The following is a 57,671-nucleotide window of genomic DNA, read 5'->3' on the forward strand; positions in this document are numbered from 1 at the left end:
CGCCGCCAGCGTTCATCCTGAGCCAGGATCAAACTCTTATTAGAATTCTTTCCCAAACCCAGTCTCTTTTCAGATTCTGGCTTCTTTTGGTTCTCTTCGCTTCTTCCTGCTGTTCAGTTTTCAAAGAGCTTTTCGTTTTTCGTTGCTTCGCAGCAACTTTTTAAGTATACCATCTTGCTTGTTTGATGTCAACCCGTTATTTGAACTTTTTTTCGTTTGTTCTTTCAGACACCTTGGGATGACTCATTTTTTTCGCCTGCCGTTTTTGGCGACTTATATAGAATACCATCCTCCCGCGATGAAGTCAAGCTTTTTTTAAAATAAAAATGGAAAACGCCCCTGCTCATTGGAATCGTTGCGATTCAGTCAATGTTGAAAGGGCGTTTTATTCTGCGATTATCGCATTCCTATCGTTCCAGTGGCATTCCTATCGTTCCAGTGGCATTCCTATCGTTCCAGTGGTTTCATCGTGGGGAACAAAATCACGTCCCGAATAGAAGGCGAGTCTGTCAGGAGCATGACCAGTCGATCAATTCCCAGCCCCATACCACCGGTGGGCGGAAGGCCCACTTCGAGGGCATTAATGAAGTCTTCATCATAAGGATGGGTTTCTTCGTTGCCAGAGGCCTTTTGTTTGACCTGTTCCACAAACCGCTGCTTCTGATCGATGGGATCATTCAACTCTGAAAAAGCATTGGCAAGTTCCCATGTATTCACAAAAGCTTCGAACCGATTGGTCAGCTGAGGATTATCAGGGTTTCTTTTCGCCAGAGGCGATACCTCAACAGGATGCTGGGTGATGAACGTGGGTTGGATCAGGTTCTTCTCTGCATAGGTTTCAAAAAACGCTGCAATGACCCACCCTTTTGAAAACTCTCCCTCAATTTCGATTCCCCGTTCTTTGCAAAGTGACCGTAACTCTGTTTCAGTTTCGATGGTGTCAAAATCCACACCAGCATACTCCCGACAGGCTTCAATCATTGTCATCCGTTTCCACGGAGGTGCAAAGTCGATTTTCTGACCCTGATAACTCACTTTCGTGGTTCCCAATGCTTCCATCGTTGCATGCGCCACCAGGTTTTCGGTCAGTTCCATAATCTCTTCATAGTCGGCATAAGCCTGGTATAATTCAATGGAAGTAAACTCAGGGTTATGCTTAATTGACATCCCTTCGTTGCGGAAAATCCGGCCAATTTCATAGACCCGGTCAAAACCACCGACGGTCAGCCTTTTTAAATGAAGCTCCGTGGCAATCCGCAGGTACATGTCAATATCCAGTGAATTGTGGTGAGTAATGAAGGGCTTTGCATTGGCCCCGCCGGCCAGTGTATCCAGAATTGGCGTTTCCACTTCCAGATAGTCACGTTCATCCAGATAGGCACGAATGGCTTTAATGATCTTGCTGCGCAGACGAAACACTTTTTTAACTTCCGGATTCACGATGAGATCCACATACCGCTGACGGTAACGGGTGTCTGTATCTTTAAGTCCATGCCACTTTTCCGGCAAGATCTGAAGGGATTTTGACAGCAGACGGATCAAATGTGCTTTTAAAGAGATTTCACCTCTTTTGGTTTGAAACAATTCACCCTGCACCTCAACGATATCACCTATATCGTAATAATGGGTAAAGTCGGCATACGCAGCTTCACCAATACGGTCTTCACGTACATAGACCTGAATTTGCCCTTCTTTATCCTGCAGGTTGATGAACGTCGCTTTTCCATGTTCCCGGCGTGTCATGATCCGACCTGCCATGGTCATCTCAGTTCCTTCCAGGGAGTCGAAATGCTCCTTTACCTGTTGACTGTAGTGGGTCACATCAACTTTTTCCACCAAAAATGGGTCTTTGCCTTCCGATTTCAAATGTTCCAGCTTTTCTCTGCGGATAAGCAACAGCTCATTCAGGTTTTTTTCTTCTCCTGGCCCAGTCATTTCGTCACCTTCTTTGGTTAGTTTCGTATGAGTGCCACTGTCGCACCGGTGTTACTCCGATGATTCCCGCGGCTTCTTTAAAGTACTTCCGCCTTTTCGATTCGGATCACTTCATACATTGTCATGCCATCAGGGATTTGTATTTCCACCTTATCTCCCACCCGGTTTCCCAGAAGGGCTTTCCCCACCGGTGATTCGTTTGAAATCTTAAACTCATAGGGGTCTGCTTCTGCAGAGCCGACAATGGTATACTTGACTTCCTGGGGATCATCGTTTTCTCGCAAATAGACAGTCGATCCCACGCCCACAACATCTGTGCTGATTTCATCTTCATCCAGAATCACTGCTTTTTTCAGCAGGTTTTCAAGTTTCATAATGCGCTCTTCAATTTGTGCCTGTTCATTCTTGGCTTCATCGTACTCCGAGTTTTCGCTGATGTCTCCAAATTCAATGGCCTGCTTAATGCGCGCAGCAATTTCTTTTCGGCGTACGGTCTTTAACTGTTCCAGCTCAGCTTCAATCTTTTCTTTACCTTTAACTGTCAAGATCGTTTCTTTGTTCACCATGGTCTTTCGCTCCCTTGCATGTATTCTTCCACTTTTAAATCTTTCTTTTCTTCTGCATTTTTTCTCATTACCGTATTGACTTATATCTGAGCATAAAGCAAGAAACACTGATATGCTCAGTGTTTGGACGGGTTTCTTATTCTTACCCATTATAAGGCAGTGATATCATCTTGTCAAGCAACACAAGTCCCTCAACAGATAGTCTGAAAGCAGCTTCAGCATGTCATCTGCCGTTTCTGCCCGGTTAATTTGATGTCGAATCGCCGCAGAACCGGGAAGCCCCTTGGTGTACCAGGCTGCATGTTTGCGCATTTCCTTCACCGCAATCCACTCACCTTTGTAGCTGGTCACCATTTGCAGATGTCGTTGCAGTACAGCATAAATTTCAGAACCATCCGGCTGTTTTCCCTCATACCCATGCTTCAGCAAGCCCAGCACATCCCTGAAAATCCACGGATTACCCTGTGCTCCCCTGCCTATCATCACGCCGTCACAGCCGGTTTCATCCACCATGCGCAGCACCGCTTCCGCTGAAAAAAGATCTCCGTTTCCAATAACCGGTATTTGGACGGCCTCTTTCACCTGGCGAATGATCTCCCAGTCGGCCTCTCCTGCATAAAACTGATCCCGGGTTCTTCCATGAACCGTCACAGCCGATGCTCCATTAGCTTCGGCAATGCGAGCCATTTCCAGTGCATTCACCTCGTTCTCCTGCCAGCCCTTTCTTATTTTGACCGTCACTGGCTTAACGCTGGCCTCTGCCACTGCCCGGATAATGCGGCCAGCTTTTTCAGGTTCCCTCATCAGGGCCGCACCGTCGCCATTTTTAACAATTTTAGGAGCAGGGCACCCCATGTTGATATCCAGAAAGGCATGGGGCATTTCATTCAGCTTATCCGCCGCCCATGCCATGATTCTTTCATCCGATCCAAATATCTGAATTCCCACCGGAGCTTCTTCCGGATGCGTCTGCATTAGCTCGTGAGATTTATCATCCTTATAATAGAGACCTTTGGCACTGACCATTTCTGTGATAACCATGCCGCATCCCATCTGTTTGCAGATACGCCGAAAGGCAAGGTCGGTAATGCCTGCCATCGGAGCCAGTATGACGGGAACAGGGATGGTGATATGACCAATTGATAAAGGGTTGAGCACGTTTTTTCCTCCTGCTCTGTCGAATGTTACCCACCGACAGCATTAATTTTTGCCTGTCAATTGTAACCGATCCCCCTCATTTTCGCAAGTCACGCCTTCCATATGATGATTTCCTCTCCACCGGCAGCCCTCATGCTTTTGACGACACACAGAACCCCCATCCTCAACTCATGCTTAACGACCATGGTTCTGCAGTTGTTTATGTGTATTGTTCTGCCTCCTTGCGAAGCTGCCTGATAATCGTGTCCAACGACTGGATCGCTTCGTTCACCTCTGCCGACGAGGCCACTTGATCCTTCGCTGTCAGCCTGATTTGTTCCACTTCCGCTGCTATCCGTCGGTTAATCTCGCGAATATCTTTCATGATCTTTTCGATGTTTTCAACCGATTCATTGGTCGATACCGCCAGTTTGCGAATCTCATCAGCCACCACGGCAAATCCTTTGCCAGAATCACCCGATCTGGCCGCTTCGATGGATGCATTCAAGCCCAGCAAGTTTGACTGACTTGATATTCTTTTAATCATTTCTGTAATTTCTTCAGTTGTGCCAGCTTGCCTGAGTGCTGTTTGGGCCATCTTCTCCAGTGCGTCTCCCGTTTCCAAAAGCTCATCCGCCTGGGTTGTCATGCGCCCAGAAGACTCTTCCAGTGTTTCGATCCCTGTTGCAATGATTTCTGCCATCTGCAGCAACCGTTCCTGATGTTCAGTGGAAACAAGATAAACCACTCCACCCACCACTTCAGCACCTTCAAAAACCGGTGTTGCCAGGGCAATGTACGGAAACCCGAACAATTCTTTCCCCATTCGTCGGCTCATTGGTTTTCCGATTTGCATGGATTGACTGACAACTGTTTCTTTTTTTATGGGATCTCCGGCTTTCACAGGAAACTGCAGCACCTCACCCGGGAAAAACCCCAGGTATTTTTCTCTGTCGCACACTGCAATGGCCACATCCGTCATACTCAAATGCTTCGCATAGGGCGCCGTCTCTAAAAATGCCTGCATCATCTGCGAACTGTTCTTCACATCAGGTCCCCCTTTGGGCAAATAGTGGGTATGCGTATTCGTTTTATATTGCTGCAAGGCCTGTTGAATGAGCGAGAAGCCCCGCGCTTTTCACGGGGCTTCTCGCCCACTTTCTTTCTTTCTTTCTTTCTTTCTTTCTTTCTTTGCTTTCTTTCTTAAAATCTTTCAAATGATAGCCCCATCGCACCGACCTTTTGGTCGATCATTGAAATTTCTACAATACAACGCCTCCATCCACACTGAGTACAGTGCCCGTTATGAAACCTGCTTCATCTGATGCCAGCCACGCATAGGCATGTGCAATATCTTCAGGAGTTCCAAGGCGTTTCAGCGGAGACTTGTCTTTCATCATATCCAGCACATTTTCGGGCATTTTTTGTACCATAGGCGTCAGGATGAATCCTGGTGCCACCGCATTCACCCGAATGCCATTTTTCCCCAGTTCTTTTGCCCAGGTTTTTGTCATGCCGATGACACCCCACTTGGTGGCAGCGTAATTGGTTTGCCCGAAATTACCATAAACACCCACCACAGAGGAAGCATTGAGAATCACTCCGCCGCCCTGCTCAATCATTTGCGGAATAACCATTTGAGCGCAGTTGAACACACCCTTCAGATTAATGTCGATTACTTTATCAAAATCTGCCTCTGCCATTTTTTTCAACTGGGCATCTGCTGTAATCCCAGCGTTGTTTACCAGCACATCAATCCGACCCCATTGCCCCATCACATCATCCACCATTTGCTGAATGGTCTGGCGATCTGTCACATCGACTTCATACGCCAGTTTATCAGCTCCCATCTTTGTCAGTTCATCCAACGTTTCCTGCAGCATTTCCAGATTCAAATCGCACACGACGACCCGGGCACCTTCCCGCGCATATTGATAGGCGGTTGCCTGTCCAATTCCTCTGGCTGCACCGGTGATGATGCCGACTTTACCCTTTAGTTTCATGTTCATTTCCTCCTTTGGAATATTCCCTTCGGATGTTTGTTAATGATTTCTGAACAGCTCTCTGATCCAAATGAATGCTGCTGTTTAAACAAGGCCAATGCTTGCCAGAATAATGGCCACAATAACTGCCAGAATGGGAATGGCTGTTCCCACCATGAAGATATCTTTATAAGAGTCTTTGTGAGTCATGGCCGTCACAGCCAGCAGCGTCAGCACAGCACCATTGTGGGGGAGTGTGTCCAGCCCACCACTGGAGAGGGAAGCCACTCGATGGAAAGCTTCCGGCGAAATACCCGTGGCAACGGCAATTTCCATGTAACGTTCTCCCAAGGCCGCCAGGGCGATGCCCATACCTCCAGAAGCAGAACCAGTGGCACCGGCAAGAATATTAACCGATACTGCCTGTGAAACAAGAGGATTTCCCGGAATTCCCATCACCAGATCTGTCAGAGTTTCAAATCCGGGCACCGCACGAACAACCGCTCCAAATCCAACAGCTGCACTGGTGTTAATAATGGCTAATACCGAACCGGAAGCACCGGCATTGATGGTTTTGACTTTATCCGTCAATCGATTGTAATTCAGTGCGATGGCCAGCAAAATCCCCGCTGTCAGCGCAATGATAATGTCCACATCCCGGTCGATGATCATGGGAACCACATTGAGAATCAGGATGACTGCCAACAGGGGAAGTGATGATAAAATAGGACTGGGAAGACTTGCCACATCGATATCTGCCAGTTTTTCAGTGGGTTCAGTGAAGCCCTCACCTGCAGCCGACAGCTTCCGTTCTGCATAAGTCATCCACACCATGCCCACTCCCAGCATCACCAGCGCACCTGCCACTCCCATGATGGGCGCTGCCGTTGGTGTGGTGCCATAATACTGCATGGGAATCAGGTTTTGAATCTGCGGTGTTCCCGGAATGGCCGTCATGGTAAAAGTGAAGGAACCAAGGGCGATGGATCCGGGGATCAGCTTGCGGGACAGATTGGCTTCACGAAAGAGAGCCAGTGCCAGGGGATACATGGCAAAGACAACCACAAAGAGGGAAACACCGCCATAAGTCAGTACCGCACAACCCATGACGACTGCAAAGATCGCCCGTTTAGTTCCGATTTTGGCGGTAATCCAGTGGGCCACTGCCCGGGCAGCGCCTGAATCATCCATGATCTTACCGAAGATAGCGCCCAGCATAAAGACCGGAAACCAGGCTTTGGCAAACCCTACAAACCCACCCATGTAGGCTTCCCTGTAAGCTTCAATCAGGTTTAAGCCTCCGGTGAGGGCCACAATTCCGGCGCAGATGGGGGCAATCCAGATGATGGACATTCCCCGATAGGCTAAATACATCAATAATGCCAGGCCAATAATAATTCCAATCATGTTTCTCTCCTCCTTCTTTTAGGTTAGTTATGCGCTGACTACCCTTCACCATTCAGTGAAAAGTTCATCTTTTCGGGTTTGAAAATCCGTTCGTCCATCAACTTGAGATCTTCCGCCACCACCGGTTTGAATTCCATGAGATCCAGAATATCCTTTTGAAGATCAACTCCCGGTGCTATTTCAATCAGGCACAGCCCTTCAGGGCTTAGCTGGAAGACTGCCCGCTCAGTGACATACACCACCGGTTGCGCCACCTCCACTGCATACTCGCCACTGAAAGTGATTTGTTCCACCTGTTTCAGGAATTTGATAAACTTGCCTTCCTGTATGATATTGAGTTTACCATCAACAGCTTCCTGTTTCAGGCCGCCGGCTGTAAAGGTGCCGCAGAAAATAACTTTTTTGGCATTTTGAGTGATATTGATAAAGCCTCCCGGCCCGGTGATTTTGGGTCCAAACTTGCTGACATTGATATTCCCCGCTTCATCACACTGGGCCAGTCCCAAAAACGCCACGTCGAGGCCGCCGCCATCATAAAAGTCAAACTGGTTGGGCTGGTCGATGATGGCCACAGGGTTTGTGGCTGCTCCGAAACTGAGACCGCCTGCGGGAATTCCCCCAATAGGCCCCGGTTCGACAGTCAGCACCATATGATCACCCACACCCTCTTCATTGGCTACCACTGCCACCCCTTCAGGCATGCCAATCCCCAGATTCACCACCGCACTGGGAACCAGTTCCATAAGCGCTCTGCGGGCTATGATTTTCCGCTCATCCAGCGGCAGGGGTTTGACCGAAGAAACCGGCACCTGAATACGTCCGGTATACCCTTCGTTGAACTGCTCTGCAAAGGTTTGCATATGGTTGCGCATATCTTCCACTTCCACGATGGTATCCACATAAATTCCCGGTATTTTAACCATCCAGGGATTAAGAGTTCCCGCCTTGACCACTTTTTCCACCTGGACAATCACCCGCCCGCCTGAGTTTTTGCACGCCTGGGCGATTGAAAGCACCTCCAGTGATCCCGCTTCCTTCTCCATGGTGACGTTGCCGTTTTCGTCGGCATAGGTTCCCCGCAGCAGCGCTACATGGATGGGAAATGTTTTATACATCAGATATTCCCGTCCACCCAACTCAACCACTTCCACCAAATCTTCCGTCGTTACTTCGTTGAGCTTTCCACCTTCAATGCGCGGGTCAACAAACGTCTTCAATCCAACATGGGTAATGGTTCCCGGCTTTCCTGCCGCAATATCCCGAAAGAGATGGGCAATGACACCCTGAGGAAAGGTGTATCCTTCAATTTTGTTTTCCAGGGCCAGCTTCTGAACTTTTGGCGCCAGACCCCAGTGAGCTCCCACAACACGTTTCAAAAGACCCTCGTGACCAAAGTGATTGACACCTCGGTCTTTTCCGTCCCCCTGCCCGGCACAATAGGTCAACGTCAGATTTCGCGGCTCACCCGTTTCAACAAAACGATTTTCAAGGGCAATTTCAAGTTCTTCCGGCACGGCATTGCCCACAAATCCTCCCGTCGCCACTGTGCAGTCCGACGGTATCAGCTTTACTGCTTCAGCTGCGCTCAGAAATTTTGGTGCCATCATGATCCCTCCTCCATATTGATACGGGATAAAATTGCAATCTTTGTGCCAATCCGGCAAAATGCCGTAAAATAATCCTACTCGCAAGACTCATTGCGCTTCCCTTTATTTACAACGTCCGTTTTAAGAACGTGTTGAGATCATTTCATCAGCCTCAAAAAAAGAAACAGCCCCCGGTATATCGGCAGACCATTTCTTTTGATAATATTTTGACTTTTCTTTTATGTTGCATTGTTTTGACAAATAAGCACTTTTTTGTTCGTTTTTTGTACATTTGCAATGATCGAAAATGGCTCCAAGCGTCTTCCAACGAAGGTTCACTCCTTGCAGATCAAGGAAAACGATTCCTTCTAATGGTGTGGCACTTCGATTGTCCATCATTTGGACACTGAACATTATTTGGACACTTCGATGCCATATTTCTCCATTTTCTCATAAAGACTTGTTCGACTGATTCCCAAAAGACGGGCTGTTTGATATTTATTTCCCATTGTTTCATTAAGGCAGCGCGAAATCGTTTTTCGCTCAACCGCTTCCACCGCCTCTTTCAGCAATGTTTCTGCATAAACGGCTTCTGTTTCCTGTTCTGCCACCAGATAGGTGGGCAACTGTTTCAGAGTAATCCCCGCTTCTTTGTCCACCAGGTTAAAAGCCCTCTCAATGACGTTTTCAAGCTCACGAATATTCCCAGGCCACTGGTATTCAACAAGGCAGCGCATGGCTGCCGGGGAAATTTCTGTCACAAAACGGTCCATTTCCTTGGCCGTCTTACGAATCAGGTAATCTGCCAGCATGGGAATGTCTTCTTTGCGCTCGTGCAGGGAAGGAATACGGATGTTGATCACATTAAGCCGATAATACAAATCTTCACGAAAAGTCTTTTCTTTGACCATTTCTTCCAGATTACGGTTGGTTGCGGCAATAATACGGATGTCAACTTTTTGGCTTTTCACCCCGCCGACCCGCTCAATTTCTTTTTCCTGCAACACCTTTAGTAACTTTGCCTGCATGTTCAGGGGAAGATCACCAATTTCATCAAGAAAAATGCTGCTTTTATGGGCCAGTTCAAACTTGCCGGGTTTTCCACTTTTTTTTGCACCGGTGAAAGCACCGCCTTCATAACCAAAAAGCTCTGATTCCAGCAGTTCAGAAGGGATAGCCGCACAATTGACTTTGATCAGAGGATACTCTGACCGGGGGCTGGCGTTGTGAATGGCGCTGGCAAAAAGACCCTTGCCCGTACCGCTTTCTCCCAGCAGGAGCACATTGGATTTCGTGCTGGCCACTCGTTTCGCCAGGTTCATCGCCCGTTGCAGTGCCTGACTGGTGCCTATGATATTATCGAAGGTGTTATCGGTACCCAATGCTTTTTTCAGTTCCTTTTTGTAAAAATCAAGTTCTTTTTCCATGTGGCCAACCCGCTTTACGTAGGCATCCAGTTCCACTACGTCTTTAAAAATGACAGTCCCCACAGCTCCGATGAGTTGCCCTTTCTGATAGATGGGAATGCGGTCGGCGATCATTTTGTTGCCTTTGATTTGCTGAATATCGCCAATTTCCCTGCGCCCATTCTGAGCAACGATGTGCATTCTGGTGTTTTCAATGATTTCTGTGACGTGCTTTCCCACCGCCTCCTGCTGCTCCACACCCAGAAAATGGCAATACCGGCTATTGATCATTCGAATAATGCCCTGCCTGTCAACGACCACGATCCAGTTATAAATAATGTCGAAAATACTGTTATACATCTCCAGCAGCTGTTCCCGGTCTTCCAGCATCATGGAAGACTGCTCCGCCTGTTCGCCCATTGCGCTCACCTCTCTTTTTTCGATTATATCACATGATCATCATCACTTAGCCGGGGCATTTCTTTCCATGGTTAACAAGAAAAACGGCCAACAGGAACCATAAAAAAATCCCTGCTGATAGGCTAATGGATTTTCCATTAACCCACGGGCAGGGAGGGACTTCAGTCATTGCTTGTTTTTCTATGCTATTTCACCAGTTGCTGACTTTCAGCCGCTTTACCGTTTGACCACCAGAGAGGTTCCCATCCCACCGCCAATACAAAGGGTTGCCAGACCATAGGTCGCATCCTGCTTTTCCATTTCATGCAGCAATGTGATCAAAATGCGGGCACCGCTGGCTCCCACCGGGTGCCCCAGCGCTATGGCGCCACCATTCACATTCACCTTGTCAGGGTTCCATCCCAGTTCTTTTCCAACAGAAAGCGCCTGGGCTGCAAAGGCTTCATTGGCTTCAATCAGATCCATGTCATCAATGGTCAGTCCCGCCTTTTTCAGCGCTTTCTCAGTGGCAGTGACAGGCCCAATTCCCATAATCGCCGGGTCAACACCTGCACTTCCGTAAGACACAATGGTGGCCAGAGGCTTGAGCCCCAACTCGTCAGCCTTTTCTTTGGACATGATCACGACGGCAGCAGCACCATCGTTGATACCTGAAGCGTTTCCGGCAGTAACAGTGCCCTCTTTTTTAAAGGCAGGTCGCAGTTTGGCCAGTTTTTCGGCGGTCATGCCGGCTTTCGGGAACTCATCCTGATCGAAAATCAGGGGATCGCCCTTGCGCTGCGGAATTTCTACAGGAACAATTTCATCTTTGAACTTACCGGCTGCCATGGCTGCCTCAGCTTTATTCTGGCTGGAAACTGCAAATGCATCCTGCTCTTCTCTGGAAAGGTTGAATTTATCCGCCAGATTTTCGGCAGTTACTCCCATATGATACTGATTGAAAGCATCTGTCAGGGCATCCGTGATCATGGTGTCCACCAGGCTGTCATTGCCCATGCGTGCCCCCCAGCGAGCTTTGGGAAGAATATAAGCGGCTTGGCTCATGCTTTCGGTACCACCTGCCACGACCACGTCATTATCTCCCGTGAGAATCGTTTGCACGCCCAGGGAAACGGCGCGCAGCCCTGACCCACAAAGCATGTTGAGTGTGGTCGCCGGCACTTCCACCGGGATGCCTGCATTCACTGATGCCTGTCGGGCAATGCCCTGGCCGGCTCCTGCCTGAAGAATGCAGCCCATGTAAACATCATCCACCTGCTCCGGGGCTACGCCGCCCCTTTTCAACGCTTCCCGTATCACAATTTCTCCCAGTTTTGCTGCCGAAACATCTTTCAGTGCACCGCCAAAATTTCCAATGGCAGTTCTGACACCGCTGACAATGACGACTTCTTTCATGATGAATTGCCTCCTTTAGTGAGTTCGGTTACTAGCGGACAGGTACGTTACTATATGATGCAAGGATTATACCAATTTTGTGTTATGCCTATCCTTCCAGCATTTCAGGCGGAATTTCTTTTTCCCGATCTTGACTGTTGAGATCGTAAATAATCTTCAAACCGTCCAGTGTGATGGTTTTATCCACAATGTCTATGACCTCTGTTTCACTTGCAATCAGTGTTGACAAGCCACCAGTGGCAATGACCTTCACCTTTTCTGGCGCGTCTGGAGACAGTTCACTTTTCATTTTGCTCACGATGTGTTCCACCAGACCTACATAACCGTAAATGATCCCAGACTGCATGCTGTTGACTGTATTTTTGCAAATGACCTGCCCCGGCTTTACCAGGTCAATGCGCGGCAGCTTTGCAGCTTTCTGAAAGAGGGCATCACTGGAGATTTTGATGCCCGGCGCAATGGTACCACCCAGGTAATTGCCTTTTTCTGCAATGGCACAAAAGGTGGTGGCTGTTCCAAAATCAACCACAATCAACGGACCGGCATATTTTTGAAAAGCAGCTACGGCATTGACAATTCGGTCAGCGCCCACCTGCTTGGGGTTATCGTATTGAATATCCATTCCAGTTTTAATGCCAGGCTCCACCAACAGCGGCATCAACCTGAAAAGTTTTCGGATGGCATGTTCCAGAGAGTACATCAGATCAGGCACAACCGACGACACAATCACATCGTCAATCATCAACGGTTTAATATCCTGATACTGAAGCATTTGGCTGATGAGGATCACATATTCATCAGACGATTTGTCTTTATCCGTCGACATTCGCCAAGAGAATGTCAAATCGTCTCCCTCAAAGGTACCCATGACAATATTGGTGTTTCCAACGTCAAAAACCAGCAGCATGCTTTCACCTTCCTTGTTAGGTTTTCTGTCTCAAGACCTCAGGCAGGAATCAGTCATGCCGTACCCAGGGGATGAGCTAATCTATATTTTATCAATTTTGTAGTCACATGGCAAATTGAAGCAAACGGTACAGAAATGCTTCATCACAGCTTCCGGCGAACCGACACCTCTCCGCCGGCCAGCAGTTCACTTCGGCCATCTTCATAAACAACTTCCAGACGACCATCCTCATGAATATTCACCGCTCTTGCCGCCACCCGCTGGTCTCCGCGAATCACATCGATGGGCTGATTCAGCAGCATGGAATGTTCTCGAATAACCCGAAGCACCGCGCCGTAAGACTGATGCAGGACGTAATCATCGTAACATTTTTCGAAGATTTTCAGAAAAAGTGTCAGTAGAGCAACACGGGAGACTGGCTGCTCCATCATGATTCTCAAAGAGGTGGCCACCTCGGCAATTTCGCCGCTGAAAACTTGCTGGTTCACATTCACACCAATCCCCACCAGCAAGCGTTCAATTCGGGTTAACTCTCCCGATACTTCTGTCAAAATACCACAAATCTTTTGGTTATCCACCAGCAAATCGTTGGGCCATTTGATTTTCACCGGCAGTCCTGTCACCTCGACGACCGCCTGATGCATGGCAGCGGCTGCCAGTTGTGTCATTTTCCCCGCATCGTGCATGGGGAGACCGGGCTCCAACACCAGTGTCATCCAGATTCCTTCTCCTTTGGAGGATTCCCAGCTGCGCCCCAGCCGTCCCCTGCCGCCGGTCTGTTCTTCAGCCAGTACCATCGCCCCATGCCGAAGTTCATGTTGATGTTTTTTAGCCCATATGTTGGTGGAATCCACTGATTCCAAATGCACCAGTTGATGTGCCAGCCACCGGGTTTTCAGCACTGATTTGATTTCTCCCGGCAAAAGACTCTCTTCCTGAGGAAGAAGGCGGTAACCTTTTCGATGGCCTGTTTCAATCTGATATCCGGCAGCCTGAAGGGCCTTGATGTGTTTCCAGACTGCAGTACGGCTGACACCCAGTTCATCACTAATTTCCTGACCTGAAAGGAAACTGCCCGCATGACGAAACAGCAGTTTTAAAATGGTTTCTTTCATTGTTGTCACTCCTGTAACCGAAGAAGAATCCCGCCTGTGGCGGTATCTCTTTGGATAGTGAAAAGCCCCGCGGTGACGCGGGGCTTTCATTGGATGCAGATTAGTTAAAGAGAGAGAGTAGCACACCAGCCGCTACCGCCGAGCCGATCACGCCTGCCACATTGGGACCCATGGCATGCATCAGCAGGAAGTTGCTGGGATTTTCTTTCTGCCCCACCACCTGTGACACTCGGGCGGCCATGGGAACGGCTGAAACGCCTGCCGATCCAATAAGGGGATTGATGGCGTCTCCGCCCATCATCTTGTTCATCACTTTCGCCAGTAAGACACCAGCAGCGGTGCCCATGGCAAAAGCCACCACACCCAGTACGATAATTTGCAGTGTCTGCACCTTCAAAAACTGTTCTGCCTGTGCTGTTGCGCCAACACTGACACCCAAGAAGATGGTGACAATATTGATCAGCTCGTTCTGTGCCGTTTTGGAAAGACGCTCAGTCACAGTGGATTCCTTCAACAGGTTGCCAAACATGAGCAGCCCCACCAGCGGCGTGGCCGAAGGCAGTAATAATGATACTGCAATGGTGACCATAATGGGAAATAGAATTTTCTCAGTTTTGGATACAGTGCGAAGTTGCTGCATTTTAATGCGGCGTTCCCGTTTGGTGGTCAGGGCTTTCATAATGGGCGGCTGTATAATGGGAACCAGAGCCATATAAGAGTAGGCTGCCACTGCAATGGGCCCCAGTAGATGACTGGCCATCAGGGCTGTTACAAGAATCGCCGTTGGTCCGTCGGCGCCACCAATGATACCAATGGCAGAAGCTTCCTGGGCTGTGAAACCCAGCAGAACTGCTCCGGTAAAGGTGAAGAAAATGCCGAATTGAGCGGCAGCTCCCAGAAACAGGCTGCGGGGGTTGGCAATGAGCGGACCGAAGTCTGTCATGGCACCGACACCCATGAAAATCAGCGGCGGGAAAATTCCCAGTTTATTACCGGTATACAGGTACTGAATCAGACCACCGGGAGTGCGAGTGTAATATTCCACCGGAATGCCTTCCCGAAGCATCTCTGCAGTTGGATGGTGAAACAGTTCTGCTGCTTGCCCCGCTGCTTCCGGGCTGATGGCGCGGAGCACAGTATCTCCAATTTCCATCACCCCTGACAAGGGCAGGTTTGTCAGCAGCATGCCGAATGCAATGGGTACCAACAGGAGGGGTTCAAAACCCTTGCCAATGGCCAGATAAAGCAAAATGCAGGCCACTGTCAGCATCACCAGATGCTGCCAGGTAATATTGGCAAATCCTGTTGTTCCCCAGAATTTGATCAATACGGTTAACATGTGGGCATCTCCTTTCGTAATGGTGCACTGTCAAAAATGGTTATTTCAGGGAAACCAGAAGGTCTCCGCCATTGACAGCTGCACCTTCTGCTACGTGGAGGGATGCCACCACTCCGTCGCAAGGTGCGGGAATTTCATTTTCCATCTTCATGGCTTCCAGAATGATCAGGGTTTCGCCCTCTTTCACCTGTTGGCCTTCTTTGACGATGATTTTCCATACGTTACCCGGCATGGGTGCTTCCACCGTGGTGCCGCCGGCAGGCGCTGCTGCCGCAGGAGCCGGAGCAGCTGCCGCAGGTTTGGGAGCGGCCGGAGCCGCTGCAGGAGCAGGAGCTGCTGCCTGCGGACGGGGAGCGGCAGGAGCAGCAGGAACGCCGTCCTTTATTTCTTCTACATCCACTTCATAATTCACACCATTAACGGTAATACTGAACTTTTTCATGTTTCCAGTTCCTCCTTAATTGAGATCAATGAATGACCCTGTTGGTCAGGGATTAGTGAAGCTGTCGGTTAATCTGCTGCATACGGCCCAACCGGTTCCAGGCAGGTGCCTGATCAGGCACTCTGACAATGTTTCGGACAATGATGTTATGGGTGGATGTATGAAGGCTTGCTGCCACTGCAGCAGCAATCACCGCCACCAATTCACCGTCATCCTGTGTTTTTTCCTCGGCCACTGGTTCCGGGGTGGGTGCCGGTGCTGCCTTGGCAGCTGAAGCGGCTGTTTTCTGTTCCTTGCGTTTGGCAGAACTGCTTTCTGCCTTGTGAACAAAGGTATCCAGAATTTTAATGATGATGAAGAGCATTCCCAGGGCCACAAAAACAATGGCAACACCCAGCAGGGTTACCTGTAAGCTGGCCAGGAATTTCTCCCCCATCGTCATGGTTTCTATGGAAACCTTCATTTCTTCCAGCAATGTCATGATTAATTCACCTCTCCTTCCTCCAAAGTGACTTTTTCCCTATACCGGAAGATTGCCATGTTTCTTCGGAGGTCTTGTTTCCCGCTTGCTTGCCAGCATATTGAGTGCATCTACCAGCCTTGGGCGGGTTGCTGAAGGTTCAATGACATCATCCACAAAACCGCGTTCTGCGGCCTTGTAAGGAGTCGCAAATTCTCGCTTGTAATTGTCAATCAGCTCAACCCTGGTTTCCTGAGGGCTGTCAGAGTCGGAAATTTCCTTTCGGAAAATAATGTTGGCCGCCCCTTCAGGCCCCATGACAGCAATTTCTGCTGAAGGCCATGCCAATACAATGTCTGCTCCCAGTTCTTTATTACACATACCGATATACGCACCGCCATAGGCCTTGCGGATAATCAGGGTGATTTTTGGCACAGTGGCTTCACTGTAGGCATAAAGCATTTTGGCCCCATGCCTGATGATACCGCCATATTCCTGACTGGTTCCCGGCAGGAATCCGGGCACATCCACCAGGTTAAGCACCGGGATGTTAAAGCAGTCGCAGGTACGAATGAAGCGCCCTGCCTTATCGGAGGCATTAATGTCAAGGCAGCCTGCCAGTACTTTTGGCTGGTTGGCAATGACGCCGACAGATTGGCCGTTAATCCGAATAAATCCGGTGATCATATTCGGGGCATAGTATGGCTGTACTTCGAGAAAATCGGCATCATCAGCGATGGCTGTGATGATATTTTTCATATCGTAGGGTTTGTTGGGATTCTCTGGTACAATTTCATCCAGTTCAGGAATGATCCGATTAATGTCGTTGGCCGTTTCATAAACCGGTGCATTTTCCTGGTTATTGGATGGTAAAAAACCGATGAGACGCCGGATTTCCATGAGGCAGGCTTCGTCATTGGCAGCCATAAAGTGTGCCACCCCGCTGGTACGGTTGTGTGTCATGGCACCGCCCAAAGCTTCTGCCGACACTTCTTCTCCTGTAACAGTCTTGATGACCTGTGGTCCGGTGATGAACATCTGGCTGGTTTTATCCACCATGAAGACAAAATCTGTCAAGGCTGGCGAATAAACCGCGCCACCGGCGCAGGGGCCCATGATGGCAGTAATTTGAGGAATGACTCCTGAAGAAATGGTGTTGCGGTAAAAGATGTGTCCATAGCCTGAAAGGGCATCCACACCCTCTTGAATACGGGCACCGCCTGAGTCATTGAGACCCACAATGGGAGCTCCCATTTTGAGGGCCATGTCCTGCACCTTGCAAATTTTCTTGGCATGCATTTCTCCCAGTGATCCACCAACCACAGTGAAATCCTGGGCATAGGCATACACCAGCCGTCCGTCAACCTGACCATAGCCGGTGACAACACCTTCTCCTGGCGACTCCACCTTGTCCATGCCAAAATTAACGCATCTGTGTTTTACAAAAGCGTCCAGTTCAACAAAAGAACCTTCGTCAAACAACAGATTGATGCGTTCGCGGGCTGTCAGCTTTCCTTTTTCATGCTGACCAGCGATGCGCTTTTCGCCGCCGCCCGCCTGGATTTTTTCTTTGCGTTCGCGTAGTTCTTCAAGCTTTTTTACGCTCATCCTCGTATACCCTCCTACCTTTTTTCATTGCTGTCTGTCAGTACAGATAAATCTAATCTTCGCGTTCACTCAGTTCAACCAGCACGCCACCGGTGCTTTTGGGATGGCAGAAAGCAATTTTGGCGCCGCCTGCTCCGTACCGGGGTGATTCATCAATCATCCGAATGCCTTTCTCTTTCATGTTTGCGATGGCCTCTTCAATGTTGTCCACCCGGAATGCGATATGCTGGATGCCTTCCCCCTTCTTATCAATGTATTTGGCAATGGGCCCTTCAGGATCGGTGGACTCCAGCAGTTCCACTTCGGAATCACCGACGGGAAGGAAAGCAACCCGTACCTTCTGATCTGCCACTTCTTCCTTACCGGTGCAGGTCATGCCCAGCACCTCTTCATAAAACTTCAGTGTTTCGTCCAAATTACTGACAGCAATACCAATATGATCAACTTTCAGTGTTTTCATAGGCTTCCTCCTTGATCGATTGCTTCATCATTTCCTGCAGTACCAAACGGCTAATGGTGTAAGGGTCCTGTTCCCTTCGCGCCACTTTTTCAGCCAGACCCCTCAACCAGTTTCGGTTGTCACTGTTGCGCATCAGCTGTTTCACCAGTGCCGTCTGCGCCAGATCCATGATTTCCAGCTCACTGTTGCGAATCCGGGTTTCTGCCAGTTTTTCTGTGGATTCCAGATACTCCCAGTGTTTTTCCAGATTGTCCACGGCTTCTTCAATACCTTCGTTCTTTACTGCCACGGCTTTTGTTACCGGGGGGCGCCACTCCTGATGATTGAAATCCAGCATCATTTCGATTTCCATTTTCGTTCGGTCGGCACCGTCCCGGTCAGCCTTGTTAATCACAAAAACATCACCAATCTCCATAATGCCGGCCTTGATGGCCTGAATGTCGTCTCCCAGGCCGGGCACCATTACCATCAGTACCGAATCGGCCACTTTAACGATATCCACCTCAGACTGTCCCACACCCACGGTTTCAATCAGCACATAATCCATTCCCAAAAGATCCAGAATTTTGACGGCCCCCAGCGTTGCCTTGGAGAGCCCTCCCAGGTGACCCCGGGTTCCCATGCTGCGAATAAAAACACCCGGATCCAGGTTCAGGTCAGACATGCGAATTCTGTCTCCCAAAATAGAGCCGCCCGTGAAGGGGCTGGTGGGATCCACCGCAATGACCCCCACGGTGGCACCTCTGCTTCGCAGCTGCTTCACCACTTTATCCACCAATGTGCTTTTACCTGCCCCTGGCGGGCCGGTAATGCCGATAACTCTTGCCTTCCCGGTATGCTGATAGAGGGAGGCCAGAATGGCAACAGCTTTGGGATCATCATTTTCAATGAGCGAGATCATGCGTGCAGCTGCTTTTTTGTCACCCTGCAGTAATCGTTCACCCAGTTCCATGCCTTCATCTCCTAAAAACTCAGTTGCCTTTCCTATTGCTTGCGTTTCAGGTTTTCGCGAATAAAGTCAATGGTGACTGTCGTGGGAGTTCCCGGTGTAAAGACTTCTGCAATCCCTTTTGCTTTCAGTTCGGGAATGTCTTCTTCCGGGATCACGCCGCCGCCAAGTACCAATATTTCATCATAGACTTCTTCTTTTTTCAGTAAGTCCACCACTTTTGGAAGCAAGTGCCCATGGGCTCCGGAAAGAATGCTGAGAGCCACCACATCCACATCTTCCTGGATGGCTGCCTGTACAATTTGCTCAGGCGTCAGACGCAGGCCCGTATAAATGACTTCCATACCTGCATCCCGCAGAGCACGGGCAATGACTTTTGCGCCTCTGTCGTGGCCGTCAAGGCCGGGTTTTGCCACCAGTACACGAATCGGTCTATCCATTCAACTTCCTCCTCATCCTATGGCTATTGATTACAAAACCACACTTTGCTGGTATTCGCCAAAAACTTCCCGAAGGGTACCGCAGATTTCGCCCAATGTGGCGTATGCCTTTACCGCATCAAGAATGAAGGGCATCAGATTCGCTTCTGTCACAGCGGCTTCCTTTAAAGCTGCCAGGCGATCTGACACCTGCTGGTTATCGCGTTCAGCACGCAATTGATCCAGCTTGGCCTTTTGCATTTCACCCACAGAGGGGTCCACTCTCAACAAGCCTTTGGGTGCCGATTCTTTGACCTGGAATTTATTGAGACCGACAACGATGCGTTCATTTTTTTCAATTTGTTTCTGGTATTCGTAGGCACTGTCCATGATTTCCTTTTGAATATAACCTTTTTCGATGGCCGCAGGTGCACCGCCCATTTCAGTGATCCGGTTAATATAGGCCATGGCTCCTGCTTCAATCCGATTGGTCAGGTCTTCCACATAGTAGGACCCTGCCAGAGGATCAGCGGTTTCGGCCACACCACTCTCATGGGCCACAATTTGCTGGGTACGCAGTGCAATGCGAACAGAATCCTCTGTGGGCAATGCCAGGGCTTCATCCTTGGAATTGGTATGCAGCGACTGGGTGCCTCCCAGTACAGCGGCCAGGGTTTGAATGGCCACGCGCACAATATTGTTATCCGGCTGTTGCGCTGTCAGCGTTGAGCCGCCTGTTTGTGTATGGAACTTCAACATCATTGATTTTTCACTCTTGGCACCATATTTTTCCTTCATCAGCTTCGCCCAAATCCTTCTGGCCGCCCTGAATTTGGCGACTTCTTCCAGCAAGTCGTTATGGGCGTTGAAGAAGAAGCTGAGGCGGGGCGCAAAGCTGTCCACTTCCAGTCCTGCTTCAATGGCAGCTTCCACATAGGCCATCCCATCGGCCAGCGTGAAGGCAACTTCCTGAACAGCCGAAGAGCCGGCTTCTCGAATGTGGTAGCCGGAAATGCTGATGGTATTCCATTGGGGCACTTCTTTGGAACAGTACTCGAAAATGTTGGTGATGAGTCTCATGGAAGGTTCCACAGGGAAAATGTAGGTGCCCCGGGCAATGTATTCTTTTAGAATGTCATTTTGAATGGTGCCCCGAAGCTGCCCCGGAGAAACACCCTGCTTTTCAGCAACGGCAATGTACATGGCCAGCAGCACAGATGCAGGGGCGTTGATGGTCATGGAGGTGCTTACCTGATCGAGGGGAATGCCGTCAAAAAGAATTTCCATGTCTTTCAGGGAGTCAATGGCCACACCGACTTTTCCCACTTCTCCTTCAGAAAGGGCATGGTCAGAGTCATATCCAATCTGGGTGGGAAGATCAAAGGCAACTGAAAGACCTGTTTGCCCCTGTTCCAGCAAATACTTATAGCGTTTGTTAGATTCTTCTGCGGTGGCAAACCCGGCATACTGACGCATGGTCCAGAACCGCCCGCGATACATGGTCGGCTGAACACCCCTTGTAAAAGGATATTCTCCCGGCAAACCCAACTGTTCGCTTTCATCAAAACCTTCAAGATCAAGGGATGTGTAGAGGCGTTCCACCGGCTCACTGGAACCCGTCACAAATTTTTCTTTGCGTTCCGGGAATCGTTCCAGGCTTTTTGCGGTTTTTTCGTCCCATTGCTGTTTTCTCGTGCGCAGTGCATCCAGCTTTTCTTTTTCGGCCATCTTGTTTCCTCCCTCAAATCATTTTGTCCCATCATTGACCAGCACCAATTCTTGCACCCGGTTGTCTATTCCTTGTTCAGAAGCTGGTTGAATATCCAGTCTTATTCTACATTTTTTTCACAGGGGGCGCAACCTATTCTATTGATTTCCGTGAAAATCTTTGTTTTTTAGGAACTTATTGGAATAAAACCAAAAAATATAGAAGGAAAGATACGAATTGTTCAAAGCGAAAAACTTCTGTCTTTTTTGCATATTTATGAAAGTTTTGATGCGAATCTTTCATGCGCCAGACTAAAGAATAAAACACGAGAAGCCCTATCTGAAAATAGGGCTCTCGCGTTTTATGACTCACAATCTTTAATTTTCCTGGCTCCGGGCTGGTTGGTAACCATCCTTAAGTGGCTCTCCTTTTGTGGCACCTGTTTTCTGTTCAAGCTCTTTCTCCAGGGGCTGTGCCGTCTTTTCGACTGATTCAGCCTCTTCCGTTTCAGGGATCAGATGTTCCAGAGGCGCTTCCAGTTGTACTGAGGCAATTTTTTGACGTACTTCATCAATGTCATCCTCTTCTTCAATGGTGATATTCCCCTTGAAGATACGGATATATTCGTCCGCGTTGAGGGTTTCCAGCTTCAGTAGTGCATTGGCAATGGAGTGGAGCAGTGCCATGTTTTCTGTCAGCAGTTTTTCTGCCTGGTGATAGCCTTCATCCACCAATCGCCGAATTTCTTCATCGATCACTTTTGCCACATCTTCTGAGTAATTTCTTTTGGATGTGAAGTCGCGGCCCAGAAAAACCTCATCTTCATCACTGCCAAAGGTCATGGAACCAAGTTTTTCGCTCATGCCGTATTTGGTGACCATGGCCCGGGCAACTGCCGAGACTCGCTGAAGATCATTCTGTGCACCGGTGCTGATATCTGACAACACCAGTTTTTCAGCCACCCGACCTCCCAGGAGATGTACAATATGCTCCTGCATTTCGGTTTTTGTGGCGTAATATTTATCTTCCTTGGGCAGGATCATGGTAAACCCTCCGGCACGTCCCCGGGGAATAATACTCACCTGGTGAACCGGATCTGTGTTGGGCAGCATGGAAGCCACCAGTGCATGTCCCGCTTCATGGAAAGCCGTAATTCTGCGCTCTTTTTCACTGATGATTCGGCTGCGTTTTTCCATGCCGGCAATCACTTTCGTAATCGCTTCTTCAATGGTATCCATCATGATTTTCTTTTGATTTTTACGGGCAGTGAGCAGTGCTGCTTCGTTCATCAGATTCTCAATATCCGCAGGGGAAAACCCGGGTGTACGGCGGGCAAGCACTTGCAGGTCCACGTCTTCTGCCAGGGGTTTGCCCCGGGCATGTACCTTCATAATTGCTTCTCGTCCCCGTAAATCGGGCAGCCCCACCATTACCTGGCGGTCAAACCGGCCTGGTCTCAGAAGCGCCGGGTCAAGGATATCGGCCCGGTTGGTGGCTGCCACCACAATGACTCCTTCATTAATGCCAAACCCGTCCATTTCAACCAGCAGCTGGTTCAGGGTCTGTTCCCGCTCATCATGACCGCCGCCAAGTCCGGCACCACGCTTGCGGCCGACTGCATCTATTTCATCAATGAAAATGATGCAGGGAGCTGTTTTTTTCGCCTGGTCAAAAAGATCCCGCACACGCGAAGCTCCCACCCCGACAAACATCTCCACAAAGTCGGAACCACTGATGCTGTAAAAGGGGACGCCTGCCTCACCGGCGACGGCTTTGGTCAGGTAGGTCTTACCGGTTCCCGGAGGGCCCACCATGAGAATTCCTTTGGGAATACGGGCGCCCAGTTCAATGAACTTGCGCGGGTTTTTCAGGAATTCCACCAGTTCCTGCAGTTCTTCCTTTTCTTCATCCAATCCGGCCACATCGTTGAATGTAATCCGGCTTTTTTCATCGTCCTTATGAAGCTTTGCCTTGCTCTTTCCAAAGGACATCACCCGGTTTCCACCGCCCTGAGACTGCTGCATGAAAACAAACCACAGCACGACAAAAATCAGGATCATGAACACCGATGGCAACAGCTGAATAAACCAGGGAGTTGTCGGTGGCGGAGCACCCTTCACCTGCAACTGCTGTTCTTCCATTAACGGCATCAAAATGGCTGTTAATTCTTCTTCGCTGAACACAACGGGCACAAATGATTCGAAGGGAACCTCCTCACCATTTTTGATCAGGGTACCTTCAACCGCCCGGTCAATGTTGGTAATCTCTTTTATCGTACCGCCCTGCAGCTCTGCATAGAACTCCGAGAAGGGAATTTCGATGGTTTGCTGTGGTGGCTGCACAAACTGCTGTACCAGTATCAACAACACGATGAAAATAATGATATAGAAACTGGCACCGCGGAACATTTTCCTCAAGCCGTGTCCTCCTTCCGATAAAATTCATCTTAACATCATCTCATTGTAACACAGAATAAGTCGTGAAACAACCTGAAATCTTAGCCATTGACAGGTGCAAACAACCATTTTTCGGCGGAAGTTCATCCCTCCGGTCGATATTCCAGCACCAGCGCCTGCTTGGTTTCAGGGCGAAGCGCAGCCACTTCGCTGATTCCCCAGGCAGTCACCCACAGAATGGTTTCTCCATGGCACAGTAACAGGCAGTTTTCACGGTCTTTCCCCTTGATTTTCGCATCCACGAAGGTCTTTTTAATGGTTTTGGATCCCTTCATTCCCAGTGGTTTCCAGCGATCTCCCGGTCGCCGGGAGCGCATCATCAGATCCTGGTTCAAGTCATCTGCGGCAATCACCTGACAGTAAGGATCATGTTGTTTCACCCGTGCTGAACCGGCAGTCACTTCCCGGGAAAAAACACTGCCCCACCCCCGGGGAAGCCAGGTAACCCCGTTTCGCCTCAGTAAAACAGGCGGCATGGGTGTCGTTGTTGTTTCAGGCTGCTCTGCCTTCGGCATGATGATTGTTTTCTTCCAGGTGATTTTAACATAAACATCACCCGGCCAGTGAAGCCATTTCTCCTGAACCGGATTTCGAATCATCTCCACAGCCTGTTTTACCTGGCGATAGGTAAGGGTATGCGTGGTGGTGGTCATCTGTTGCCAGGTCTTGCGAAGTACCCGGGACAACAGGGCATCAGGCAACCTGGTCAAAGCTTCATTCTCGTATTGACAGCCGCTTTCTTCCTGATATGCCTGTGTATTCATGGCTTCTTCCGCCAGCTGGTTCAAGGCAGCTTCATCTTCGCGAAGCAGAGTGGCTGTTCGTCCCAGATTGCTGACAATTTCAGGATTAAAGGCAGCAAGATGGGGCAGCAGTTCCAACCGAATCTTGTTGCGGGTTGCCTCGGGCATTTCGTTGGTTTCATCCTGGCAGAAATCCAGCTGGTGATGGGTGCAGTAGGCCATTACCTCATCGCGACTGACGTCCAGCAGCGGCCTGATTACTTTACCATTACAGGGCGCCATGCCTCCCAATCCCTTGAGCCCGCTTCCCCTCAGCAAGTTCATCAACAGGGTTTCTGCCTGATCATTCTGATGATGTGCCACTGCAATCCAGTCAGCTTCAATGCGCTCTGCCACGTCATTGAGAAATGCATAGCGGCACAGGCGGGCAGCCGTTTCCACCGACAACCGTTTTTCCTGGGCCACGGTACCAACGTCTTCACTTTTCACCACGCAATGAATGCCCATCTGACGGGCAAAACGCATGGCGAAGGCAGCGTCACGATTGGCTGCCATTCCCCTTAAGTTGTGGTTCAAGTGAGCCGCATACAGGGTAAGCGGCCATTTTTTTCCCAGCATGACCAGGGCATGAAGCAGACAGACTGAATCCGGCCCACCGGAGAGCCCCACCAAAATACGGTCTCCCGGTTGAAAAAGGGCTGATTGAAGTATTTTGTTTTCAATGGTGGACGTCACCACCTACACCCCCAATGTCACCTGCATTTACTGAAGTGGATTAATCATGGTTTTTGATTGATGATTCAGCTTTGATGGTCCTGCTTTATTGTAACACAAAAAACCCGCTGCCGGTCTGATGACCGGAAACGGGCGGAAAATACAAAGGATCAACTGGCGTTACACCAGCTTTCGTTCCACCATTTCGTGTACTACAAAAGCCGCCACATCTTCAGCGTAACTGCCGGATCCAAAACCGGCATCATATCCCAGTTCCTTAGCCAGTTCATGGGATAGGCGGGGGCCACCACACACCACCACCAGCTTGTCACGAAGGTTTTCAGCCTCTAAAAGTTCGATAAGGTGGGTCAGGTTTTTAATATGGACATCTTTCTGAGTAACCACCTGAGACACCAACAATGCATCCGCCTTCAATTCAATGGCTTTGGCGATCAGTTCCTCGTTTTCAACCTGACTTCCCAAATTATAGGCCTGGACGCCTTTATACCGCTCCAAACCATAGTGTCCATGGAAGCCTTTCATGTTCATAATGGCATCAATGCCCACCGTATGGGCATCGCTTCCGGTACAGGCTCCCAAAATCACCACATCCCGGCGCACCTGATGTTCAATGAACTCTTCCACTTCTTCTTTGCTCATCCGCTCCACTTCAACCTTGGGCACTTTAATGGCATTATAGTTGATGCTGTGCTGGCATTTGGCATACACAATGAAATAAGTGTACCCGATGCCCAGATCCATGGCATTCACCACATTGGGTTCTTCCATCCCCATTTTCAGCACCAGTCTTCGGGCTGCTTCCCGGGCTTCTTCCCCATAGGGTACCGGCAGCGAGAAGCTTAATTGCACCATCCCGTCATCAAGAGTATCTCCGTAAGGCTTAACATTTGCAAGATCAACCTGTTGTACCGACATTACCGCTCACCTCCCAGCATCAATGCAATAAAGGGATTCATATATCCGGCACCTTTTCGGAAAACGCCCTTCAACCCTTTACCGCCGGTGCGGGATCGTTTAACGCCGCCAAATTTTCCTTCTTCAATCGTTTTATAAAGTCCGTCCGATTCGATTTGCGCTAAGAGCGCCACCGCATCTGCCAGTACGTGTTGTGCCCTTCGCTGAATCATGCCGCCTTCTTTAAATTCCACTTCTTCACCGATATCCCGGCAGTTGTTGAAAATGTACTTGGCATTTTCGATGGCCAGGGCCCGGTCATGAAGATGGGGGGTATGATTGGCTTCTGTCAGCATTCCCAGCAGCTGTATTCCTTGATGTGTCCAAATAGAGGCCAGATTGAACATGGCATCCTGAATATGTCCCTTGAAAATGTTTCCCGTCATGAATTTGGTGGGGGGCATGTATTTCAGTGGAGCTTTGGGAAAGATCTCCCGGGCCATTTGTGCCTGAGCCAGCTCAAGAAGAAAACCGTTGGGGATATCCGGATCCATTTCGAAGGCGTGACCCAGGGCCATTTGCTCTTCCGGAAGCCCTGCTTTCAAGGCAAACTGTTCATTGATGAACTGGGAAGCCACCACGGTATGGGCTTCCTCCACCGCATCAGCTGTAGTCAGATAGTTATCTTCTCCAGTGTTGATGATGATCCCTGCAAAACCGTTAATCACCCTTGAGAAAAATTGATCCACCAGGGTTCGCTGCATATTGATGTCCCGGAACAAAATACCGTAAAGGGCATCATTCAACATCACATCCAGCCGTTCAATGGCTCCCATGGCGGCAATTTCAGGCATGCACAGGCCGCTGCAGTAATTACACAACCGAATGTAGCGACCCACCTGTTCACCTGTCTCATCCAAAGCTTTTCGCATAATCCTGAAATTTTCCTGAGTAGCATAAGTGCCTCCAAACCCTTCTGTGGTAGGCCCATAAGGCACATAGTCCAGCAGACTCTGGGCAGTGCTGCGAATTACGGCAATGATATCGGCACCCTGCCGCACCGCCGCCTGGGCCTGCACCACATCTTCATAGATGTTGCCAGAGGCCACAATCAGATACAGGTATGGCTTGGGCCCTTCTCCCAACTCTGTCAGCATCTGTTCCCGGATCTGCCGGTTCCGGCGGATTCTGGTGACCATGTCGCCGGCAGCACGCCCCACCACCGCCTCCACTTCCGATCGGTTCTGCGCCGGAGTTTCCAGTAAGTTCAGGGAACCATCACTCACCCCTTCAGCAATTTCCTGGGGGCTTTTGCCGGTGGCCACCATGGCATTCCCCAGCCAGTAGGCCACACCTGTTTCCAGACCTCCCCCTTCACGAATGTGGTTCACCACCACATTCGGCAGAGGTTGATCCACTTCATCAATCCCGTCAATGCCCATTAATCGGGCGATGGTTCGCTCCACGGTAACCGTGGTATGATCGTCAATGAATCCCTGCACTTCCTGTGCAATGGCCTCTGCCGATGCTCTGGCTTGCTGAATGAGTGCCGGATCAAGGTTCAATTTACTTTTCATTCGCTTTCCTCCCTCTCCCCGTTAACGGGGTTTTCCACTGTTGCTTCCCGATGAAGGCACAGCCACCGTTGGGCTGCCTCCAGAATGTCCGGCTGCAAACCCATCAACGACGCCACTGCAATGGCATCTTTGGGCACTGGCACGCCAGGTTCTCTGGGTTGCAGGCGGTAGTCCATGGCAGCTTCAAAAAGGCCTGAAGACCATCCCGTTTCCTGTACCTGGTGCTTCAGCTTTTGGAGGGTTGCCCGATTAAGTCCCAGCACTTGCAGATGTCTGACTCCCGGCAGATCGCCGACACCGTCATAATGGGTGGTGACGACTGAAATGGCTTTGCTTTGACTTAAATGTGCCACAATCGCCCTGGAAATACAGGTCCCTTCCAAAGGATTGGTGCCGCTGGCCAGCTCATCCAGCAGCAACAGTCCTGATTCATGCGTGCGCTCCAGCACTTCTTTCAGAGCATATATTTCTGCTCCGAAGGTGGACAGTCCCATGGACTGAGACTGCTGGTCGCCTGTTGAAAAATAAAGCCAGTCCACCGGCTGAAAGGCGAAGTGATCCGCCGGCACCCAAAACCCCATCTGGGCCAGGGTGGTCAGGAGGGCCGCCATCTTCAGTGTCATGGTTTTACCGCCCATATTGGCTCCGGTAATCACCGTCACCCCCCGGTTCATCTCAATATCCACCGCAGTGGGCTGCCGGCGCTGTCGGCGCAGGGCTTCTTCCAGAACCGGGTGTCTTCCTCCCGTGATGCAAATGGCGGCTTCGTCTGTCAGCACGGGGCAACAGGACCGATACCGCCGGGCCAGTACCACCTTGCCCAGCAGCAGGTCCATCTGTGCCAGAGCAAATGTATTGGCCATCAGCAGCTCCTGTGCTTCCCCAATACTTTCACTGAGACGCTGGCGCACCCGATTTTCAGCTTCATCTTCCATCATTAACAGCGCTTCTGTTTGCTCTGCTTCCGGTAGTCTGCGCTGCCGATAAATCCATTCGCCGCCCGTTTCGCCGGTCTTTTCGTACGTTCCCAGGGACTCAAGACAATCAATGCCTTCTATATGGGTTGCTGAAATGAGAAATTCACCATTCCAAAGGGGTCGCATGCCCGTTACTTCCACAGCCTGCTGCTCCCGAAGCTTTGTCTGTCGACGCAGGCTTTCCTCCAGCCTGTTTTTTTCCTGGCGAATGTGTTTCAGTTCATCATCATAGCAGTCATACACGTAGAATGTTTCAATGCCCGTCCCCTCGGGATCCAGCAGATCAATGAGCCAATGAACCGGAGCCAGTTCAACCGACGGAACCAACAGCTTCCGGTTATGCTGAAGCACTTTTCTGATTCGCTCCGTAGCAAAAGCCTGCTTTTTGATCTCAAACAGTTCAATGTCTGTCAGCCGATCTCCCCGGGCCGCCAGCAACAGCGATTTGCGCAGGTTGGGCAGGCCATGAAGGTGTTGCCGCAGGCTTTTCAACAGATCAGGGTTTGCCATGTCTGCTTCCAGGTAAAGACCAATTTCACGCCACGACTCCTCCAGTTGAAGTGCTTCTTCACGGGAAAAAGGGCTCAGGGCTTCTTTTGCCAACCGACCATATTCTGTTTCCAATGGCAGGCGGGCCAGGGTTTCTGTCAGCCCTATTGTTTCCGGAATGCTGTCATTCAAAAAGAATGTCATGCCAGGCCCTCCCTTCCCATCACATTGACCACCGGCACTGTCTGAACTGCTTCTCGCATCTGCCGGCAAAAATCAGCGCTCCGAAAGCGCCACCCCCCCGGTGACCAGGGATTCACAGTGAGAAACAGCAAGCGGATGGGGCGGAGCACCTGAAACTGTAATCCCTGCTTCTGCCAAAGCCGCCCTTCCTGCCGGGAAATAAACAGGCGGGTGGCGTCTTCAAGCACCAGGGGCATGTCGCGGTATAACGGGGTGGTATCCACCAGATCTCTGACGGTACGGTTGGTAAGACTGCCCCTGATGAGTACGCCCTGGTGACCGGGCTTCATCAGGCGGCCGATTTCTTTCCCCTGACTTAGCGCCGAGGCGAAAGGCAGGGCTTCAATGGTGCCATCGGCATCCACCAGCCCCACGCCGCTTTCTTCAGGCAGTAAAGCTTCCATGCCTGCCATCCGGGCCTGGGTAAGAGACACAGGGGGTACTTGCGGCTGCCAGAGGGGTGTTTCCAGCACTTGTACCTGATGAGCCGTTTCTGCCACTGCCTCCCGCAAATCCCGTGACAATACAGCACCAGTAGCCAGAATACCGCCGTCAGCAATGGCGGGCGAAGCGCTGGTTTTGCGATTCAGCGCTCCATCCACCAGCACCTGTCGGGCACCATGCCGCAGCATTTGCCGACAAACCCGTTGGATACCCCTGTTGGTATCAGGCCCCGCCAGTTCCACCCAGCCCCGCTGCCTGACCCGCACCAGCACCACCTGACCCACTGGTGTCTTTTCCCGGGTGGTCTCCAGTATTTCCACCCGGGCATCACTGCGCCTGAGGCACAGATCAGTGGTGGCCAGCAGCGTTCCCGGCTCCACCAGTATTCCCGGTTTTTCTGTGCCTGTTACCAGGTCTTCCAGCTCACCGTCCCGGCCAATGGAGGTCAATCCCAGCAGCCGGTTTTCCTGAGCGGCTTCGGCAATCAGACGGTTCAACACCACGGTTTTTCCAGCATTCTTTGCCATTCCAATGACTGCCACCGTTTTCAGTTCATCGGGAATCAGCGACCACAGATTCATTGGTGACTGCGACGGTGTCGTTCCAGGTCTGAAGGTTCCAGTGCAATTTTTTCTCCCAAAATCAGTCCGGCCACACCGCCAACTTCTTTGTTTCTTTCACCGTTGCATACATCGCAGGCGGGATCACTGACATAGTCAGTGGGCTCAGAGTAGGTGGTGATCACCCCTTCATAGTTTCGCAGCACCACTTTACCGGCACCCTGTGAAATCATGTACTGGGGCCCCACGGGAATTTTACCGCCGCCACCGGGGGCATCCACCACAAAGTTGGGAACCGCATACCCAGAGGTGTGTCCCCGAAGACCTTCGATGATTTCAATGCCCTTTGCCACGGTGGTTCGGAAATGCTCAATACCCATGGAAAGATCGCACTGATAAATGTAGTAAGGCCGTACCCGTTCTTTCACCAGGCCATGTACCAGTTCTTTCATCACGTGGATACAGTCGTTCACTCCCCGCATCAGCACCGATTGGTTACCCAGAGGAATGCCTGCATTAGCAAGGCGTGCCAGCGCTTCTTTGGCTTCCGGCGTCAGTTCTTTGGGATGATTGAAATGCGTATTCAGCCAGATGGGGTGGTATTTTTTCAGCATGTTCACCAGATCATCGGTAATGCGCTGGGGCATCACCACCGGTGTGCGGCTTCCAAGACGGACAATTTCCACATGGGGAATTTCCCGGAGTTTGGCTATGATATATTCCAGGCGGGAGTCGGAGACCAGCAGGCAGTCGCCGCCGGATAACAGCACGTCACGCACCTGGGGGGTGTTTTTAATATATTCAATGGCTGCATCAATACGGTCCACCGGCATACCCGTATCCTTTTGGCCTGCAAAGCGCCGACGGGTGCAATGACGGCAGTACATGGCGCACATATCGGTGATGAGCAGCAACACCCGGTCAGGGTAGCGGTGGGTCAGTCCGGGAACCGGGCTGTCCACGTCTTCATGAAGCGGATCATCCATGTCAGAGTCACTTTTATGGAGTTCACGCATGGTGGGGACCGCCTGCATGCGCACCGGACAGCGGGGATCATTGGGATCCATCAGCGCTGCATAGTAAGGGGTAATGCCCATGCGCAGGGTTTCCAGTGCTTTTTCGATTCCATTTTCTTCCTCGGGTGTCAGGTTGATGACTTTTTTCAGGTCTTCCACCTGTGTAATGCGATTCTTTACCTGCCACTCCCAGCTGTTCCACTGATCGTCGGTGACATCCTTCCAGAGCTCAATTTCCTGATAGGAACGCATTTTCTTCTCCTCCGTTCACTTTTCACTTTCTTGATTGGCATCAATGGCTTGCCATCATGCCTGTTTCATTTGGCGTGGAAAAAATCGCCAAAAGGGCGATTTTTTCCACAGGTCTTTCAACCGGCCTGTGATCCGCGGTTTATGCATAAAGGGCTTCAAAACGCTTGCGCAATACATCACTTTCCCGCATGATCTGAAGTGCAATGGCCGCATGGCCTTTGGTGTATCCGTTACCAATGATCATGGTGGTGTCACGTCCCACACCCTCTGCACCCAGTGCAGCTTTAGTGAAGCTGGTGGCCATGCTGAAGAAGTAAATCAGCCCGGTATCTTTAGCCGCCAGAATGCTGCCCATTTCAGTGTTGGGGATGTTCACGCAGTTAATCACCACGTCGGCCATTTCGCCATTGGTCACTTTTTTAACTGCCTCCATGAGTCCTACTGCATCGGTGGAATCAGCCAGTACATATTCGTCGGCCAGCCCCAGAGGCTTGATTTCTTCCAGTGCTTCTGCCCGTCGTCCCACGCAAATGACCTTGCCGGTGACGCCGGCCCGCTTCTTAGCTTCATAGAGACACAGCATACCTGACTTGCCGTTGCCGCCGATGACCACCACTGTATCTCCCGGCTTCACCAGCTTGGCTGTCTGTGCAGGCGCACCCGCCACATCCAGCACTGAAAGAGCCAGGTTTTCCGGCATATCACTGGGAATCACTGCATAAATGCCGCTTTCAAAGAGAATGGCTTTTCCTTTGATATCCACCTGGTCGATTTCTTTGCGGATGGCTACAATATCATCAATCACCAGGGGTGTCAGCGACAGGGACACCAAAGTGGCCAGCTTGTCGCCCACTTTCAGGTCTGTTTTCCCTTCGAGGGCGGGGCCGATAGCCTCAACGGTTCCAATGAGCATGCCCCCTGATCCGGTGACAGGGTTATGATGTTTTCCCCGTTCTGCCACGATTCCCAGCATGATTTCTTTGATTTTTTCAGGGTTGCCGCCTGCCTGCTCTTTGATCTGGGTGAAGCTGGCAGAATCCACATTCAATGTCTGCACATTAATAAGTACCTCGTTGTCATAAATTTCCATGGTGTTGTCGATGCGTTGTGCCGGTTGGGGCAAAACACCTTTTGGCTCCAATACCCGATGAGTTCCGTAGGGACATCCGATTCCTTTTGTCATTTTTTTAACCCTCCTCTTGATTTTAAGGCTGCACCATGTGCCGCCATCTTAACCACCAGTCAGGTGATGCGCCAGTGGCACTCACCCTCCCTCACAATGATCCTGATCATACCAAATCTTTTCTCGCTTTGGATGATCTTCTTCTCTTATGGATATGCAATCATCATGCCAAACCGATTCATCATATCTATTATTCTCTCAAATCATTCAACCATGCGATTTTCAGCCTATTTCGACTGGCTTCCCGTCAGCAAATCCGGAGTTTATTGCCTACTCACGTCATCAGCCGCCGATTATTCGGCACTCAGCTCTGAACCAGCCACGCAAAATGACAAGGAATGATCCCACCAAAAAACCGGCCACCGCTGTCTCAGAGACAGGCGTTGGCCGGCGTTTACGGTGTTTTGATGCCCAGCTTTCCCAGGCGGTATTGCAGGGTTTGGCGAGGAAGTCCCAACAGCCGCGCGGTTCGGGTGATATTTTCACCAGTTTGATGGTAGGTTGTCAGAATAAACTGCTTTTCCAGCCGGTTCATGGCTCCCTTCAGCGTTTCTCCCTCCACCATCACCACACCTGCCGCCTTGCTGGCCTGGGGGCGCCGTCGCTGGAGATAGGGCGGCAGATCGTCTGCCTCAATGGCATCACCTTCCATGACATTCAGCGTCCCTTCAATAATGTTCTCCAACTCTCTGACATTACCAGGCCAGTCGTGCTGCTCCAGCATTCGATAGGCTTCGGGAGTGATTCCCCGCACATGCTTTCCCAGACGTTCATTGAACTTCTCAATAAAGTGCTCCAGCAGCCGGGGAAAGTCTTCCTGACGTTCTTTCAGATCAGGCAGCCGCAAGGATACCACATTCAGCCGGTAGAACAGATCTTCCCGCAGCATTTTGCTCTGAACCGCCTCAAAAGGATCTACATTCATCGCCGCGATGATGCGGACATCCACATCCCGTGTGCGGATATCTCCCACCCGTCTGATGGATTTTTCTTCCAGTACCCGGAGCAGCTTTGCCTGCAGCTCCATAGGCATGGAGTTGATTTCATCCAAAAAAAGAGTGCCTTTGTTTGCCAGTTCAAAAAGACCAGGCCGGTGATCGGCTCCGGTGAAACTTCCCTTTACCGTTCCAAAAAGAATGCTCTCCAGCAACGTGGCTGGAATTGCCGCACAGTTCTGGGCCACAAAGGGATTCTCCCGCCGCTGGCTGGCATTATGAATCGCCTGCACGATCAGTTCCTTTCCCGTTCCTGTGCTGCCGTAAACAATGACCGAAGACTGGGTCATGGCCGCTTTCATAGCCTTCTGTTTCAACCGGGCCAGCACCGCGCTCTGTCCCACCACATGGTCAAAGGTGTATTTTGCCGTTCCCTTTGATTGTCGGGTGGATTGGCGGGCTGATTGGCGCTGAGTGCCGTACATTTTCTTTTGCAGGTCCACCAGCTGCTCTGACAGCTCCCGCACCCGGGTGATATCCCTGGAGATTTCCAAGGCACCAACAATGACTCCCTGCTCCAGAATGGGAATGGTGGTGTTAATGGTGGTGATCTTGCTCCCCTGGTAATTCAGAAAGGTCTGCTGATAATCACAAATGGGTTCACCGACTTTCAGCACCTGCAGTAATGTACTTGATTCTGCTGTTAAAGAAGGGTAGATCTCCAGAATATGATGGCCCACCACCTGCTCTTTATGAAGGCTGTCCAAAGTGGCTGCCGCTTCATTGCAGTACACAATGACCCCTTGGGCGTCCACCATCTGAATCCCTTCGTTCAACAGTTGCAGAAGGGTTTCCATATTTTGCCGGTTTTTAAAGGGATCCAATCTTATCACCGCCTATTTTTCGGCATAGCGCCTAATCTTCGGCACTCGTCTCTCCATCTCTTCGCGGAGGTCGCGGGCCCTGATATTGATAATACTGGCACATAATGCGGCCATTATAGAGTTTTCGTCGCCGGTCTGCTTTTTTACCAAAAATCCGTTCCAGATCAGGGTATGCTGTCAACACATAAACGGACCATGTATCGAGTTTGAAAAAGCGTTGGGCCATGGTCTCGTAGAGCTGGCCCAGAGCTTCCACTTCTCCCATCCTTTCCCCGTAAGGGGGATTGGTGATGAGGCAGCCATAATGATAACGGGATCCCAGATCTTCCACTGCCCTGCGCTCAAAGTGAATCTCCTGGCTGTCAAGGGCCTGTTCGCCATACTGCCGTGCCATACGAATGGCTTTTTCGTCGATATCGTAGCCCTGAATTTGAAGAGGCCGCTGAAACTGCGCCATTTCATGAGTTTCTTTTCTGGCCTGCCGCCACAGAGCAGCATCGATCCAGGGCCATTCTTGGGCAGCAAAATCACGGTTCATCCCCGGAGCGATGTTCTTTCCGATGAGTGCCGCTTCGATGGGAATCGTGCCGGATCCACAGAAGGGGTCCACCAACACCCTGTCAGGATTCCAGTAACTGAGCATGACCAAGGCTGCCGCCAGGGTTTCTTTCAAAGGTGCCTGATGGTAACTTTCCCGGTACCCACGGCGGTGCAGACCGCTGCCGCTGGTGTCCAGGGTGAGGGTCACCTGGTCTTTCAGCAGTGCCACTTCGATGGCATAGTGCCCTTCATTTTCCTGAAACCAGGAGGTACCATAGGTACCTTTCAAACTCTCCACCACCGCTTTTTTAACAATGGCCTGACAGTCCGGCACGCTGTACAATTTAGATTTGATGGATTTTCCTGAAACCGGGAAAATGCCTTTTTCGGGAATATAACGGCTCCAGGGAAGTGCCTTCGTCTTCTCAAACAGTTCCTCAAAGGACATTGCCTTGAAACTGCCGATTTTCAGCAACACCCGTTCAGCGGTACGCAGCCACAGGTTGGCACGACAAATGGCTTCAACAGGCCCCTGAAAGGTGATGCGGCCATTTTCAGTTTCAAGCACCTCGTAGCCCAGCGCCTTGATTTCCCTGGCAGCAATGGCTTCCAGCCCAAAGGCAGTGGTGGCAATCAACTGCACCAGATGGCCCTGGTCAGCCCTTTGGCTGACGGCAGCTTCCTTTTGTATCATGTTGGATTGGTTGGTTTCCTGTTTTTTCACTTATTGATGTCCTTCCTCGGGCACAATGCAGATAAATTCAAAAGGTTCTTCACCCGTATTCCGAAACTGATGCAGGGCATCTGCCGGTACATAGGCGTAGGATCCAGCTGACAGTGGATGATCGCTTCCATTAAGGTGCAGCGTCGCATTGCCACGGATGATGTAGTTAATGTGCGGCCAGGGGTGTTGGTGTCTGGGAGTAAATCCTCCGGGTGCCACTTCAAAAACCCGCATCACGTGACCCTGCCAGCCTTCTTTTGGAGAGATGAGCACCTGCATCGCAGCATTCTTGGCTTCGGGGTGGGTAACCGTTTTTTTCTCCAGTTGTTGTGTATGTCCGACAATCATGTTGTTTTCCTCCTTATGACGGGGTGACCGTCTACTTAGTTCTTTTAATTCCTTTAACTCCCTTTAACTCCTTTTACTTGCTTGACGCTTTTTAATCCTTTATGCGGCTGTTTCTTTTTTGACGTTTGCAGGGCGGCCATCTGTTTCTCAACCATTGACCAGGTGATGAGCCCCCAAAGCAATCCTCCTGCCATGAAAATCAATAATGTTCCCACCGCAGGCGCTCCCAAAACGGTCTGTTTCCAGTGACTGAAAGAGAACCCGTTCTTCCAAAGGCTGGAAAGGGTCAAAAAAATAATCCCCGTGGACAATCCCCAGCTAATCACACCATTCACCAGCAGATAGCGTTTCTTGCCCCTGGCGTACAGTCCTGCGAGGCTCATTTGCCGGGTGTCTGTTTGTTTTCCTTGTTTTTTGCCCATACCCATACCCCTTCTTCGGCGTATTTTCATCAGCGTTTCTTCTCATTATAACAGAGTTTCTACAATGGTTCAAAGACTCAAAAAAACCTGTACCGGCAGTGGTACAGGCAAGTCTGGTGGCTGCAAACCAGCTCTGATGCGAAAGCTGCCGGCAGTTATGTCGCCGAAAACGGATTTTCCTCGTGACGGCGTGCCAGCGTATCCAGCAGCAGTGCCACTGGAATAACCCCGCAATAGTGCTGGTCTTCATGAATCACCAGGTAATCATACAGCTGATGTTCACGCCGACTCATGGCCATGCGGCACAAATCCAGAAGAGGTGTGTTACTCCCTGCCATCAGCGGCTGAAGATCTGCCACCTCTCCCAGGGGAAGCTCCTGAAACCGTTGGGCATCGCCGCTTTTTTCCATCTGATAATAGTATTTGCTTCGCATCACCAGACCCATCGGCCGATTCTGCTGCAGCAAGGCAATTCCCTGAAGGTTATCATTTTCTGAAAACAGGTCGCCGGCAGCCCGACACCGGTCTGTTAACTGCAGGGTCGCGTCTTGCCGCATGATCTCACTGGCAGTCAGCCCTTCAGATTTACCCTTCAACTGCTTCAACAGTTCCCCGTGAGACTTCATGGCCTCAATTTTTTCAGATGCGGGAGAACCCATCACCGGAGCCGGTTTTTGGATCCAATACCCCTGCCCATAATGCACCCCCATATCCATGAGCACTCTGGCCTCATCCCAGGTTTCGATGCCTTCGGCGATGGTTTTAATGCCTGTCAGTTGGGCAAATCGCTGCACGCTTCGCAGCAACTCCCGTTTCACCATGTCCTTATCCACATTACGCACCAGTTCCATGTCTATTTTCAGATAGTCTGGCCTGGTTTCTGCAATGAGTCGAAGCCCTGAATAACCGCTCCCGGCATCATCAATGGCGATACGGTACCCCTGATCCAGATAATTGCGCAACAACCTGTTGAAATGACGGTAATCGGTCACTGCCGTTTTTTCTGTCAGTTCAATGATGATGGTGGCTGCGTCCAGTTCCACACTTTTAAGTTGCTCCCGGGTGAATCCCTTTCGAAATTTTGGATCCAGGATGCTGTCTGGATCAACATTGATGAATAGTTTATGCTTTCCGATGGTGTCTCTGGCATTCTGAATGGCACAGCTTCGGCACAAAAGATCCAACTCCCACACCCGGTTGAGCCTGCGGGCGTGGTCAAAAAGCCGGTCGGGTCTGTAAAACCAACTTTTTTCAGGTCCGCGGCTGAGGGCTTCATAGCCAAGCACTTCGCCGTCACTTAGAGAAACAATGGCCTGAAAGTGGGTAGTGATCTGCTTGTGATGCAGCAAGGATAAAAATTCCCGATTCAGTTGGTGGTTGTTTTGCGTCACAGCCGTCATGATTGTTCCCCACTTCCCCTTAAACCTATGTATTTGAATGATAAATGGTGTTGTTATTCTATCACGAGCAGAGCTTCTCTTTGTTAGTATTTTGTTAACTTCCCGTGAATTTTTGGAAAACCGGAAGCTTAACAGAATATTTACCATCCATTGACACATTCTTGATGTGACTCTGTTACGCTTTCAGTACGTTCCATTTCGTCATCACCTCAGGCACCTGTGTAATTCCTTGAACTCAGGGTGCGGGAAAGGAGTTCTTGACAGCATGATTTCCCGACGTCTCTATGACCAGGTGATTCAGGAAACCGGTCAGACTCTCAAAGAGCTCCATGAAATACTTCCACCTCAAACTTTTTTCGAACCGATTTTCAGCACCACTTATTTCAATATGTGTGGTTATGAGTTGCGTTCCTCTTTCAGCCGGCGGTTTGATTCATTACTGGAAGATTTCATGGGAGAAGCCACTTTCACATCAGATGAGCTTCTTCATCTGCAACGCCGCATTCAGTTCCTGACAGAGGTTCTTTTTGTCGCTCATCTCAGTGAAACACATGCGTTGGGACTCCCAGTCTATATTAACTTTTCCGGGTTGTTTCTTAATGATCTGCGTTTTATGGAGTACATTCAGCCCCTTATTACCAACCACCGTCAGGTCAACGTCCTTTTTTTGACCATTCAGGTGGACGCCTCAGTCTCAATGCCTCTCTTAAATGAATGGTTGAAGCATTCAGGAGAAATGAAAGCCAGCCATTGTCTGCTGAAATGGTGTCCTTCTGACAAATCCATGCCCCATCATTCATTTTACCAGGCATTTTCCAAATGGACAGGCGCCCCTCTTCTTCTTGGTCAGGTGGCAGATGCAGCCTTTCTTGAGAGAGCCATCCATTTTGAAGTTCCTTATTGCATGGGGGGCTACTTTTCTCCTCCCCTTGATGGCATCACCGATTTGAAACCGCCACCGGCGACCGTTCATCTGCCAGAGCAGGTAAACTTCCATTCGTCCTCTTTTTCCACCAGACCTGCGCCGCCGGCGACGGTTCAGGTGGGAAGCATTGCCGGCAAAGTGCCCGCGGTTTCGCTGAAAAGCACTGGTGCCGAAGTAAAGGAACTGTTTGCCGTCAATCCATTGACTGAAGGGTTGGTGGTTTTGTCTGATGAAGGCTGGGCCGCAGGACTCATCATGCGGGAGCAGTTCTATCGAAACCTTAGCCGCCAGTACGGTTATGAAATCTTTATGAATCGTCCCATTGGTTTGATCATGGTCACCAATCCACTGGTGGTTCATGACCAGACTCCCATTGATGAAGTGGGAGAACTGGCCATGCGCCGCAGCCAGGATCATTTATACGACTATGTCATTGTTCAGAAGGAAGATCGTTATCATGGGGTGGTGAGTATTCGGGAACTGCTGATTCGCATCTCCGAGATGAACGTGAGCATTGCCAAATATACCAACCCCCTTACAGGCCTCCCCGGCAATGAACTCATCGCCCGCCAATTGGAACAGGCCCTGCATTTAAATACCTGCACGCTCCTTTACGTGGATGTTGACCATTTCAAAGCTTATAACGACACCTATGGCTTCGAAAAAGGAGACCGGGTGCTCCGTTCGCTTGGCAGTATCCTTCAGAAGAACCTGTTGTTACTCAATGAACCCCATGCCTTTCTGGGCCACATTGGCGGTGATGATTTTGTCATCATCCTCCCCCATCATCACTATGAGTGCCTTTGCCAACAGGTGATCCAAGAGTTTGATGCAACCATTCGCCAGTATTACAATGCCGGTGATCTGGCCCGGGGCTTCGTGGTGGCTCAAAACCGGCGACACGAAAAAGAGACCTTTCCACTGGTGTCTCTTTCAATTGCCGCAGTTACCAATGAATACGGACATTTTGATAGTATTGACCGGCTTACCCTGGCAGCCGCTCTTGGGAAAAAGCGATGCAAGGAAACAACCGGCAGTTCTTTCCTATCACTGACACAAAAAGACTGGCGGCAGGTGGATGCCGCCATGAATGGAGGAGATGAATCAATGCGTCAACGAAAAGTTCTTTTTATGTGCGTGCACAATGCTGCCCGCAGCCAGATGGCCGAAGCATTTTTGAAGCATTACGGCAAAGATGCCTATCAAGTGGAAAGTGCCGGACTGGAGCCTGGCACTTTAAATCCCCTGGTGGTGGAAGTGATGAAGGAAATTGATTTCGATCTTTCCGGCAACAGCACCAACAGCGTCTTTGATTTTTATAACGAAGGCCGTCTGTATACCCATGTCATCACTGTGTGTGATGTCCACAATTCTGAAAAATGCCCCATCTTTCCCGGAAAGGTGATGCGGCAAAACTGGAGCTTTCCGGATCCAGGGGCTGTGGAAGGAACTCATGAAGATCAACTGACCCAGGTAAGGCTCATTCGGGATCAGATCAAAGCCCGTGTGCTCCAGTTCATTGAAGAGGACGCCGCTGCAATATAGACCACCTTGTCATGATCGGCAGGGTTGATAAGATTGACAGCATCATCAAGGATGACTCTATTGACAAGATTGGTAAAGTTGACAGCATCAGTGGTAGTGACAAGGTCGACCAGATTGACAGGGTTTCCATTTGGTGAAGCCTATTCAACTGTAACCCGGTTTTCATACACCCGCTTCCCCCTCACCCACGTGCCCTGCACCTGCCCCCTAAGAGCCATTCCCTGGAAGGGGGTGTTGTGGCTTTTTGAAGCAAATGTAGATGAATCCACCGTCCATCGGCGGCGAAGATCCACCAGCACCACGTCAGCTTCGGCCCCTGTTTTCAAATTTCCTTTTTTCGAGAGCCCCAGCATGGCGGCAGGTCGGGTGCTCATGCAGGTCACCAGCTGTTTCAGCGAAAGGGTTCCCGTGTCCATCAAGTGAGTGACGGCGGCACCAAAAGCAGTTTCCAGCCCCACCACCCCATTGGCTGCCTTGGCCAAATCTTCCCCTTTGACAGCCGCTTCGTGGGGAGCGTGGTCAGTGGCAATGCAGTCCAGTGTGCCGTCTGCCAATCCTGCCCGTACCGCCCGCATATCTGTTTCCCGCCGCAGGGGCGGGCTCATTTTTGCCATGGCTCCCCGGGTCATCACAGCATACTCTGTCAGGGAAAAATGATGGGGCGCAGCTTCTGCCGTCACGGGAACGCCTTCGGCCTTTGCCCGTCGAATGAGATTCACACTGGCGGCGGTGCTGATATGCTGCAGGTGAACGGGACAGCCGGTGGCCCCGGCCAGGTAAAGATCCCGCTGCACCATCAACTCTTCTGCCAGGGCCGGTACCCCCTGAAGGCCCAGTTTTTCAGAAACGGCTCCCTGATTAACACTTCGGTCAAACATGAGACTTTCGTCTTCGCAATGATTCGCCACCAGCAGACCATATCGCTTTCCTTCCTGCAACGCCTCCATCATCAGAAGCGCTTCGGAAATGGGGCGGCCGTCATCTGTCACCCCCACCACGCCGGGAAAATTGTATTCCTTAAAATCAATTCTCTCTCTGCCGGCCAACCCACGGGTAACTGCCCCCATGAAGAGGATCTGGCAGGGAAGCGATGCCGCTTTTGCCAATTGCTGCCGAAGAATTTCTGCATGGTCCAGCGATGGCTGGGTATTGGGCATGCATACCACTGTCGTAAACCCACCGGCCACCGCTGCCCTGGCACCGCTTTCGAGAGTTTCTTTCGTTTCTCCGCCAGGCTCCCGAAAGTGCACATGCAGGTCGATGAAACCCGGCAACACCCATCTGCCATCCCCTTCCACCACTTCATGGGCATCACTGATCACGTCACCGGTGAATCCACTGATGTGACCATCGCTCATCACCAGGTGTCCCTGTTGTTCGCTGCCTGTATCCGGATCAAGGTACTGAACGTGTTTGATGATGGTTTTCATGATTGATTCTCCTATTCTCCACTGGTTTCAGGTGCTTCTGTCTGAGGTGTCGGCTGGGGTGACGGTTCAGGTGTCGGCTGGGGTGACGTCACAGAAGGCGCTTCAGGCCCCGGCTGACTTGCAGGTGCCTCCGGGCCTGGAGGAGCAGTTTGCTGACCAGATTCTCCCGCCGTTTCTCCCGTTTCTTCCGTTGGTTCAGATGGTGTCACCGGCGGCGGTGGTGCCGCATGAATCCGACAGACACCTGTGGGCGCTGTTCCCAGAATAAAATACTCTTTTCGGGTACTGCTGCAATAGCGATTGGCCCGCAAGCCTGACACAGTACAAATGGTGACTTCTTCAATATCCGTCGGTTGGTCAAAGTTTTTGGGTTCCAAATTTTCATGAATGCGGATCATCATATGCTGCCAGAGCGAGGCGGCCATGGCACTGCCTTGCACCAGTTCTTCAGGCCGGTCGTTGCCAATCCAGAGACCGGCGGCGTAATAAGGGGTGTATCCCACAAACCAGGCGTCTTTGTTTTCGGTGGTGGTCCCTGTTTTTCCCGCAACGGGAATCAGACTGTTGGTGGCATCCAGCTTTGCCCGGGCACCGGTACCGTAGGTAATGCTGTGTACCAGTAAATCTGTCATGACAAAAGCTCCCTGAGGCGTGAGCACCCGCTCCCGGCGCACCGGCCTTTCCACCAGTACATTCCCGTTTCTGTCGGTGATGTGGGTAAAGGTGACTGGCTCCACATACACCCCTTCATTGGCCAGCGTCCCATAGGCCGCTGTCATTTCCAGGGGTGAAATCCCCAGGGTCATTCCCCCCAGCGCGGTGGAGTAGGTTTCATCGTGATACAGACCGCCGTCAGCACCCCGGTAAGGATCATCCCGGGAAACCAGAGTGGTGACTCCCAGTTTTTCCAGGTATTCAAACATCACTTCATAAGCCTCGGCCCGACTGCCACCCACTTCTGCCAGCAGCTTCACTGTGGCCACATTGCTGGACCACTGGAGGGCATCCCGCAGGGTGATCCATCCGAAATAGCCCTGCCGGTACCAGTTGCGGGGCCAGGCCTGATTGGGCCGGGAGGCGTCCAGGTACACCGGCGCGTCATTAATCCGGGAGGCACCGGTCCATCCCTTGTCAATGGCGGCGGTGTAAACGGCCAGGGGCTTAATGGCAGAACCAGGCTGCCGGGCTACCAGTGCCCGGTTCAGAATTTGCCTCCCGCCATTCACCATGCGGCCGCCCATGAGCGCTTTAATTTCTCCGGTGCGATAATCCATCACCACCATGGCTGCCTGAGGCTGTACATTGCCATGACTGTCCAACAGCAGGTCGCCGTTGGCATCCTGCAACGTACCGGGAAATAATTCCGGTGTATCAAAGGTTTCTTCCAATATTTGCTGCAGCTGCAAATCCAGCGTGCTGTGAATATGTAACCCACCCTGATACAGCAGGTGTCGGGCCTCTTCCCGGCTATATCCCCAGCTTTCCAGACTTTTCAGCACATCCTGACGCACCAAGTCACCAAAGTACGTGGATATTTCGTCATTTTGCTGGAACCGACTGGGCTGGAGCAGGGCCAGCACATCCTGATTAAGTGCCTCCTGGTACTGGTTTTCGCTGATCCATCCCAGTTCCCGCATTTTATGGAGCACCAGCCGCTGTCGTTGCTGTGCTTCCGGGTTATAAACCAATACATAGCCCTCATCCTCCTGCATCAGCACCGTATGGTGAGGACGCACCTGTGATTCTTCCAGGGTTTTCATCAGTGCATACCGGGCGGGGTTTCGGGGAATACCTGCCAGCAGTGCCATCTCTGCCAGGTTCAGCTCTAATACATCCTTTGAAAAATAAACCTGAGAAGCTGCCTGAACACCATAAGCCCCGGCTCCCAGATAGATGGTGTTGAGATAAACCTCCAGCACTTTTTCTTTTGGCAGTTGCTCTGCCAGCTGCATGCCATAATAGGCATCCTGGATTTTACGGGTATAGGTCTGTTCATGGGTTAGAAACAGGTTTTTTGCCAGTTGCTGGTGAATGGTGCTGGCTCCCTGACGGGACCCGGTGCGGTAATTGGTCCACCCAGCCCCCAGAATGCGACGCAGGTCGATGCCATTATGCTGCCAGAAACGTTCGTCTTCAATGGCGACAAATGCATTTAATAGCATAGGCGGCATTTCATCGTAATCCAGAATTTCCCGGTAAAGGGGCGTTTCAATTTTTTCAAGCACCTGCAATTCGCCCTGATCCCAGTAGTAGATGAACGAACTTTCTTCCAGCAACCGGTAGAGATTGCCGGCTTGGAGGGGCTCCAGGTCATTGATGATTCCCCGAACAATGGCCACCGCCGTTCCAGTGACAGCTCCCAGCATCACCAACATCACCAATACCCCCGTGAGAAAAATCGTGCGTAGGGTGCGGAGCCATTTGCGTTTCTTTTTTTGTATTTTTTCTGTGCGGGGCGCTTTTTCAGCCATGACGTTTCATCCTTTATGATTATTGATGCATGATGATAATGCATGATGATGTTGCTTGATGTTTGATGGTCTTTTCTGTCAGCATGTTGACGCATTTGTCAAAAAAAGACAGCGGCCAAAAGCTTGTGAAGATCAGCATCTTCGCCATGCTCTCAGCCTCTATTGTAAAGGATTTCTGTCATTGGTGCAATGCAGCTCTGTTTGCTGTTTAACGACCTGCTGGCGATGCCCTTTCAGTCGGCATGCATCTGGCATGCATCTGGGCAGCGCAGTGCCTTTTATCCTTTTCGAAACAGTTCACTGATCACCGCAAAATCTTTCTGTGCCAGCTCAGCCGGCACTTGTTCAAAAAGGGTCATGGCCTGTTGAAGCATGGACAAATCCAGCCCTTCTCCCTGTGCCAGCGCGATGTGCATGTCTTTGACCAGTAGTTGAAGCTGAAAGCCCTGATCAAAACGGTGATTTTTCATCAGTGGATACTTATTTTCCAGCACCTTCGAAGCACCTGAACTTGTGCTTATCACTTGATAGAACGCATCCGGATCAATGCCGACAGCTTCTGCCAGTGCCAGCGCCTGGGCTGCCGCTGCCATATGAATACCCACCAGCATCTGGTTGGCTGCCTTCATGCCTTTCCCAGCCCCCAGCGGCCCCACATGAATGATGCGGCTTGCCATGCATTCCAGTGCAGGCCTGACTTCATCAAGCACAGCAGCGTCTCCCCCGACAATAAAGGTGAGGGTGCCGTCTTTGGCACCACTAATGCCACCACTCACCGGACTGTCCAGCACTCGGATCTTTCTTTCCTGAAGTGTCTGACCAACCTCCTTCATCGCCGCCATGGAAGCCGAAGTCATTTCAATGACAATGGCATCAGTGTCAATGGAGGCCAGTATGCCGTCATTCAGATAGAGCGCTTTCATGGCTTCATCAGCAGGGACAATGGAAAAGATCAGTTTAGCCCCCTTCACAGCCTCAGAAAAATCAGATGCGATGACAGCGCCTTTTTCTTTCAACAGGTTGGCCTTTTCCGTGTTGTGATGCACAGCCGTTTTCACCGGGTACCCCGCTTCCAGCAATCGGCAGGCCATGGGAAATCCCATGGCACCCAATCCAATAAACGCAGTTTGTGGTTTCATGTCAATTTTCCTCCTTCGCAGAGTCCTGTCGGTCGGCGGTCTGGTAAATTCGTTTATGGGGATTGTGTTCTTCTATTGATTTTTCACTGCAGTCGATGGATTCACGTATTGTATTTCATAGCGAAGTTCAGCAAAAGCTCTGCCATACTGTTTCACTGAAAGTAATTTCAATGGCATATCGGTTCTTCGGGGAAAAAACGGCACACCCCCTCCCAGCGTCACAGAAGCAACCGTGATGATGATTTCATCCAGCAGGCCGGCGTCATAAAACTGTACTGCCAGATCACCTCCACCGACTATCCACCGGATGTTACCGCCTGCTTCCCGACACATGGCATCATGCACCGGTTCCACGCTGCCTGAGACAAAACGAATGTCCCTGTTTTCGATTCGGGGCAGCTTCCGATTGGAGAATACCCATACAGGCATCTTATATGGCCACGCCTCCGATGGATCATCGGAAGTACTCACCTGATGATCATAAATCCACTGATACGTCGTGGCCCCCATGGCGATGGCGCCCACCTGTTCAAAAAATCGGTTGAATTCGGTATCTTCAGGATCTCCCAACTGAAACAGCCATTCCAGCGAATTATCCTCATCTGCTATAAATCCGTCCAGGCTGGCAGCTGCATTAAATACCGTTTTCATCGCTTTTCGCCTCCTCTATCTTATGTGACTTTATGTGTTTCTCTCAAACTGGTGGCGACAACTGGTGCACGTAATTCGGATTTTCCCCTTCCCTTTAGGAACCCGCATGCGGATGCTGCATGCGGGACAAGGAATCACGCGATAATCCAGCAGCGCTTCAATCCTATTTTTATCAAACCCCACAATCACCTCGTTGCCAATAAGAAAAGTGGGTACACCCGTGGCTCCAAGCTTTGAAAATTCGGCATGAAACAACTGGTTTGAATTGATGTCTCTCACTTCATAAAGAAACCCGCTCTGCGAAAGAAACTCTTTCGCCTGTTGACAGTAGGGTCACGTCTGGCTTGAGTACATAATGATTTTTTTATACTCGCGTTTCATCTTGTCATCTCCCCCGAACAATTGTACTTGGTCACTGATTTTAAAGATTTCATACCCCTTTTGTCTGACAACATCTCATCTTAATCATGCCATTAGACCCTTTCATTCCTGCTTGGATGAATTATAAGCTGTTCTATTGTTAAGGGCGTGAATGAACTTTGAACACTGGTTTCATTGAAAAAGAAGTGCGAATATGTCAGAATGTATTGTATCAACATTTGTGAAATGCAAACCCGGCGAAAGCCGGCGACGCAAAGCCAAGGGCCTACAGCATACGCTATGGCAGCCGGTTGCCGCAACGCAGGATAAGCCTGTTTTTCGCCAACCGAGTAACACGTTTATTGTTAGGAGAATACGCATGCAGCTAACCCGCGTCTCACAACTCGTGCCCGGCCAAGTTCTGGGTCAGCCGCTTTATGACGACCACTCACAAGTTCTTGTTAAAAAAGGGACCCGCTTGACCAGTTATATGATTAACCGGCTGATTGCCATGGACTATCATTTCATCTATATTTATGCTGAAGACAATGATTATGAGCTAAATGATGTGGTGAATCCCGAATTGCGGCAAAAAATGGTTACTCAGCTTCGTCGTCTGGCTTCAGGTCTTTCCTCCGAAGGTGATCATTCCCAGTCTTCCAAAATGGACCAACAGACGACTGCCAACCTGTTGCAGCTGCGATCCGGTGTTGCTGAAGTGGTGGATGATATTTTTCTTAAACCGGATATTGTTGTCGAAATGCTGGACATTAAGCATGTCAATTCTGCGCTCTTTCAGCATTCCGTTAACACCATGATTCATGCCACCATTTTGGGAAGCGCTGCCGGCCTGAGCCGGCCTGATCTGGAAAAGCTGGCTTTGGGTGCTCTCTTCCATGATATCGGCCATCTTCAGACACCTGCAGAAGTGCTGAACAAGCAGGAGCCATTGACTCCTGAAGAATTATCCATTGCTCAGGCGCATACCATCAAGGGTTTCGCTTTTTTAACCACTCAGCTGAACATGCCTTCCACCGTGAAAATCATGGCACTGGAGCATCATGAAAAATTTGATGGCACCGGCTACCCCCACCAGAAATCCCGGGACGAGATCCACCTATTCTCCCGAATCACTGCCATCGCCAACCGATTTGATTCTCTGTCTTCTGAGAGACCTTACCGCAAACCAGAAACTCTCAGTGAGTGTCTTGAATACATCATGGGAGGCGGAGGTTCTCATTTCGATCCATCTCTCACAAAAATCTACATGAAACACGTGAACCCCTATCCGGTTAATACACTGGTCAGGTTGAATGATGGCAGTGTGGCCACAGTGGTAGAAACCAACCGAAACTTCTTCCTGCGTCCTAAAGTGAAAATCCTCAAAGGTCCTGACCGGGGGGAGATCATTGACCTAATGAAATCTCTCAATCGAGTGATTCTTACAGATTTAACCATGGCCGCAATTAGTTGATATTTGCTTTCTCCGTATTCAGAAGTATATCCCCTTAAGATGAGACCCGTGAAGCAACTGAACTTCAAGGGTCTCATCTTAAGGGGGTTTTTTTATCGCGCAGATAACTATTGTGTTGATTACTGACAAGCGTTTTTAAATGCTATATGTTTCAATCTACGCTCCCGCACGGGGAGCGACGGTAGAGGATTTTATGCCACGATACGCGAAAGAGTTTCAATCCACGCTCCCGCACGGGGAGCGACGTTCGCAAACGCCATTGCCTTTGTTAATGATGATGTTTCAATCCACGCTCCCGCACGGGGAGCGACTAACAGCGATAAACGGGAAAGGTTGATAACGGATGTTTCAATCCACGCTCCCGCACGGGGAGCGACCGTATAATTTGGGTTTGATGTTCCTGGAATTTTACGTTTCAATCCACGCTCCCGCACGGGGAGCGACATGGAATATTTTTCAAACCCGTATACATACCGTAGTTTCAATCCACGCTCCCGCACGGGGAGCGACACTACATGAGCTAGCAACCTTTTTGTTTACTTTTGTTTCAATCCACGCTCCCGCACGGGGAGCGACTTGGACAGCACCAGATCAGGTAGCCTATCAACTTGTTTCAATCCACGCTCCCGCACGGGGAGCGACCCAGCGCGTTGCTTAAAAATAGAGTTGCAGGGGAGTTTCAATCCACGCTCCCGCACGGGGAGCGACCATCATGGGAAAAATTGTTTAGGAGGTGGAAACTTGTTTCAATCCACGCTCCCGCACGGGGAGCGACGCAAAAGCAGCCCTGGCGTTTGCAGCCATCGATGTTTCAATCCACGCTCCCGCACGGGGAGCGACCATAATAGGTGTATAGGCTTTTGCGGCTACCTAGGTTTCAATCCACGCTCCCGCACGGGGAGCGACACGGAGTTAACAGATTTGCTTAACGCCGCATAAGGTTTCAATCCACGCTCCCGCACGGGGAGCGACCAGAAAAAGAACTCATCAAAGTGCAGCAGATGTGGGTTTCAATCCACGCTCCCGCACGGGGAGCGACCTTATGTCTCAATTAATGCAGTGTCGTAAGCGTAAGTTTCAATCCACGCTCCCGCACGGGGAGCGACTTTTGGTTAACTTTCTGTGATTTTTATCCACTTTTGTTTCAATCCACGCTCCCGCACGGGGAGCGACATGGCATTCACACTCAATCATATCACCTCTTTCTAGTTTCAATCCACGCTCCCGCACGGGGAGCGACACCGGCCTCATGCGTGACAGTGCAAAGTCTGGTGTGTTTCAATCCACGCTCCCGCACGGGGAGCGACTTTTAGGTAGGTTATAAACAGGATTATAAAGAGGTTTCAATCCACGCTCCCGCACGGGGAGCGACATCCGGGTTGATGGAGAACCAAGCCGGTACAGAAAGTTTCAATCCACGCTCCCGCACGGGGAGCGACAATGTAATGGATGATAAAAACCCAACTTTTGATGTTTCAATCCACGCTCCCGCACGGGGAGCGACGCCATTGCCTCCGTCCCCACCCTTCAGGTCGTACTGTTTCAATCCACGCTCCCGCACGGGGAGCGACCGCAGGCAAGATGGACGAGTACAACGCAAAAATGGTTTCAATCCACGCTCCCGCACGGGGAGCGACCGACGGCCTGCGCGTACTGGGTTTGTAGTTTGTTGTTTCAATCCACGCTCCCGCACGGGGAGCGACGACCGCAAGAATGGAGTTGCAAAAGGTTGACATGAAGTTTCAATCCACGCTCCCGCACGGGGAGCGACGTTGGCACCCGCGTTGCTACAAAACGATCAACCCGTTTCAATCCACGCTCCCGCACGGGGAGCGACAAGACAATCTGGACCACGTAGAAACGCAGTACGATGTTTCAATCCACGCTCCCGCACGGGGAGCGACACATGTGTGACGCGCTGTGATGGATCAAAAGAGGGTTTCAATCCACGCTCCCGCACGGGGAGCGACTAGAGGGGGAGTTGAGCAGGAAAACCCCCAGTGGGTTTCAATCCACGCTCCCGCACGGGGAGCGACTCTATAGTGATAAAAAAGTCGGTAAAAAGTGAATGTTTCAATCCACGCTCCCGCACGGGGAGCGACCATACGTCTTTTGCTTCATTGTCCCAGCACTTCCAGTTTCAATCCACGCTCCCGCACGGGGAGCGACTGTGATGCTGTCCCTTGCATCGAGCAATGCTTCTGTTTCAATCCACGCTCCCGCACGGGGAGCGACCGAAAGGAAGCAGAAGCTGCCTTGCCTGATATCATGTTTCAATCCACGCTCCCGCACGGGGAGCGACCAAAACATATACCAAAACAAACAAGGCCACAGGCGTTTCAATCCACGCTCCCGCACGGGGAGCGACCATGCCACGCTGCTGCTTCAGGCAGGAGTCCATCCGTTTCAATCCACGCTCCCGCACGGGGAGCGACGTGCTGTGGATGGGTGCACTGAAATTCTCTGAGCTTGTTTCAATCCACGCTCCCGCACGGGGAGCGACGTACTGCCTACGCTGGTGCCGTAGTAGGCCATGAGTTTCAATCCACGCTCCCGCACGGGGAGCGACCCATGAGGCTCAATGCCGCCCGCTTTTTTACGGAGTTTCAATCCACGCTCCCGCACGGGGAGCGACACGTGGGTGAAATTGCTGCCAGCATAAAGCTGAGTGTTTCAATCCACGCTCCCGCACGGGGAGCGACAAGAAATTCCCGACACTCTAAAGCAGTATCAGAGTGTTTCAATCCACGCTCCCGCACGGGGAGCGACTTGACACCAGCCACAAATGAGAAAAAGAACTTCTGTTTCAATCCACGCTCCCGCACGGGGAGCGACGCCGGGCGGTATATCCCGGCACCAACCCAAAACCGTTTCAATCCACGCTCCCGCACGGGGAGCGACGTCCCAAATCAACCGCCTCCTGAATGTCGATATTGTTTCAATCCACGCTCCCGCACGGGGAGCGACGGCCCATGCAAACAGCCAAACCAGCAGCTTTTTTGTTTCAATCCACGCTCCCGCACGGGGAGCGACTTGCCATCGTCGAGATTTCTGCGTATGAGATACCCGTTTCAATCCACGCTCCCGCACGGGGAGCGACACATTCTCTTTTTGGTACCGTTCAATGCAACGCTTGTTTCAATCCACGCTCCCGCACGGGGAGCGACGGTAATCTAAAATGCCACGCTTGGAAGTGTGACGTTTCAATCCACGCTCCCGCACGGGGAGCGACGGGGGGATGCCATGATTGAGTATAAGCCCAACCAGTTTCAATCCACGCTCCCGCACGGGGAGCGACGAGGATTCAGTGAACAGGCAAGCAGGGAAAGGGTGGTTTCAATCCACGCTCCCGCACGGGGAGCGACTAAAGCAAGGCCTTGACCTTTTTCTTCTGGAACAGGTTTCAATCCACGCTCCCGCACGGGGAGCGACGTTTTATGATCCAGATGAAAATGTGGTCGGATTCAGTTTCAATCCACGCTCCCGCACGGGGAGCGACAAAGGACGATTATGACACACAGAAACCTTTGATTGTTTCAATCCACGCTCCCGCACGGGGAGCGACGCGGTTCACTTCTTTGATGTGGTCCGCTTCAATGTGTTTCAATCCACGCTCCCGCACGGGGAGCGACACCCTACATTGTCATCAGCCGGATCACCGGCACGTGGTTTCAATCCACGCTCCCGCACGGGGAGCGACGTCGAATACGGGACCGGCGTTTACGCCACGGAAGGTTTCAATCCACGCTCCCGCACGGGGAGCGACCACCGGCACTGCTGGAAAACAAAGCCAAAATTCAGTTTCAATCCACGCTCCCGCACGGGGAGCGACCACCGGCACTGCTGGAAAACAAAGCCAAAATTCAGTTTCAATCCACGCTCCCGCACGGGGAGCGACTTGGGGGCAGCATGACGGTAACTGAGGAGGAAATAGTTTCAATCCACGCTCCCGCACGGGGAGCGACCATGCCACGCTGCTGCTTCAGGCAGGAGTCCATCCGTTTCAATCCACGCTCCCGCACGGGGAGCGACTTCTAAAGGAGCGGTAAAATGAGAAAATTTATCAGTTTCAATCCACGCTCCCGCACGGGGAGCGACAGTCAACATCTGAGTTAATTATCGATGCTTTGGATGTTTCAATCCACGCTCCCGCACGGGGAGCGACTTGATTAAATGGTTCAATTCAGACATACTACAAACGTTTCAATCCACGCTCCCGCACGGGGAGCGACGTCGCGGCCACTGGATCAGGACCAGACCAACGGTGTTTTAATCCACGCTCCCGCACGGGGAGCGACTTGGCCGTGGCCCCCATCGCCCTGGTGATCATGGGTTTCAATCCACGCTCCCGCACGGGGAGCGACTGAGATCAGATATAGCTGAAGGACTTCCATACCTTGTTTCAATCCACGCTCCCGCACGGGGAGCGACGTGCCACGATGACTAACGAGGAACGACTGCAAAAGGTTTCAATCCACGTTCCCGCACGGGGAGCGACGCTACAGCGAACGCTCCTACTACTTCGCCATCATTGTTTCAATCCACGCTCCCGCACGGGGAGCGACAACATCAAGGTCCACGTTGATGGCAATGAGAATATGTTTCAATCCACGCTCCCGCACGGGGAGCGACGCGATAGCAATCAAGCATTCGCCGAAGTGCTTTGTGTTTCAATCCACGCTCCCGCACGGGGAGCGACCGGGATTGGTCAGATTGATGCAGGCATTGAACTGGTTTCAATCCACGCTCCCGCACGGGGAGCGACTGCCATCGAATGTGCCTTCCTCGGTGTCCATGTAGTTTCAATCCACGCTCCCGCACGGGGAGCGACCAAACATTCACGGGGTGGGCGGTGACGGGTGAAGGGTTTCAATCCACGCTCCCGCACGGGGAGCGACCCGGGATCAGCAGAACCGCATCCCGGCTGTCAAGGTTTCAATCCACGCTCCCGCACGGGGAGCGACAGAAAGGAGGATCACATGGATAAAATTGTTTCAGTTTCAATCCACGCTCCCGCACGGGGAGCGACGTATCGTCATGGAAAAGTGGGAAATGCCGTCGGAAGTTTCAATCCACGCTCCCGCACGGGGAGCGACCGAGCCGTATGCTGCCGGGCGGCTGCGGATCTATGTTTCAATCCACGCTCCCGCACGGGGAGCGACTTAACAAATTGGTTTTGTTGTTGCTCCCTTAAAGTTTCAATCCACGCTCCCGCACGGGGAGCGACTTAACAAATTGGTTTTGTTGTTGCTCCCTTAAAGTTTCAATCCACGCTCCCGCACGGGGAGCGACGCCGTAAAGCCAATAACACAACCCTTCCCAGCATGTTTCAATCCACGCTCCCGCACGGGGAGCGACGAATTCGATAGCTTTTTAGTCATTGCATGTGACCGTTTCAATCCACGCTCCCGCACGGGGAGCGACGCACCATTGATGAAGGGGACACCTCAGACATCCAGTTTCAATCCACGCTCCCGCACGGGGAGCGACGTGGAGGCACTTTTTGTCATCGTTGACAAGGAAAAGTTTCAATCCACGCTCCCGCACGGGGAGCGACGCAGAGAGCACGAAGCAGCACATCGACGGCATCGAGTTTCAATCCACGCTCCCGCACGGGGAGCGACAACAGCCAGTGGTTGGCGCTGGGGCTGTACTCAGGTTTCAATCCACGCTCCCGCACGGGGAGCGACCTGGTGGGGCATGACCAGTACATTCTCAAGTTTGAGTTTCAATCCACGCTCCCGCACGGGGAGCGACCCTGTCGTCCATTCAGGCCGCACCAAAGTCAACAGCGTTTCAATCCACGCTCCCGCACGGGGAGCGACGGTTTGACAGGAACGGTGAACCCGTCATGAAGATGTTTCAATCCACGCTCCCGCACGGGGAGCGACTTCTTCATCAACGATTCCCAGGCGTTTTTCCTTGTTTCAATCCACGCTCCCGCACGGGGAGCGACTGGTGGGGCATGACCAGTACATTCTCAAGTTTGATGTTTCAATCCACGCTCCCGCACGGGGAGCGACTTTACAGATGGCCGGGAAGTGATGACAGCCATCAGTTTCAATCCACGCTCCCGCACGGGGAGCGACGTATCGACTGATAGTATGGCAAACAGCATCAATCGTTTCAATCCACGCTCCCGCACGGGGAGCGACCTCATTAATTCTACACATAATTATAGCCGATTAAGTTTCAATCCACGCTCCCGCACGGGGAGCGACTTGAAGAACTTATCAATTCTCTCTCCACATATCCAGTTTCAATCCACGCTCCCGCACGGGGAGCGACCTAAAATGACGTATCAGGAATTGCAGAACATAAAGTTTCAATCCACGCTCCCGCACGGGGAGCGACTCAACATTGACGACCGCATCAGCAAGGCCCACCGGGTTTCAATCCACGCTCCCGCACGGGGAGCGACTCTCTGAACAGTGACCTGCCTTTATGCCCAAAAAGTTTCAATCCACGCTCCCGCACGGGGAGCGACACAAGGGCGGCAGGCCGTTGGCATTTAAGTCCGAAGTTTCAATCCACGCTCCCGCACGGGGAGCGACGTCGGCACCTTCAAAGAATATCTTTGAGCCGGTAGGTTTCAATCCACGCTCCCGCACGGGGAGCGACCGGTTCACTTCTTTAATGTGATCTGCTTCAATGTGTTTCAATCCACGCTCCCGCACGGGGAGCGACTTTCTTCCATGCGTTCACCGTTTGTTCTGACACGTGTTTCAATCCACGCTCCCGCACGGGGAGCGACCAGGGTGAAATTATTGACTTATCTATCGACGAAATGTTTCAATCCACGCTCCCGCACGGGGAGCGACTCGATGAGATATACGGCGTTAAATTACCCCTTGACGTTTCAATCCACGCTCCCGCACGGGGAGCGACTTTTGTTGTTTTTTCACTTCGTCTTTCTCTGTCAGTTTCAATCCACGCTCCCGCACGGGGAGCGACGCTCTGTAATACCCTTTATCGTCTATGTCTAAACGTTTCAATCCACGCTCCCGCACGGGGAGCGACGAGCGCCCGTTTTCTGCTTAAAACCACCGATCTGGAGTTTCAATCCACGCTCCCGCACGGGGAGCGACGTACGATCCGGAAGTAAGGCGAAACGCAGAAACAGGTTTCAATCCACGCTCCCGCACGGGGAGCGACATGCGCAAATAGTTGAGGACTACCGAAGCACCGAGTTTCAATCCACGCTCCCGCACGGGGAGCGACGGACAGAGAGGTTCTGCTGCAGAAGATTTTTAGAGTTTCAATCCACGCTCCCGCACGGGGAGCGACCGGAAGACCTGCTGCGAGATGAAAGCTTTATCGAGTTTCAATCCACGCTCCCGCACGGGGAGCGACGGTGGGGCATGACCAGTACATTCTCAAGTTTGATGTTTCAATCCACGCTCCCGCACGGGGAGCGACTAAGCGGTACTGGGTGGCGTCGTTGATGGATTTGGTTTCAATCCACGCTCCCGCACGGGGAGCGACGCCCCAGCGCCAACCACTGGCTGTTAGTTGTTAAGTTTCAATCCACGCTCCCGCACGGGGAGCGACTAGGGCAGACGCGCGAAACGTCTGCCCGTTGGTTGTTTCAATCCACGCTCCCGCACGGGGAGCGACTAATGCACCTAGAGCACGAAACCGGGTGGATATGGGTTTCAATCCACGCTCCCGCACGGGGAGCGACTCAGGGGGACCCGGGGCCCAAAGGCGACACGGGAGTTTCAATCCACGCTCCCGCACGGGGAGCGACAAACGGATCGGAAACCGATTCAAGTTCATCATCGAGTTTCAATCCACGCTCCCGCACGGGGAGCGACGTACTGGATTCTGATTCAAGCCGTTCTCATCCTGAGTTTCAATCCACGCTCCCGCACGGGGAGCGACGAAATATCGACTATATTCAATTCGCGTGATTGGTCGTTTCAATCCACGCTCCCGCACGGGGAGCGACCCACCGTTTAAGATAGATTTTACAATCACGTACTGTTTCAATCCACGCTCCCGCACGGGGAGCGACTGAAATAGTCGCCCCCTCCACCGCTTGTGCCTCCTGTTTCAATCCACGCTCCCGCACGGGGAGCGACGCAACGGCTGACTCACTCAGTCGCACAAGCGGAGGGTTTCAATCCACGCTCCCGCACGGGGAGCGACGCGGATACCACCGAGAAAAGAGAGCCAATCTCCACGTTTCAATCCACGCTCCCGCACGGGGAGCGACGATAGCGGCTTTCATCGAGTCACCTCCAATCAAAGTTTCAATCCACGCTCCCGCACGGGGAGCGACCTCATTTTTTTATGCACAAGATCAAAAAGATTTCGTGTTTCAATCCACGCTCCCGCACGGGGAGCGACCACTCTCTCAGATAACCCCACCATCACGGTGGAGGTTTCAATCCACGCTCCCGCACGGGGAGCGACTTCAAATAAAAGTGATCAATGATTTCTACGATGATGTTTCAATCCACGCTCCCGCACGGGGAGCGACCTGCTGGTACGATGGCATGAATCACCCGCCATGCTGGTTTCAATCCACGCTCCCGCACGGGGAGCGACCCTAAAGACTGCCACCGGGCACGACTGGGAGAAAGTTTCAATCCACGCTCCCGCACGGGGAGCGACCGCACCTGACCCAGGTACTGGCAAGACGGCCAAACGTTTCAATCCACGCTCCCGCACGGGGAGCGACAGGCTCATAATACTGATTAACAACAAGCTCCATAGTTTCAATCCACGCTCCCGCACGGGGAGCGACGGAAATGGCTTTAGATAATCGATTGCAAAGGGTAGTTTCAATCCACGCTCCCGCACGGGGAGCGACGGCACAAAGAGAGCTGGACCACCACATCATGACAGTTTCAATCCACGCTCCCGCACGGGGAGCGACGTGATCCTCCTTTTTATTGGTCTGCGATTTGCAGGTTTCAATCCACGCTCCCGCACGGGGAGCGACCCAGCGGGAAAAGCACCTACGTAAAGGAAAAAATGTTTCAATCCACGCTCCCGCACGGGGAGCGACGCCAACGGATACGAGCGCAGTTCCCAGTCCATATGTTTCAATCCACGCTCCCGCACGGGGAGCGACCTGGACGTACCAGATGAAAAAGGCCACCAGGCTTGTTTCAATCCACGCTCCCGCACGGGGAGCGACGCAAAGGTTATCCATGTGTTAGGTGCGATATGGGTTTCAATCCACGCTCCCGCACGGGGAGCGACCTGGCCGTTTATGACGATGTTGCCCACCGCCAGAAGTTTCAATCCACGCTCCCGCACGGGGAGCGACGCACCGCCCGCGCCACCAATGGCCACGAATCCCTGTTTCAATCCACGCTCCCGCACGGGGAGCGACCGCCGGGCGGCGCAGGTATGTCAGGCAATATTTGAGTTTCAATCCACGCTCCCGCACGGGGAGCGACAGTGTTGAGCATGGTATAAGATGGTTACAGGGCCAGTTTCAATCCACGCTCCCGCACGGGGAGCGACGATAGGCCGGGAGCTGGTCACCGCCGACAGTGCTGTTTCAATCCACGCTCCCGCACGGGGAGCGACGCCGAGTACATGAAAGCACAAACCGGGGTACAGTCTGTTTCAATCCACGCTCCCGCACGGGGAGCGA

General features: G+C 51.4%; 40 protein-coding genes, 1 pseudogene, 1 CRISPR repeat array and 1 riboswitch (1 of these 43 running past the window's edge). Of the genes and pseudogenes, 2 read left to right on the forward strand and 39 right to left on the reverse strand.

The window, feature by feature from the left end; genetic code table 11:
• Positions 1 to 447: 447 nt before the first annotated feature.
• The 34 genes from lysS to AAIG11_RS10715 all read right to left on the reverse strand — a co-directional run bounded on the left by lysS (position 448) and on the right by AAIG11_RS10715 (position 38,063).
• Complete coding sequence (lysS, locus tag AAIG11_RS10550; RefSeq protein WP_343186217.1) at positions 448 to 1,935, reverse strand: lysine--tRNA ligase; 1,488 nt, start codon at positions 1,933 to 1,935, stop codon at positions 448 to 450.
• Between the two features lie 77 nt (positions 1,936 to 2,012).
• Positions 2,013 to 2,501 (reverse strand): transcription elongation factor GreA, encoded by a 489-nt coding sequence (greA, locus tag AAIG11_RS10555; RefSeq protein ID WP_343186218.1) that lies wholly within the window; start codon positions 2,499 to 2,501, stop codon positions 2,013 to 2,015.
• Positions 2,502 to 2,666: 165 nt separating this feature from the next.
• Positions 2,667 to 3,659: a tRNA dihydrouridine synthase DusB gene (gene dusB, locus AAIG11_RS10560; RefSeq protein WP_343186219.1), complete on the reverse strand. Its 993-nt coding sequence runs from the start codon at positions 3,657 to 3,659 to the stop codon at positions 2,667 to 2,669.
• A gap of 199 nt (positions 3,660 to 3,858) precedes the next feature.
• Positions 3,859 to 4,668 (reverse strand): methyl-accepting chemotaxis protein, encoded by an 810-nt coding sequence (locus AAIG11_RS10565; RefSeq protein WP_484477162.1) that lies wholly within the window; start codon positions 4,666 to 4,668, stop codon positions 3,859 to 3,861.
• Positions 4,669 to 4,729: 61 nt separating this feature from the next.
• Positions 4,730 to 4,855 carry a hypothetical protein gene (locus AAIG11_RS10570; RefSeq protein WP_343186221.1) on the reverse strand — a complete coding sequence of 42 codons (126 nt, stop codon included), beginning with the start codon at positions 4,853 to 4,855 and terminating at the stop codon, positions 4,730 to 4,732.
• Positions 4,856 to 4,900: 45 nt separating this feature from the next.
• On the reverse strand, positions 4,901 to 5,641 hold the full coding sequence (gene fabG, locus AAIG11_RS10575) for a 3-oxoacyl-ACP reductase FabG (protein ID WP_343186222.1): 741 nt from the start codon (positions 5,639 to 5,641) through the stop codon (positions 4,901 to 4,903).
• 84 nt (positions 5,642 to 5,725) lie between these two features.
• Positions 5,726 to 7,027 carry a GntP family permease gene (locus tag AAIG11_RS10580; RefSeq protein WP_343186223.1) on the reverse strand — a complete coding sequence of 434 codons (1,302 nt, stop codon included), beginning with the start codon at positions 7,025 to 7,027 and terminating at the stop codon, positions 5,726 to 5,728.
• Positions 7,028 to 7,065: 38 nt separating this feature from the next.
• The gene (locus AAIG11_RS10585) at positions 7,066 to 8,631 is read right to left on the reverse strand and encodes an acyl CoA:acetate/3-ketoacid CoA transferase (RefSeq protein WP_343186224.1); all 1,566 of its coding nucleotides are present in this window, start codon (positions 8,629 to 8,631) and stop codon (positions 7,066 to 7,068) included.
• 123 nt (positions 8,632 to 8,754) lie between these two features.
• Positions 8,755 to 9,012 carry a hypothetical protein gene (locus tag AAIG11_RS10590; protein WP_343186225.1) on the reverse strand — a complete coding sequence of 86 codons (258 nt, stop codon included), beginning with the start codon at positions 9,010 to 9,012 and terminating at the stop codon, positions 8,755 to 8,757.
• Positions 9,013 to 9,026: 14 nt separating this feature from the next.
• On the reverse strand, positions 9,027 to 10,439 hold the full coding sequence (locus AAIG11_RS10595; protein ID WP_343186226.1) for a sigma-54 interaction domain-containing protein: 1,413 nt from the start codon (positions 10,437 to 10,439) through the stop codon (positions 9,027 to 9,029).
• Between the two features lie 216 nt (positions 10,440 to 10,655).
• The gene (locus AAIG11_RS10600) at positions 10,656 to 11,834 is read right to left on the reverse strand and encodes an acetyl-CoA C-acetyltransferase (RefSeq protein WP_343186227.1); all 1,179 of its coding nucleotides are present in this window, start codon (positions 11,832 to 11,834) and stop codon (positions 10,656 to 10,658) included.
• 88 nt (positions 11,835 to 11,922) lie between these two features.
• Positions 11,923 to 12,741 (reverse strand): type III pantothenate kinase, encoded by an 819-nt coding sequence (locus AAIG11_RS10605; protein ID WP_343186228.1) that lies wholly within the window; start codon positions 12,739 to 12,741, stop codon positions 11,923 to 11,925.
• A 143-nt stretch (positions 12,742 to 12,884) separates the two neighbouring features.
• Positions 12,885 to 13,856, reverse strand: coding sequence for a biotin--[acetyl-CoA-carboxylase] ligase (locus AAIG11_RS10610; protein ID WP_343186229.1), 972 nt, complete (start codon positions 13,854 to 13,856; stop codon positions 12,885 to 12,887).
• Positions 13,857 to 13,956: 100 nt separating this feature from the next.
• Entirely contained in the window at positions 13,957 to 15,195 is a 1,239-nt protein-coding gene (locus AAIG11_RS10615; RefSeq protein ID WP_343186230.1) for a sodium ion-translocating decarboxylase subunit beta, read from the reverse strand.
• Between the two features lie 40 nt (positions 15,196 to 15,235).
• On the reverse strand, positions 15,236 to 15,637 hold the full coding sequence (locus AAIG11_RS10620) for a biotin/lipoyl-containing protein (protein WP_343186231.1): 402 nt from the start codon (positions 15,635 to 15,637) through the stop codon (positions 15,236 to 15,238).
• A 52-nt stretch (positions 15,638 to 15,689) separates the two neighbouring features.
• Positions 15,690 to 16,118 carry an OadG family protein gene (locus AAIG11_RS10625; RefSeq protein WP_343186232.1) on the reverse strand — a complete coding sequence of 143 codons (429 nt, stop codon included), beginning with the start codon at positions 16,116 to 16,118 and terminating at the stop codon, positions 15,690 to 15,692.
• A 39-nt stretch (positions 16,119 to 16,157) separates the two neighbouring features.
• Positions 16,158 to 17,705, reverse strand: coding sequence for an acyl-CoA carboxylase subunit beta (locus AAIG11_RS10630; RefSeq protein ID WP_343186233.1), 1,548 nt, complete (start codon positions 17,703 to 17,705; stop codon positions 16,158 to 16,160).
• Positions 17,706 to 17,757: 52 nt separating this feature from the next.
• Positions 17,758 to 18,165, reverse strand: coding sequence for a methylmalonyl-CoA epimerase (mce, locus tag AAIG11_RS10635; protein WP_343186234.1), 408 nt, complete (start codon positions 18,163 to 18,165; stop codon positions 17,758 to 17,760).
• Positions 18,146 to 19,117 (reverse strand): methylmalonyl Co-A mutase-associated GTPase MeaB, encoded by a 972-nt coding sequence (meaB, locus tag AAIG11_RS10640; RefSeq protein WP_343186235.1) that lies wholly within the window; start codon positions 19,115 to 19,117, stop codon positions 18,146 to 18,148. The genes mce and meaB overlap by 20 nt, the downstream gene beginning before the upstream one ends.
• A gap of 32 nt (positions 19,118 to 19,149) precedes the next feature.
• Positions 19,150 to 19,554: a cobalamin B12-binding domain-containing protein gene (locus AAIG11_RS10645; RefSeq protein WP_343186236.1), complete on the reverse strand. Its 405-nt coding sequence runs from the start codon at positions 19,552 to 19,554 to the stop codon at positions 19,150 to 19,152.
• Between the two features lie 30 nt (positions 19,555 to 19,584).
• On the reverse strand, positions 19,585 to 21,261 hold the full coding sequence (locus AAIG11_RS10650; protein ID WP_343186237.1) for an acyl-CoA mutase large subunit family protein: 1,677 nt from the start codon (positions 21,259 to 21,261) through the stop codon (positions 19,585 to 19,587).
• 357 nt (positions 21,262 to 21,618) lie between these two features.
• Positions 21,619 to 23,649: an ATP-dependent zinc metalloprotease FtsH gene (gene ftsH / locus AAIG11_RS10655; protein ID WP_343186316.1), complete on the reverse strand. Its 2,031-nt coding sequence runs from the start codon at positions 23,647 to 23,649 to the stop codon at positions 21,619 to 21,621.
• 131 nt (positions 23,650 to 23,780) lie between these two features.
• Positions 23,781 to 25,175, reverse strand: a complete 1,395-nt coding sequence (gene tilS, locus AAIG11_RS10660) for a tRNA lysidine(34) synthetase TilS (RefSeq protein ID WP_343186238.1) — start codon at positions 25,173 to 25,175, stop codon at positions 23,781 to 23,783.
• Positions 25,176 to 25,334: 159 nt separating this feature from the next.
• Complete coding sequence (gene kamE, locus AAIG11_RS10665; RefSeq protein WP_343186239.1) at positions 25,335 to 26,090, reverse strand: lysine 5,6-aminomutase subunit beta; 756 nt, start codon at positions 26,088 to 26,090, stop codon at positions 25,335 to 25,337.
• Positions 26,090 to 27,646 (reverse strand): lysine 5,6-aminomutase subunit alpha, encoded by a 1,557-nt coding sequence (gene kamD, locus AAIG11_RS10670; RefSeq protein ID WP_343186240.1) that lies wholly within the window; start codon positions 27,644 to 27,646, stop codon positions 26,090 to 26,092. Before kamD ends, kamE begins: the two co-directional genes overlap by 1 nt.
• Positions 27,643 to 29,316, reverse strand: a complete 1,674-nt coding sequence (kamC, locus tag AAIG11_RS10675; protein ID WP_343186241.1) for a lysine 5,6-aminomutase reactivase ATPase KamC — start codon at positions 29,314 to 29,316, stop codon at positions 27,643 to 27,645. The genes kamD and kamC overlap by 4 nt, the downstream gene beginning before the upstream one ends.
• Positions 29,313 to 30,380 carry a lysine 5,6-aminomutase reactivase subunit KamB gene (gene kamB / locus AAIG11_RS10680; protein WP_343186242.1) on the reverse strand — a complete coding sequence of 356 codons (1,068 nt, stop codon included), beginning with the start codon at positions 30,378 to 30,380 and terminating at the stop codon, positions 29,313 to 29,315. Before kamB ends, kamC begins: the two co-directional genes overlap by 4 nt.
• Positions 30,377 to 31,627, reverse strand: a complete 1,251-nt coding sequence (kamA, locus tag AAIG11_RS10685) for a lysine 2,3-aminomutase (protein ID WP_343186243.1) — start codon at positions 31,625 to 31,627, stop codon at positions 30,377 to 30,379. The genes kamB and kamA overlap by 4 nt, the downstream gene beginning before the upstream one ends.
• Positions 31,628 to 31,766: 139 nt before the next feature.
• Entirely contained in the window at positions 31,767 to 32,810 is a 1,044-nt protein-coding gene (kdd, locus tag AAIG11_RS10690) for an L-erythro-3,5-diaminohexanoate dehydrogenase (protein WP_343186244.1), read from the reverse strand.
• A 394-nt stretch (positions 32,811 to 33,204) separates the two neighbouring features.
• Positions 33,205 to 34,629 (reverse strand): sigma-54 interaction domain-containing protein, encoded by a 1,425-nt coding sequence (locus tag AAIG11_RS10695; protein ID WP_343186245.1) that lies wholly within the window; start codon positions 34,627 to 34,629, stop codon positions 33,205 to 33,207.
• A 31-nt stretch (positions 34,630 to 34,660) separates the two neighbouring features.
• A complete protein-coding gene (locus AAIG11_RS10700; protein WP_343186317.1) occupies positions 34,661 to 35,863 on the reverse strand; it encodes a THUMP domain-containing class I SAM-dependent RNA methyltransferase in 1,203 nt (400 codons plus the stop codon).
• Between the two features lie 30 nt (positions 35,864 to 35,893).
• Positions 35,894 to 36,241: a cupin domain-containing protein gene (locus AAIG11_RS10705; protein WP_343186246.1), complete on the reverse strand. Its 348-nt coding sequence runs from the start codon at positions 36,239 to 36,241 to the stop codon at positions 35,894 to 35,896.
• A 53-nt stretch (positions 36,242 to 36,294) separates the two neighbouring features.
• Positions 36,295 to 36,663 (reverse strand): hypothetical protein, encoded by a 369-nt coding sequence (locus AAIG11_RS10710; protein ID WP_343186247.1) that lies wholly within the window; start codon positions 36,661 to 36,663, stop codon positions 36,295 to 36,297.
• Between the two features lie 155 nt (positions 36,664 to 36,818).
• The gene (locus AAIG11_RS10715; protein ID WP_343186248.1) at positions 36,819 to 38,063 is read right to left on the reverse strand and encodes an EAL domain-containing protein; all 1,245 of its coding nucleotides are present in this window, start codon (positions 38,061 to 38,063) and stop codon (positions 36,819 to 36,821) included.
• A 265-nt stretch (positions 38,064 to 38,328) separates the two neighbouring features.
• Here AAIG11_RS10715 and AAIG11_RS10720 point away from each other — a divergent pair, with 265 nt between their 5' ends.
• Positions 38,329 to 40,533 carry a diguanylate cyclase domain-containing protein gene (locus tag AAIG11_RS10720; protein WP_343186249.1) on the forward strand — a complete coding sequence of 735 codons (2,205 nt, stop codon included), beginning with the start codon at positions 38,329 to 38,331 and terminating at the stop codon, positions 40,531 to 40,533.
• 140 nt (positions 40,534 to 40,673) lie between these two features.
• Here AAIG11_RS10720 and AAIG11_RS10725 read toward each other — a convergent pair whose 3' ends face one another.
• The 5 genes and pseudogenes from AAIG11_RS10725 to AAIG11_RS10745 all read right to left on the reverse strand — a co-directional run.
• Positions 40,674 to 41,963, reverse strand: coding sequence for a dihydroorotase (locus AAIG11_RS10725; protein ID WP_343186250.1), 1,290 nt, complete (start codon positions 41,961 to 41,963; stop codon positions 40,674 to 40,676).
• An 11-nt stretch (positions 41,964 to 41,974) separates the two neighbouring features.
• The gene (locus AAIG11_RS10730) at positions 41,975 to 44,434 is read right to left on the reverse strand and encodes a PBP1A family penicillin-binding protein (RefSeq protein WP_343186251.1); all 2,460 of its coding nucleotides are present in this window, start codon (positions 44,432 to 44,434) and stop codon (positions 41,975 to 41,977) included.
• A 278-nt stretch (positions 44,435 to 44,712) separates the two neighbouring features.
• Entirely contained in the window at positions 44,713 to 45,573 is an 861-nt protein-coding gene (locus tag AAIG11_RS10735) for an NAD(P)-dependent oxidoreductase (RefSeq protein WP_343186252.1), read from the reverse strand.
• Positions 45,574 to 45,645: 72 nt separating this feature from the next.
• Positions 45,646 to 46,224 carry a dihydrofolate reductase family protein gene (locus AAIG11_RS10740; RefSeq protein ID WP_343186253.1) on the reverse strand — a complete coding sequence of 193 codons (579 nt, stop codon included), beginning with the start codon at positions 46,222 to 46,224 and terminating at the stop codon, positions 45,646 to 45,648.
• A 30-nt stretch (positions 46,225 to 46,254) separates the two neighbouring features.
• Positions 46,255 to 46,545, reverse strand: a pseudogene (locus AAIG11_RS10745) (glutaredoxin family protein); the annotation flags it as partial.
• A gap of 276 nt (positions 46,546 to 46,821) precedes the next feature.
• Positions 46,822 to 46,903, forward strand: a riboswitch (cyclic di-GMP riboswitch).
• 60 nt (positions 46,904 to 46,963) lie between these two features.
• Here AAIG11_RS10745 and AAIG11_RS10750 point away from each other — a divergent pair.
• The gene (locus tag AAIG11_RS10750; RefSeq protein ID WP_343186254.1) at positions 46,964 to 48,058 is read left to right on the forward strand and encodes an HD-GYP domain-containing protein; all 1,095 of its coding nucleotides are present in this window, start codon (positions 46,964 to 46,966) and stop codon (positions 48,056 to 48,058) included.
• A 148-nt stretch (positions 48,059 to 48,206) separates the two neighbouring features.
• Positions 48,207 to 57,671: direct repeats of the CRISPR family, unit length 32 nt; unit sequence GTTTCAATCCACGCTCCCGCACGGGGAGCGAC; it runs 796 nt beyond the window's last position.

Origin of the sequence: Anoxynatronum sibiricum (assembly GCF_039414295.1) — a bacterium.
Lineage (GTDB): Bacteria > Bacillota > Clostridia > Peptostreptococcales > Tindalliaceae > Anoxynatronum > Anoxynatronum sibiricum.

Bases quoted from the DNA above. Each gene is read 5' to 3' on its own strand.
- lysS (WP_343186217.1), bottom strand. From the start codon at position 1,935: ATGACTGGGCCAGGAGAAGAAAAAAACCTGAATGAGCTGTTGCTTATC.
- greA (WP_343186218.1), bottom strand. From the start codon at position 2,501: ATGGTGAACAAAGAAACGATCTTGACAGTTAAAGGTAAAGAAAAGATT.
- AAIG11_RS10565 (WP_484477162.1), bottom strand. From the start codon at position 4,668: ATGATGCAGGCATTTTTAGAGACGGCGCCCTATGCGAAGCATTTGAGT.
- fabG (WP_343186222.1), bottom strand. From the start codon at position 5,641: ATGAAACTAAAGGGTAAAGTCGGCATCATCACCGGTGCAGCCAGAGGA.
- AAIG11_RS10580 (WP_343186223.1), bottom strand. From the start codon at position 7,027: ATGATTGGAATTATTATTGGCCTGGCATTATTGATGTATTTAGCCTAT.
- AAIG11_RS10585 (WP_343186224.1), bottom strand. From the start codon at position 8,631: ATGGCACCAAAATTTCTGAGCGCAGCTGAAGCAGTAAAGCTGATACCG.
- AAIG11_RS10590 (WP_343186225.1), bottom strand. From the start codon at position 9,012: ATGATGGACAATCGAAGTGCCACACCATTAGAAGGAATCGTTTTCCTT.
- AAIG11_RS10595 (WP_343186226.1), bottom strand. From the start codon at position 10,439: ATGGGCGAACAGGCGGAGCAGTCTTCCATGATGCTGGAAGACCGGGAA.
- AAIG11_RS10600 (WP_343186227.1), bottom strand. From the start codon at position 11,834: ATGAAAGAAGTCGTCATTGTCAGCGGTGTCAGAACTGCCATTGGAAAT.
- AAIG11_RS10605 (WP_343186228.1), bottom strand. From the start codon at position 12,741: ATGCTGCTGGTTTTTGACGTTGGAAACACCAATATTGTCATGGGTACC.
- AAIG11_RS10610 (WP_343186229.1), bottom strand. From the start codon at position 13,856: ATGAAAGAAACCATTTTAAAACTGCTGTTTCGTCATGCGGGCAGTTTC.
- AAIG11_RS10615 (WP_343186230.1), bottom strand. From the start codon at position 15,195: ATGTTAACCGTATTGATCAAATTCTGGGGAACAACAGGATTTGCCAAT.
- AAIG11_RS10620 (WP_343186231.1), bottom strand. From the start codon at position 15,637: ATGAAAAAGTTCAGTATTACCGTTAATGGTGTGAATTATGAAGTGGAT.
- AAIG11_RS10625 (WP_343186232.1), bottom strand. From the start codon at position 16,118: ATGACATTGCTGGAAGAAATGAAGGTTTCCATAGAAACCATGACGATG.
- AAIG11_RS10630 (WP_343186233.1), bottom strand. From the start codon at position 17,705: ATGAGCGTAAAAAAGCTTGAAGAACTACGCGAACGCAAAGAAAAAATC.
- mce (WP_343186234.1), bottom strand. From the start codon at position 18,165: ATGAAAACACTGAAAGTTGATCATATTGGTATTGCTGTCAGTAATTTG.
- meaB (WP_343186235.1), bottom strand. From the start codon at position 19,117: ATGGAACTGGGTGAACGATTACTGCAGGGTGACAAAAAAGCAGCTGCA.
- AAIG11_RS10645 (WP_343186236.1), bottom strand. From the start codon at position 19,554: ATGGATAGACCGATTCGTGTACTGGTGGCAAAACCCGGCCTTGACGGC.
- AAIG11_RS10650 (WP_343186237.1), bottom strand. From the start codon at position 21,261: ATGGCCGAAAAAGAAAAGCTGGATGCACTGCGCACGAGAAAACAGCAA.
- ftsH (WP_343186316.1), bottom strand. From the start codon at position 23,649: ATGTTCCGCGGTGCCAGTTTCTATATCATTATTTTCATCGTGTTGTTG.
- kamE (WP_343186239.1), bottom strand. From the start codon at position 26,090: ATGTCGGTACAACAGGTTGATCTTGCAAATGTTAAGCCTTACGGAGAT.
- kamD (WP_343186240.1), bottom strand. From the start codon at position 27,646: ATGAAAAGTAAATTGAACCTTGATCCGGCACTCATTCAGCAAGCCAGA.
- kamC (WP_343186241.1), bottom strand. From the start codon at position 29,316: ATGACATTCTTTTTGAATGACAGCATTCCGGAAACAATAGGGCTGACA.
- kamB (WP_343186242.1), bottom strand. From the start codon at position 30,380: ATGAATCTGTGGTCGCTGATTCCCGATGAACTGAAAACGGTGGCAGTC.
- kamA (WP_343186243.1), bottom strand. From the start codon at position 31,627: ATGCGTTCCTATCAGGAAATTGAGCTCTGGAAGGATGTCACCGACGAT.
- kdd (WP_343186244.1), bottom strand. From the start codon at position 32,810: ATGACAAAAGGAATCGGATGTCCCTACGGAACTCATCGGGTATTGGAG.
- AAIG11_RS10700 (WP_343186317.1), bottom strand. From the start codon at position 35,863: ATGATACAAAAGGAAGCTGCCGTCAGCCAAAGGGCTGACCAGGGCCAT.
- AAIG11_RS10705 (WP_343186246.1), bottom strand. From the start codon at position 36,241: ATGATTGTCGGACATACACAACAACTGGAGAAAAAAACGGTTACCCAC.
- AAIG11_RS10710 (WP_343186247.1), bottom strand. From the start codon at position 36,663: ATGGGCAAAAAACAAGGAAAACAAACAGACACCCGGCAAATGAGCCTC.
- AAIG11_RS10715 (WP_343186248.1), bottom strand. From the start codon at position 38,063: ATGACGGCTGTGACGCAAAACAACCACCAACTGAATCGGGAATTTTTA.
- AAIG11_RS10720 (WP_343186249.1), top strand. From the start codon at position 38,329: ATGATTTCCCGACGTCTCTATGACCAGGTGATTCAGGAAACCGGTCAG.
- AAIG11_RS10725 (WP_343186250.1), bottom strand. From the start codon at position 41,963: ATGAAAACCATCATCAAACACGTTCAGTACCTTGATCCGGATACAGGC.
- AAIG11_RS10730 (WP_343186251.1), bottom strand. From the start codon at position 44,434: ATGGCTGAAAAAGCGCCCCGCACAGAAAAAATACAAAAAAAGAAACGC.
- AAIG11_RS10735 (WP_343186252.1), bottom strand. From the start codon at position 45,573: ATGAAACCACAAACTGCGTTTATTGGATTGGGTGCCATGGGATTTCCC.
- AAIG11_RS10740 (WP_343186253.1), bottom strand. From the start codon at position 46,224: ATGAAAACGGTATTTAATGCAGCTGCCAGCCTGGACGGATTTATAGCA.
- AAIG11_RS10750 (WP_343186254.1), top strand. From the start codon at position 46,964: ATGCAGCTAACCCGCGTCTCACAACTCGTGCCCGGCCAAGTTCTGGGT.